The organism is Actinoplanes sp. NBRC 103695 (genome assembly GCF_030269485.1).
Lineage (GTDB): Bacteria > Actinomycetota > Actinomycetes > Mycobacteriales > Micromonosporaceae > Actinoplanes.
This window is the reverse complement of the sequence record NZ_BSTL01000012.1, coordinates 227,604-284,322: the sequence shown is the minus strand read 5'-3', so window position 1 is coordinate 284,322 and position 56,719 is coordinate 227,604. Positions and strand designations below refer to the sequence as shown.

At 71.4% G+C, this 56,719-nt stretch carries 51 protein-coding genes, 1 tRNA gene and 1 pseudogene (2 of these 53 only partly in view); 27 read left to right on the top strand and 26 right to left on the bottom strand.

The annotated features are described in order from the left end of the window. Positions 1 to 1,573, top strand: partial view of a methyl-accepting chemotaxis protein gene (locus QSK31_RS23270; protein ID WP_285686404.1) — the 3' portion only. It extends 17 nt beyond the left edge of the window; only the last 1,573 of its 1,590 coding nucleotides appear in the window; its start codon lies off the left edge, out of view; it ends in the stop codon at positions 1,571 to 1,573. A gap of 110 nt (positions 1,574 to 1,683) precedes the next feature. After that, positions 1,684 to 1,766, top strand: a tRNA-Leu gene (locus QSK31_RS23265). A gap of 379 nt (positions 1,767 to 2,145) precedes the next feature. Here the strand turns inward: QSK31_RS23265 and QSK31_RS23260 are convergent. Further along, positions 2,146 to 2,823 carry a nucleotidyltransferase domain-containing protein gene (locus QSK31_RS23260; protein WP_285686403.1) on the bottom strand — a complete coding sequence of 226 codons (678 nt, stop codon included), beginning with the start codon at positions 2,821 to 2,823 and terminating at the stop codon, positions 2,146 to 2,148. 131 nt (positions 2,824 to 2,954) lie between these two features. On the opposite strand from QSK31_RS23260, the gene QSK31_RS23255 reads away from it, so the two are divergent. From QSK31_RS23255 to QSK31_RS23245, 3 genes are all read left to right on the top strand, one after another. Further along, positions 2,955 to 3,692, top strand: coding sequence for a DinB family protein (locus QSK31_RS23255; protein ID WP_285686402.1), 738 nt, complete (start codon positions 2,955 to 2,957; stop codon positions 3,690 to 3,692). A 45-nt stretch (positions 3,693 to 3,737) separates the two neighbouring features. After that, positions 3,738 to 4,298 (top strand): dihydrofolate reductase family protein, encoded by a 561-nt coding sequence (locus tag QSK31_RS23250; protein WP_285686401.1) that lies wholly within the window; start codon positions 3,738 to 3,740, stop codon positions 4,296 to 4,298. 298 nt (positions 4,299 to 4,596) lie between these two features. Continuing rightward, positions 4,597 to 4,797 carry a hypothetical protein gene (locus QSK31_RS23245; protein WP_285686400.1) on the top strand — a complete coding sequence of 67 codons (201 nt, stop codon included), beginning with the start codon at positions 4,597 to 4,599 and terminating at the stop codon, positions 4,795 to 4,797. A 24-nt stretch (positions 4,798 to 4,821) separates the two neighbouring features. Here the strand turns inward: QSK31_RS23245 and QSK31_RS23240 are convergent, their stop codons facing one another. Further along, the gene (locus QSK31_RS23240) at positions 4,822 to 6,018 is read right to left on the bottom strand and encodes an MFS transporter (RefSeq protein WP_285686399.1); all 1,197 of its coding nucleotides are present in this window, start codon (positions 6,016 to 6,018) and stop codon (positions 4,822 to 4,824) included. 98 nt (positions 6,019 to 6,116) lie between these two features. On the opposite strand from QSK31_RS23240, the gene QSK31_RS23235 reads away from it, so the two are divergent. The 3 genes from QSK31_RS23235 to QSK31_RS23225 are packed head-to-tail and all read left to right on the top strand — an operon-like array spanning position 6,117 to position 7,997. After that, positions 6,117 to 6,830, top strand: coding sequence for a hypothetical protein (locus QSK31_RS23235; RefSeq protein ID WP_285686398.1), 714 nt, complete (start codon positions 6,117 to 6,119; stop codon positions 6,828 to 6,830). Positions 6,831 to 6,832: 2 nt separating this feature from the next. Continuing rightward, positions 6,833 to 7,408 (top strand): nucleotidyltransferase family protein, encoded by a 576-nt coding sequence (locus QSK31_RS23230; RefSeq protein ID WP_285686397.1) that lies wholly within the window; start codon positions 6,833 to 6,835, stop codon positions 7,406 to 7,408. Positions 7,409 to 7,460: 52 nt separating this feature from the next. Next, positions 7,461 to 7,997 (top strand): GNAT family N-acetyltransferase, encoded by a 537-nt coding sequence (locus QSK31_RS23225; protein ID WP_285686396.1) that lies wholly within the window; start codon positions 7,461 to 7,463, stop codon positions 7,995 to 7,997. On the opposite strand, the gene QSK31_RS23220 is transcribed toward QSK31_RS23225, so the two are convergent. The 3 genes from QSK31_RS23220 to QSK31_RS23210 all read right to left on the bottom strand — a co-directional run bounded on the left by QSK31_RS23220 (position 7,971) and on the right by QSK31_RS23210 (position 10,589). Further along, positions 7,971 to 8,801, bottom strand: a complete 831-nt coding sequence (locus QSK31_RS23220; protein WP_285686395.1) for an expansin EXLX1 family cellulose-binding protein — start codon at positions 8,799 to 8,801, stop codon at positions 7,971 to 7,973. The two genes, QSK31_RS23225 and QSK31_RS23220, sit on opposite strands and share 27 nt — an antisense overlap. A 77-nt stretch (positions 8,802 to 8,878) precedes the next feature. Further along, positions 8,879 to 9,682 carry an MOSC domain-containing protein gene (locus QSK31_RS23215; RefSeq protein WP_285686394.1) on the bottom strand — a complete coding sequence of 268 codons (804 nt, stop codon included), beginning with the start codon at positions 9,680 to 9,682 and terminating at the stop codon, positions 8,879 to 8,881. 4 nt (positions 9,683 to 9,686) lie between these two features. After that, positions 9,687 to 10,589 carry an oxidoreductase gene (locus tag QSK31_RS23210; RefSeq protein ID WP_285686393.1) on the bottom strand — a complete coding sequence of 301 codons (903 nt, stop codon included), beginning with the start codon at positions 10,587 to 10,589 and terminating at the stop codon, positions 9,687 to 9,689. Between the two features lie 91 nt (positions 10,590 to 10,680). On the opposite strand from QSK31_RS23210, the gene QSK31_RS23205 reads away from it, so the two are divergent. From QSK31_RS23205 to hutH, 7 genes are all read left to right on the top strand, one after another. Beyond that, positions 10,681 to 11,346 (top strand): TetR family transcriptional regulator, encoded by a 666-nt coding sequence (locus QSK31_RS23205; RefSeq protein ID WP_285686392.1) that lies wholly within the window; start codon positions 10,681 to 10,683, stop codon positions 11,344 to 11,346. A gap of 33 nt (positions 11,347 to 11,379) precedes the next feature. Continuing rightward, entirely contained in the window at positions 11,380 to 12,207 is an 828-nt protein-coding gene (locus tag QSK31_RS23200; protein ID WP_285686391.1) for a MurR/RpiR family transcriptional regulator, read from the top strand. Between the two features lie 40 nt (positions 12,208 to 12,247). Beyond that, positions 12,248 to 13,858 carry a urocanate hydratase gene (gene hutU, locus QSK31_RS23195; protein ID WP_352244478.1) on the top strand — a complete coding sequence of 537 codons (1,611 nt, stop codon included), beginning with the start codon at positions 12,248 to 12,250 and terminating at the stop codon, positions 13,856 to 13,858. Then, positions 13,855 to 15,027: an allantoate amidohydrolase gene (locus QSK31_RS23190; protein ID WP_285686390.1), complete on the top strand. Its 1,173-nt coding sequence runs from the start codon at positions 13,855 to 13,857 to the stop codon at positions 15,025 to 15,027. Before hutU ends, QSK31_RS23190 begins: the two co-directional genes overlap by 4 nt. Next, the gene (locus QSK31_RS23185; RefSeq protein ID WP_285686389.1) at positions 15,024 to 16,292 is read left to right on the top strand and encodes a formimidoylglutamate deiminase; all 1,269 of its coding nucleotides are present in this window, start codon (positions 15,024 to 15,026) and stop codon (positions 16,290 to 16,292) included. Before QSK31_RS23190 ends, QSK31_RS23185 begins: the two co-directional genes overlap by 4 nt. Next, positions 16,289 to 17,443: an imidazolonepropionase gene (gene hutI / locus QSK31_RS23180; protein ID WP_285686388.1), complete on the top strand. Its 1,155-nt coding sequence runs from the start codon at positions 16,289 to 16,291 to the stop codon at positions 17,441 to 17,443. Before QSK31_RS23185 ends, hutI begins: the two co-directional genes overlap by 4 nt. Before the next feature lie 120 nt (positions 17,444 to 17,563). Next, positions 17,564 to 19,099 (top strand): histidine ammonia-lyase, encoded by a 1,536-nt coding sequence (gene hutH / locus QSK31_RS23175; protein WP_285686387.1) that lies wholly within the window; start codon positions 17,564 to 17,566, stop codon positions 19,097 to 19,099. Here the strand turns inward: hutH and QSK31_RS23170 are convergent. The 5 genes from QSK31_RS23170 to QSK31_RS23150 all read right to left on the bottom strand — a co-directional run bounded on the left by QSK31_RS23170 (position 19,096) and on the right by QSK31_RS23150 (position 23,037). Continuing rightward, positions 19,096 to 19,485, bottom strand: a complete 390-nt coding sequence (locus QSK31_RS23170; RefSeq protein WP_285686386.1) for a hypothetical protein — start codon at positions 19,483 to 19,485, stop codon at positions 19,096 to 19,098. The two genes, hutH and QSK31_RS23170, sit on opposite strands and share 4 nt — an antisense overlap. 100 nt (positions 19,486 to 19,585) lie before the next feature. Beyond that, on the bottom strand, positions 19,586 to 20,194 hold the full coding sequence (gene rdgB / locus QSK31_RS23165; protein WP_285686385.1) for an RdgB/HAM1 family non-canonical purine NTP pyrophosphatase: 609 nt from the start codon (positions 20,192 to 20,194) through the stop codon (positions 19,586 to 19,588). An 85-nt stretch (positions 20,195 to 20,279) separates the two neighbouring features. Continuing rightward, positions 20,280 to 21,005 carry a ribonuclease PH gene (gene rph / locus QSK31_RS23160; protein WP_285686384.1) on the bottom strand — a complete coding sequence of 242 codons (726 nt, stop codon included), beginning with the start codon at positions 21,003 to 21,005 and terminating at the stop codon, positions 20,280 to 20,282. Positions 21,006 to 21,015: 10 nt separating this feature from the next. Continuing rightward, a complete protein-coding gene (locus tag QSK31_RS23155; protein ID WP_285686383.1) occupies positions 21,016 to 22,254 on the bottom strand; it encodes a glycosyltransferase in 1,239 nt (412 codons plus the stop codon). A 36-nt stretch (positions 22,255 to 22,290) separates the two neighbouring features. Next, positions 22,291 to 23,037, bottom strand: a complete 747-nt coding sequence (locus QSK31_RS23150) for an MBL fold metallo-hydrolase (protein WP_285686382.1) — start codon at positions 23,035 to 23,037, stop codon at positions 22,291 to 22,293. 264 nt (positions 23,038 to 23,301) lie between these two features. Here QSK31_RS23150 and QSK31_RS23145 point away from each other — a divergent pair, with 264 nt between their 5' ends. Then, the gene (locus tag QSK31_RS23145) at positions 23,302 to 23,691 is read left to right on the top strand and encodes a hypothetical protein (protein WP_285686381.1); all 390 of its coding nucleotides are present in this window, start codon (positions 23,302 to 23,304) and stop codon (positions 23,689 to 23,691) included. Here QSK31_RS23145 and QSK31_RS23140 read toward each other — a convergent pair. The 5 genes and pseudogenes from QSK31_RS23140 to clpS all read right to left on the bottom strand — a co-directional run bounded on the left by QSK31_RS23140 (position 23,688) and on the right by clpS (position 26,441). Beyond that, a complete protein-coding gene (locus QSK31_RS23140) occupies positions 23,688 to 24,653 on the bottom strand; it encodes a PLP-dependent cysteine synthase family protein (protein ID WP_285686380.1) in 966 nt (321 codons plus the stop codon). The genes QSK31_RS23145 and QSK31_RS23140 overlap by 4 nt on opposite strands. A gap of 5 nt (positions 24,654 to 24,658) precedes the next feature. Then, a complete protein-coding gene (locus QSK31_RS23135; protein ID WP_285686379.1) occupies positions 24,659 to 25,015 on the bottom strand; it encodes a MoaD/ThiS family protein in 357 nt (118 codons plus the stop codon). Positions 25,016 to 25,071: 56 nt separating this feature from the next. Continuing rightward, positions 25,072 to 25,577: pseudogene (locus QSK31_RS23130) on the bottom strand (M67 family metallopeptidase). A 58-nt stretch (positions 25,578 to 25,635) separates the two neighbouring features. Next, positions 25,636 to 26,136 carry a DUF2017 domain-containing protein gene (locus tag QSK31_RS23125; RefSeq protein WP_285686377.1) on the bottom strand — a complete coding sequence of 167 codons (501 nt, stop codon included), beginning with the start codon at positions 26,134 to 26,136 and terminating at the stop codon, positions 25,636 to 25,638. A gap of 14 nt (positions 26,137 to 26,150) precedes the next feature. Next, a complete protein-coding gene (gene clpS / locus QSK31_RS23120; protein WP_285686376.1) occupies positions 26,151 to 26,441 on the bottom strand; it encodes an ATP-dependent Clp protease adapter ClpS in 291 nt (96 codons plus the stop codon). 135 nt (positions 26,442 to 26,576) lie between these two features. Here clpS and QSK31_RS23115 point away from each other — a divergent pair, with 135 nt between their 5' ends. The 4 genes from QSK31_RS23115 (at position 26,577) to QSK31_RS23100 (ending at position 32,375) form a co-directional block, all read left to right on the top strand. Further along, entirely contained in the window at positions 26,577 to 29,180 is a 2,604-nt protein-coding gene (locus tag QSK31_RS23115) for a LuxR C-terminal-related transcriptional regulator (RefSeq protein ID WP_285686375.1), read from the top strand. Positions 29,181 to 29,189: 9 nt separating this feature from the next. Then, the gene (locus QSK31_RS23110) at positions 29,190 to 30,467 is read left to right on the top strand and encodes a nicotinate phosphoribosyltransferase (RefSeq protein WP_285686374.1); all 1,278 of its coding nucleotides are present in this window, start codon (positions 29,190 to 29,192) and stop codon (positions 30,465 to 30,467) included. Positions 30,468 to 30,490: 23 nt separating this feature from the next. Continuing rightward, complete coding sequence (locus tag QSK31_RS23105) at positions 30,491 to 31,072, top strand: isochorismatase family protein (protein WP_285686373.1); 582 nt, start codon at positions 30,491 to 30,493, stop codon at positions 31,070 to 31,072. Positions 31,073 to 31,142: 70 nt separating this feature from the next. Beyond that, positions 31,143 to 32,375 (top strand): MFS transporter, encoded by a 1,233-nt coding sequence (locus tag QSK31_RS23100; RefSeq protein WP_285686372.1) that lies wholly within the window; start codon positions 31,143 to 31,145, stop codon positions 32,373 to 32,375. Positions 32,376 to 32,601: 226 nt separating this feature from the next. On the opposite strand, the gene QSK31_RS23095 is transcribed toward QSK31_RS23100, so the two are convergent. Further along, the gene (locus QSK31_RS23095; RefSeq protein WP_285686371.1) at positions 32,602 to 32,994 is read right to left on the bottom strand and encodes a hypothetical protein; all 393 of its coding nucleotides are present in this window, start codon (positions 32,992 to 32,994) and stop codon (positions 32,602 to 32,604) included. 314 nt (positions 32,995 to 33,308) lie between these two features. Next, the gene (locus QSK31_RS23090; protein WP_285686370.1) at positions 33,309 to 33,968 is read right to left on the bottom strand and encodes a class I SAM-dependent methyltransferase; all 660 of its coding nucleotides are present in this window, start codon (positions 33,966 to 33,968) and stop codon (positions 33,309 to 33,311) included. A gap of 492 nt (positions 33,969 to 34,460) precedes the next feature. Here QSK31_RS23090 and QSK31_RS23085 point away from each other — a divergent pair, with 492 nt between their 5' ends. Next, positions 34,461 to 35,237, top strand: a complete 777-nt coding sequence (locus tag QSK31_RS23085; RefSeq protein WP_285686369.1) for a hypothetical protein — start codon at positions 34,461 to 34,463, stop codon at positions 35,235 to 35,237. 242 nt (positions 35,238 to 35,479) lie between these two features. On the opposite strand, the gene ctaD is transcribed toward QSK31_RS23085, so the two are convergent. Both ctaD and QSK31_RS23075 read right to left on the bottom strand, forming a co-directional pair. Next, the gene (gene ctaD, locus QSK31_RS23080; protein WP_285686368.1) at positions 35,480 to 37,249 is read right to left on the bottom strand and encodes an aa3-type cytochrome oxidase subunit I; all 1,770 of its coding nucleotides are present in this window, start codon (positions 37,247 to 37,249) and stop codon (positions 35,480 to 35,482) included. A 124-nt stretch (positions 37,250 to 37,373) separates the two neighbouring features. Beyond that, a complete protein-coding gene (locus QSK31_RS23075; RefSeq protein WP_285686367.1) occupies positions 37,374 to 38,483 on the bottom strand; it encodes an FAD-dependent monooxygenase in 1,110 nt (369 codons plus the stop codon). 141 nt (positions 38,484 to 38,624) lie between these two features. On the opposite strand from QSK31_RS23075, the gene QSK31_RS23070 reads away from it, so the two are divergent. Then, positions 38,625 to 39,014: a VOC family protein gene (locus tag QSK31_RS23070; protein ID WP_285686366.1), complete on the top strand. Its 390-nt coding sequence runs from the start codon at positions 38,625 to 38,627 to the stop codon at positions 39,012 to 39,014. A 9-nt stretch (positions 39,015 to 39,023) separates the two neighbouring features. On the opposite strand, the gene QSK31_RS23065 is transcribed toward QSK31_RS23070, so the two are convergent. Beyond that, positions 39,024 to 39,695: a helix-turn-helix transcriptional regulator gene (locus tag QSK31_RS23065; protein WP_285686365.1), complete on the bottom strand. Its 672-nt coding sequence runs from the start codon at positions 39,693 to 39,695 to the stop codon at positions 39,024 to 39,026. Positions 39,696 to 39,750: 55 nt separating this feature from the next. Between QSK31_RS23065 and QSK31_RS23060 the strand changes: the two genes are divergently transcribed. Both QSK31_RS23060 and QSK31_RS23055 read left to right on the top strand, forming a co-directional pair. Beyond that, positions 39,751 to 40,827, top strand: a complete 1,077-nt coding sequence (locus QSK31_RS23060) for a DNA polymerase ligase N-terminal domain-containing protein (protein WP_285686364.1) — start codon at positions 39,751 to 39,753, stop codon at positions 40,825 to 40,827. An 83-nt stretch (positions 40,828 to 40,910) separates the two neighbouring features. Further along, the gene (locus tag QSK31_RS23055; RefSeq protein WP_285686363.1) at positions 40,911 to 42,215 is read left to right on the top strand and encodes an MGH1-like glycoside hydrolase domain-containing protein; all 1,305 of its coding nucleotides are present in this window, start codon (positions 40,911 to 40,913) and stop codon (positions 42,213 to 42,215) included. Position 42,216: 1 nt separating this feature from the next. Here the strand turns inward: QSK31_RS23055 and QSK31_RS23050 are convergent, their stop codons facing one another. After that, positions 42,217 to 42,798 (bottom strand): MBL fold metallo-hydrolase, encoded by a 582-nt coding sequence (locus tag QSK31_RS23050; RefSeq protein WP_285686362.1) that lies wholly within the window; start codon positions 42,796 to 42,798, stop codon positions 42,217 to 42,219. Further along, positions 42,798 to 43,883 carry an S-(hydroxymethyl)mycothiol dehydrogenase gene (locus QSK31_RS23045; RefSeq protein ID WP_285686361.1) on the bottom strand — a complete coding sequence of 362 codons (1,086 nt, stop codon included), beginning with the start codon at positions 43,881 to 43,883 and terminating at the stop codon, positions 42,798 to 42,800. Before QSK31_RS23045 ends, QSK31_RS23050 begins: the two co-directional genes overlap by 1 nt. Positions 43,884 to 43,999: 116 nt before the next feature. Here QSK31_RS23045 and QSK31_RS23040 point away from each other — a divergent pair, with 116 nt between their 5' ends. Beyond that, positions 44,000 to 46,222, top strand: a complete 2,223-nt coding sequence (locus QSK31_RS23040) for a TPM domain-containing protein (RefSeq protein WP_285686360.1) — start codon at positions 44,000 to 44,002, stop codon at positions 46,220 to 46,222. 85 nt (positions 46,223 to 46,307) lie between these two features. Here QSK31_RS23040 and QSK31_RS23035 read toward each other — a convergent pair whose 3' ends face one another. The 3 genes from QSK31_RS23035 to QSK31_RS23025 all read right to left on the bottom strand — a co-directional run bounded on the left by QSK31_RS23035 (position 46,308) and on the right by QSK31_RS23025 (position 49,127). Further along, positions 46,308 to 46,766: a MarR family winged helix-turn-helix transcriptional regulator gene (locus QSK31_RS23035; protein WP_285686359.1), complete on the bottom strand. Its 459-nt coding sequence runs from the start codon at positions 46,764 to 46,766 to the stop codon at positions 46,308 to 46,310. A gap of 204 nt (positions 46,767 to 46,970) precedes the next feature. Continuing rightward, entirely contained in the window at positions 46,971 to 47,360 is a 390-nt protein-coding gene (locus QSK31_RS23030) for a cupin domain-containing protein (RefSeq protein WP_285686358.1), read from the bottom strand. Between the two features lie 42 nt (positions 47,361 to 47,402). Then, positions 47,403 to 49,127: an EAL domain-containing protein gene (locus QSK31_RS23025; protein ID WP_285686357.1), complete on the bottom strand. Its 1,725-nt coding sequence runs from the start codon at positions 49,125 to 49,127 to the stop codon at positions 47,403 to 47,405. A gap of 317 nt (positions 49,128 to 49,444) precedes the next feature. Here QSK31_RS23025 and QSK31_RS23020 point away from each other — a divergent pair, with 317 nt between their 5' ends. Next, a complete protein-coding gene (locus QSK31_RS23020; protein ID WP_285686356.1) occupies positions 49,445 to 51,076 on the top strand; it encodes a restriction endonuclease in 1,632 nt (543 codons plus the stop codon). Here QSK31_RS23020 and QSK31_RS23015 read toward each other — a convergent pair. Continuing rightward, a complete protein-coding gene (locus QSK31_RS23015) occupies positions 51,042 to 55,187 on the bottom strand; it encodes a PDDEXK-like endonuclease domain-containing protein (protein ID WP_285686355.1) in 4,146 nt (1,381 codons plus the stop codon). The genes QSK31_RS23020 and QSK31_RS23015 overlap by 35 nt on opposite strands. A 203-nt stretch (positions 55,188 to 55,390) precedes the next feature. On the opposite strand from QSK31_RS23015, the gene QSK31_RS23010 reads away from it, so the two are divergent. Next, on the top strand, positions 55,391 to 56,719 hold the 5' portion of the coding sequence (locus QSK31_RS23010) for a PD-(D/E)XK nuclease family protein (RefSeq protein WP_285686354.1). The gene runs 1,485 nt beyond the window's last position; the window shows 1,329 of its 2,814 coding nt (coding positions 1–1,329); it begins with the start codon at positions 55,391 to 55,393; its stop codon lies beyond the right edge, outside the window.

Genomic DNA, 56,719 nt, shown 5'->3' with positions numbered 1-56,719 from the left:
CCACCTGCCCGTCGCGAAGAAGCTCGCGCTCAGCTTCGGCGTGCTGTGCTCGCTGATGATCGCCGTCGGAACGACCGGCCTGATCCAGATCGCCCAGGCCGACACGAACCTCGAGGACATGACGTCGGGGAACATGCGTGCGGCCACCCTGCTCGGCGAGGTGCGCGCCGACGTGCAGCAGTCCCGGGTGATGTCCGGGTCGCTGATCCTGCACTCGCCGGCCGCCGACGTGAGCAACATCGAGACGGCGATCAAGCGGCTGGACACCGAGATCGACGCCAGCTGGGAGGACTACAAGGTGGCCGGCGTCGAGGGCCGCACCGCCGACCAGAAGGCGTTCGACACGGCGCTCGTCACCTACCGCAAGGCCCGCGACGAGGGCCTGATCCCGGCGGCCAAGGCCGGCAATCTGGACCGCTACCTGGCCGCCCAGGGTTCGGCCGCCGACCCGGCCGCGGACGCCATGACGTCCGCGCTCAACGCCCTGGACCGCGCCGAGGAGAAGGACGCACATTTCCAGACGGGACGGGCCAACAAGGCCGCCGACACCGCCCAGGTGATCGTCATCTCCCTGATCGCCGGCGCCCTGGTGGCTGCCGTGGTGCTCGGCCTCGTGGTCAGCCGGGCGCTGTCCCGCCCGCTGCGGCGCACCGTCGAAGTGCTGGAGGGCCTCGCCGAGGGCCGGCTCGACCAGCGGCTCGAGGACACCGGCCGGGACGAGGTCGGCCGGATGGCCACCGCGCTCAACACCGCCCTGGACCGGCTGACCGGCACCCTGCGCGGGGTGAGCGACAACGTGACCACGCTGGCCTCGTCGGCCACCCAGCTCACCGAGGTAGCGGGCCAGATGAACGCGTCGGCCTCCCGGTCCGCCGAAGGCGCCAGCACGGTGTCCGCCGCCTCCGAGCAGATCGGCGCGAACATCACCACGGTGTCCGCCGGCGCGGAGGAGATGAGCAGCTCGATCGGGGAGATCGCCCGCAGCGCGAACAGCGCCGCCGAGGTGGCCGGCACGGCCGTCAAGCTCTCCGGCGTCACCGGCGACATCCTGCAGAAGCTGGGCACGTCGTCCGGTGAGATCGTCTCGGTCATCAAAATCATCACTTCGATCGCGGAGCAGACCAACCTGCTCGCGCTCAACGCCACCATCGAGGCGGCCCGGGCGGGCGACGCAGGCAAGGGCTTCGCGGTCGTCGCCAGCGAGGTGAAGGATCTGGCCGCCGAGACGGCCCGGGCCACCGAGGACATCCGCACGCGGGTGGGCGCGATCCAGACCGACTCGGCGGCCGCGGTAACCGCGATCGGCGAAATCGGCGCGGTCATCGAGCAGATCAACCAGACTCAGCAGGCCATCGCCGCGGCGGTCGAGGAGCAGACCGCGACCACCGACGAGATGACCCGCAACGTGGCCGAGGTGGCCGCCGGCACCAACGACATCGCGTCGAACATGTCCGCGGTGGCCCAGGCCGCGGGCGAGACCACCGGCGCGGCCGCACACACCGAGGCGGCGGCGGACGAACTGTCCCGCGTCGCCACCGACCTGCGGACGAGCCTGTCGATGTTCCGCTTCTAGCAAATCGGAAGCCCACAGACCCACGGCGGTCGTCATGCGGCTCGATCCGCAAGGCGACCGCCGTGGCCTGTGCATACGTCCCGTCGGCCAGTGTTTAGACTCGGCGGCACGCGGGAGTGGCGGAATGGCAGACGCGAAGGCCTTAGGAGCCTTTGTCCTAACGGGCGTGGGGGTTCGAGTCCCCCCTTCCGCACAGCTGATCGGTGCGGCGGGTCAGCCGGTGACGGCGACCATCGCGATCGAGACCAGCAGGCCCGGCCGGTCCACGCCGATCCGGCTGCCGCCGGGGTCGGGGCGGTCTCCCAGAAACCCTCGCCGACCAGGAGTACGCCGTCCGCGTTGACGTGCCGGCCGGCCAGGTCGAGGGTGCCCGCGAAGCCGCCGAACGCGTGCGTGGCGCCGACGCACATGACCAGGTCGTAGTCGCCGTCCGGGACGTAGGAGCGGGCGTCCCGCTCGTGCAGGGTCAGGCGGTCGGACAGGCCGCGCACGGCGGCGGCCTCGGCGCCACCCCGCGAGTCTGACCGTGCGGCGGGCGTCCCGCCAGGCGATTCACCGCGCGAGCGCGACCGTCACTGCGCGAGTGCGACCGTGCGGCGGGCGTCGCGCCAGGCGACCCATGCGGTTCGGAGCCTGGGAGACGTGATCTGCTCGCCTCGGCGGCGGGCGGTCAGCTGGGCGATCAGCCACGGCGGGGCGGCCGCCCGCTCGACGGCTCGGGACTTGGTGAGCAGGGCGCCGTGGCGGAGGGCGTACCGGCCGCGGGCCATCGACGTGAGACTCAGGTCGGCCATCGTCGGGTCCAGGAAGATCCACGGGCGGCGGGCCGCCCACGACCAGTAACCGGTGAGCTCGGCGCGGGCGGCGTCGCGGATGTCGTCGTCGGTCATCGCGGGGAACAGCTCGGCCGGCGGGCGGCCGAAGACGGCGTAACCGTGCCTGACCAGCTCGGCGCGCGTGACCCCGGAAAGGATGCGCTGCACCAGGAGGTCGTGCGTCCACGTCGGATGGCGGCGGGACCGGTCATCGACCGCGGAGGCGGGAACGTAGACGCAGCCCAGCTTGAGCGCCGGGTCGATGCCGGCGTGCAACGCGCGGACCTCGTCGTCCCCCAGCTCGGCGGACGTGATGGCCACCAGGTCGAGGTCGCTGACGCCGGGGATGTGGTCACCGGTCGCCAGCGAACCTGCCACGAGCAGATCGGTGACCTGATCATGAGCCGCGAGCCGAGCGGCGAAGTCGTCCAGCACACGCGCATGATGCCAGGTCCGATTCCCGCCGGATTCCCGCGCGGCGCCGGGACAGGATCGAGGCGTCAGCCGGGTTTCCTGGGCGTGATCGGGGCCGCCCGCGAGCGCCTGACCGGCGATAGTGTCCCCCCATGACGGAGTTCATCAAGCAGGACCTGAGCGGCTCCACGTTTCGCGAGGTCAACCTGGCCGACACGGATTTCCGGGGTGTCAACTTCTACCGGGTGCGGATGCGCGGCGTCGAGCTGTGCGATGTGGAGATCAGCGGCGAGCTCAAGAACGTCGTGATCAACGGGATCGACGTCGCCCCGCTGGTGGCCGCCGAGCAGGAACGCCGCGACCCGCTGCTGGCCAAGATGCGCCCGGCCGACGCGGACGGCTTCCGGGAGGCGTGGGCGATCCTCGAGGACCTGTGGGCCGGCACGATCGACCGCGCCCGCAAGCTGACGACCGAGCAGCTCAACACGTCGGTGGACGGCGAGTGGTCGTTCCTGCAGACGCTGCGCCACCTGGCGTACGCCACCGACGCCTGGGTGGGGCGTGCCTACCTGGGCGATCCGGAGCCGTGGCATCCGCTCGACCTGCCGTGGACCGAGGCGGGCGACCTCTGCAGCTTCCCGCCGCTGTGGGATGCGCGGCCGTCGCTCGACGAGGTGCTGGCGCTGCGCGAAGACCGCACTTCGGGCGTACGCGAAGTCTTGAGGTCTTTGACCGACGAGCAGCTGAACGGGCAGACGACGCCGGTCGACGCACCCGGCTGGCCCCCGCCGGAGGCGATGCCGGTGCGTGAGGTGCTGGGCACGGTGCTGATCGAGGAGTACCTGCACCGCCAGTTCGCCGAACGCGACCTCAACAAGCTGTTGCCCTGAGCAACCGGTTGCGAATTGCCTACGGTTACCCGTAGGCTCCTCGGCATGGGCAAACTCATCTGCACCGACATCGCCTCGCTCGACGGCTACATCAACGACGAGCAGGGCAAGTTCGACTGGAGCGAACCCGACCCCGAGGTACACCAGTTCGTCAACGACCTCGAACGGCCGATCGGCACCCACCTGTACGGGCGCCGGCTCTACGAGGTGATGAGCTACTGGGAGACGGCGCTCGAGCAGCCCGGCACGCCCGAGGTCGAACAGGACTACGCCCGCGTCTGGCAGTCCGCCGACAAGATCGTCTACTCGACGACGCTGGCCTCGCCCAGCACCGCCCGCACCCGGATCGAGCGCACCTTCGACCCGGCCGCCGTGCGCCACCTCAAGGAGACGTCCGACCGCGACCTCAGCATCGGCGGCCCCGGCCTGGCATCCCACGCGCTCCGAGCCGGCCTGGTCGACGAGATCCGCGTCCTCTTCTCCCCCGTGATCGTCGGCGGCGGCACCCGCTTCCTCACCGACCGCATCCGCATCGACCTCGAGCTCACCGACGAGCGCCGCTTCGACAACGGCGTCGTCTACCTCGCCTATCGCGTACGCGGCTAGATGTTCACGACCGACGACCGGAATCGTCTGCGGGGCAGGCCGAGCACTGGGTCAGCGCCATCCGCGACCACGTGATCGCACTCGCCTGCCTGCGGCTCGGTCATCCAGCCGCCTACGCCAAGGGCGCACACCTGCTGCCCGACGAGATGACCGCTGGCCGGCACTCTCGCCCGCGACGTCACCGAGCCGGAACTACGCCACGCCCTCGACGCCGTCATCATCGCCGCGGCGAACGAGGTGGGCCACTCGGACCCAGCCGTGGCAGCCGTCCTGCTGTCGGAAGGTCTCGGGGGTGCTCATGAGCGCGATCTACGTCGAAAGTTCAGAGGGCTGGCGGTTGGTGCCACCGGCAGATTTTCCTGACGAGCGCAATCTGCGGGAGATCGTCAGCCGCTCCCCCGCTCTGCCCGACGCACTCCTCATCGCCTACCGGGAGGCGGCGGCCACGAGCGAGTGGAGGGCGCCCGCCGACGCGCGGGCGGATTGGGCCATGGTCTGATCCGTCCTCGGTTTCGGCGCGACGTCAGATGTTGTCGCGGTCGATCTCGATCCGGCGAAGTGACGGCACCAGCGACGCCAGCAGCATCGCGGCCGCTGCCACGCCGCCGGCGGTGAGGGCGACCGCCGCCGTTCCGAACGCCGCAGCGAGCAGCGGTGCGGACAGCTGGCCGATCGGGGACGACACGGACGACCAGAACTCGTCGTGGGCGCCGACCCGGGAGAGCAGACGCTCCGGGATGTGGGTGTAGTTGACGGTCTCCCAGACGACGGTGAAGAACTCGGCGGCCACCCCGGCCAGCAACGACGCGGCCGCCAGCCAGAGTGTGCCGGCGCCGGTGCCGAGCAGGATCAGCGGCAGGGTGGCCACCGCCATCGAGGACAGGGCCGGCGTCATCGGCCGGCGCATGATGGTCAGCTTCACCAGCACCACGCTGGCCAGCAGCGCACCGACCCCGCGGGCGGCCAGTACCAGGCCCCAGCCGCGGGCGCCGATCGTGTCGTTCGCGATCACCGGGCCGAGGATCTGCCAGAAGCCCATGTTGGTGGCGTTGAAGACGGCGAAGGCCAGCGTCACCGACCAGATCCACTGCTGGGACCTGAAGTATCTCCAGCCCTCCCGCAGATCGGCGAGCATGGTCGGGCCGTCCTTGGCGCGCGGGGGCAGATCCGGCTGCGAGATCCGGGCGAAGCAGGCGGCCGCCAGCAGGAAGGACGTGGCGTCCGCGGCGAGCGCCCAGCCGCCGCCGACCGACGCGGTCAACAGGCCGGCGACGGCCGGGCCGGCGATCCGGGTGGTGTTGCGGGCGGAGGCAAGCAGCGAGCTCGCCCGCTGGAGTCCGCGCCCGGCGATCAGGCCGGCGACGATGCCGCGCAGGGCGGGCGTGGTCAGTCCCTGGAAGACGCCGGTGCAGGCGGACAACGGCAGCAGCAGCGCCGGGTGCTGACCGGTGAGCAGGACGACCGCGACGCCGGCCTGGGCGACGCCGGCGCCGATGCTGGTGAGAACCAGCACCCTGTCGCGGCGGTAACGGTCGGCGATGCCGCCGCCGAGGAGCATCGTCGCGACCATCGGAACCAGGGCGGCGGCGGTGACCGCGGACAGCCAGGCAGCGCTGCCGGTCAGCTCCAGAACACCGAACGCCAGCGCGACGGGTGACATGAAGCTGCCGGCCATCGAGATCGAGCGGCCGGCGAAGAACCACCTGAAGGCTCCGGGCACGAGGTGCCACGCTGCCAGCCCTCACCGGGGGGATCAAACGGGACAGCCGGGCGGGGCACTGATCCGTATGCTTCGACGGTCTTCAAGGGGAGGATCGCGTGTACGAGCAACAACAGCCGACCGGCGCCATCGCGGTGACCGCGCGGTACTGGTGGATGAGCTTCCTCCTCGGGCTGTTCAAGCCCCTCCTCGCGATCAACGGGCATCCGGTGCAGGCGGCCTGGGGGCGCACCGTCGTGCCGATGCCGCCGGGGCAGCACCACGTGCACATGCACATCCCTTATCTTCTGCCGTCGCGGATCGGGAACGCCGACACCGTCGTCACGGTGCATCCCGGCCAGGTGGTCGAGCTCGAATATCGGGCGCCCGCCATCGCGTGGCTGGACGGGGCGATCGGCGCGCCACCGCAGAACCACAACGGCAAGACCGCGGCCATCGTGCTCGTCGCACTGCCGCTGGTCGTGCTGATCCTGTGCCTGTGCGGCGGCATCGCCATCTCGCTGTTCAGCGACGGCAACAGTGACGACGAGGTGACCCTGCCGGCGCCGGTGCGGACGTTCCCCGCCGCCGAGCCGTTCGAGCCGGCGCCGACGAGCGAGGCGCCCGACCCGGACAAACCCGCTCTTCGGGACATACCCAGCCGTACCCTCGTGGGGCCTGCCAAGGGCCGCTACACGCTCGACCTGAGCCACTTCTTCGGCACCGGCGGCGGCGAGCCGAAGTGGCAGGTCGGCGTCGGCGCGTTCACCCCGCCGGCCACCAAGGCGAACATCCAGAAGATCTTCAACGACGTCCTGACCCAGACCGGCTGACGGTGCCCGGCGAGGAGCGGCTGAGGTCGGCGCTGTCCCGCAACGAGGTCCTGATCGAGGTGCTGGAGCGAGCCGCGGCGCTGGACCTGCCAGGCTGGTACCTGACGGCCGGCTGCGTGTTCCAGACCGTGTGGAACGGCGTCACGGGCCGGCCGCCGGGGCACGGGATCCGGGACTACGACCTGTTCTACTTCGACGCTGGTGACCTGTCGTGGGAGGCCGAGGACCGGGTGATCGCGGCGTCGGCGCGGGTCTTCGCGGACCTGCCCGCCGAGGTCGAGGTTCGCAACGAGGCGCGCGTCCACCTCTGGTACGAGCAGAAGTTCGGCGTTCCCTGCCCGCCCTACTCCTCGACCGAGGCGGCGATCGACTCGTTCGCCGCCACCACCTGCTGCGTCGGGGTCCGGCTGGAGCCGGACGGGCAGTGGCGGGTGTACGCGCCGCACGGCCTCGCCGACATCTTCGACCTGGTGCTGCGGCCCAACCCGGTGCTCGCGCCGCGCGAGGTCTACGAGACGAAGGCCGCCCGGTGGCGTGAGCTGTGGCCCGAACTCACCGTTCTGCCGTGGCCGGCGTAACAAGTGACCGGCGCCGCAGAACGACAGGCGCGGTCCGGGCGATGATGGCCGGATGGGCTTGGAGTTCTCGCTTGATCCGGTGGTGACCGACGCGCTGCGCGAGGAGGTCGTCGCGCTGTGGACCGCGGTCGTCAACTCCGGTGGGGCCGTCGGGTTCGTGGCGCCGGTCGTTGCCGATGACGTGCGGCCGACCGCCGAGAGTTCACTCGCCGCGGTCGTCGCCGGGACCGATCGGCTGGTCGCCGGGTTCGAGGACGGGCGGCTGGTGGCGCTGCTGTTCGTCGCGGACAACGGGCATCGGCTCAAGAACCATTGGCGGACACTCAAACGCGTCATGGTCGACCCCGCAAAGCAAGGCCTCGGGTACGGCGGGGCGATCATGCGCGAGGCGGCGGCGGCCGGGCGGAAGATGGGGCTGGACGCGTTGCAGGTGACCGTGCGGGGCGGGACGGGGACCGAGGATTTCTATGCGCGGCTCGGCTACCGCGAGGTGGGGCGGGTGCCCGACGCGCTGCGGGTGGCGCCGGGCGACGACCGTGACGAGATCATCATGTGGCTGGAACTAGCAGGACGCGGGCCGGGCGACTAGCGCGACCGGGGGTTCGACGACCGGGGGCGGCGCGGACGAGGCGGGCGCGGATTCCAGGATCGGCGGCTTCGGCGCCGGTGCGGGCTTCTTGGCCGGCGTGCGTTTCGGTGATGGTTTCGGCTTGACGGCCTTGATCACGCCGCGCAGCTTCTGTGTCAGGCCCGGCTTCAGTTTGATCCCGGGCACGGTGGTCGTCTTCCCGTACGCATCGGTGAACTTGATCGTGAACGGCCCGCTCCCCGCGCCGCCGTCGACGATCCAGTAGTTGAAGTCCGTACGCGAAGCCGTCTTGCCGTTGATCTTCACCGAGCGCAGCGGGCTGCCGTGGTTGTCGATCAGCGCCGCGAACCAGTACTGCGACGAGCCTTCCTTCAGCCGCACACTGACCGGCCCGGGCACCTTGGGCGTGCGCACCTTCGTGAACGAGATGGGCACGATGCCGTCGACCTCGTCCGCGATCTTCTTGAACGCCGTCCGGCTGAGGTCGATGTGCCCCGCCTCGCACGGCGGGCACGAGTCGATCACCTTGACCCGCACCTTGCCGTTGGGCCCCTTCACGTCCAGGTAGCTGCCGCACATCGCACCGTCGTCGTAGTCCTCCTCGCCGAGCGCGACGAACAGGTCGTCGGCCGGCGCCGACGGGAACGAGCAGTTGCCCGGGCCGTCGCCGAGGTCGTAGAAGGTGGCCTTGTCGCCGGCGCGGGCGGCAGCGCAGGCGGCGCCGCCGTCCCGCAGCAGCAGGGCGACACCGAGGATCCCGGCCAGGACTACTGCGCCACCGGATGCCAGCCAGCGCTTCGCCAAAAATGGATTGGAGGGTGCGGTCACGCCGGTGAATGCTTCGGCCTTGCGTACGGAAGGGCAACGGTCCTAAGCGAAACCTAAGACGCGAGAGTGACCTCGTCACCCACCCGGAGGGTTCCGGTTGCGTCCGGGAGCAGGTTCATGCCGAAGAGCAGCCCGCCGCCGATGTTGCGGAACCGGCCCAGGATCCGCAGCGGCTGCGAGCCTTTCACACCGGTCTCCTGGTCGATCGTGGTGACCAGGCAGCGCGCGCACGCATTGGCCGCCAGGAACGGCACGTCACCGATCGTCAGCCGCCGGCCCACCCAGTCGTCCTCGGCCCACGGCGTCGCGCCGGCCACCACGATGTTCGGCCGGAACCGGGTCATCGGCACCGGCTCCTCACCCGCCTCGACCAGCCAGTCGTTCAGCGCGGCCAGCGACCCCTCGGTGGTGACCAGCATCGGGTAGCCGTCGGCCAAGCTGACCCGGTCGTCGTCTCGCGAAGACCCGTCGATGGTCCGCCCGCTCGGGTCGGCCTGCCACGCCAGCCGCACCGGCCGCCCCAGAAACCGAGCGAACCACCCGCCGTCGTCCGCGATCCGCGCCGGCACCGGGGACTTGCGCCGGAAGACGCGCACGAACTCCTTCGGCCCGACGGCGGGCTCGGCCACGTGCAGGTCCGGCATTCCTGGCGTACGCACGACCAGCCCGTCGTCGACCGGCGTGACGTGCAACTGGCTGAGCACCGAGGTGTCCCGCTGCGTCACACCGACCCCGTCGTGATCGACGACGATCCAGCGCCGATCCCCGGCGAGACCTTGGCGCTCCACGACGGCTTCGTCGTGGTCATTCCGGTGCGACCCCTTGATCGGGTACGTGTGCAGCGAGGCGATTCGCATCCTGTCAGCCTGCCACGCCCGCCCCGGCCAGCAGTCGCCCGCTCGCGGACCACAACGCGGCACCCGCCTCGGGGTCGGTCGCGCCGCGCGGCAGCCGGGCCGGCTTCGGGGCGCCGCTGTCCTGGCGGCGGCCGGCCGGCCCGAGGAAGGCGCCGTTGGGCACGCCGGGATCGGTGGCGGCGAAGAGCGAAGGCCACGCGGCAGCCTCCTCGGAACCCATCGCCACGCGGCTCAACAGGGGGAGCAGCAGGCGCTGGAAACCGCCGCGGGTGTGCTGCTGCAGGTTGGTCATGGCCGAGCCGGGGTGGACGGCGATCGCCCGCATCGGTGTGCCGTCGAGGCGACGGGCCAGTTCGAGGGTGAAGACGATGTTGGCGCGCTTGGACTTCGCGTACGCGGTCATCGGCCGGTAGGAGCGCTCGCTCATCAGGTCGGTGAGGGCGGCGCTGGGCCAGCGGGCGGCGACGGCGCTGACGGTGACGATGCGGGCGGCGGGCGCCCGGCGCAGAACCGGCATCAGGTACGAGGTGAGGGCGAAGTGACCCAGGTGGTTCGTGCCGAAGGTCAGCTCGAAGCCGTCGGCTGTGGTCCGGCGTTCCGGGACGTTCATCACCCCGGCGTTGTTGATGAGCAGGTCGAGGTCGGTGACCGTGCCGGCCGCCGCCTCGATGCTCGCGAGGTCGCTCAGGTCGAACTCGAGGATGACCAGGTCGGCCCCGGGCGTCTTGGTGCGGATGGCGGTGGCGGCCGTCTCGAGGCGGCTGCCGTCACGGCCGGCGAGCAGCACGCGTGCGCCGTGGGCGGCGAGGTGCCGTGCGGTGTGCAGACCGATGCCGCTGTTGGCGCCGGTGACGAGCGCGGTGCGGCCGGTCAGGTCGCCGATGTCGTCGGGGGTCCAGTGCGTCATGACAGCTCCCTAGTAAATGAACACTCATTCAATAGTGTTCGCAGGTGCGTCGAGTTGTCAAATAAATGTTCATTCAGTAACACTGGGCGGCGTGCGGACACGGGATCCTGAGACCAAGCGCCGGCAGCTGCTGGAGTCGGCCCTGACGGAGTTCGCGGCGTACGGGGTGTCCGGCGCCCGCGTCGACCGGGTGGCGAAACGGGCCGGGATCAGCGCCGGCCTCGTCTACTCGTTCTACGAGAACAAGGACGGACTCTTCGAGGCGGTTTTCGACCTGATCGTCGAGCAGACCGTCACGACCGTGCCGATGAACGCCGACGACCTCGGTGAGTACGCCGGCCGCCTCCACGACGGCGGCACGACCCACCCCGAGATCCTGCGTTTCGTAGCGTGGTACCAGCTGGAACGCGGCGAGACCGCAACCCGCCGGGCGTCCACCACGGCCGCGATGGCCGACAAGGTCGCCGCGATCGCCGACGCCCAGAAACGCGGCACGGTCACCGAGACCCTCGCGCCGGGCGAGGTGCTGGCGCTGGTGCTGACCCTGGCCAACATGTGGCAGCTCCGCGAGCCCGACTTCCAGGACCTGGTCCCGCGCTCCCGCCACCGAGCCACCGTCGCGGAGGCGGTGAATCGCCTCACGGCGCCGGAGACGCATCGCACGACGGCACCCTCGGGCCGCGCGCACGGCGGAGACCGCAGCGATCCATCGTCTTCGTCGACCGCGGCGACCGGCGGCTTCCCCGTGCGGGGCTAGCGGACTGAAAGTTCTTATGCATAGTCTGGGCGGGTGAATGAAACAGCCGTCAAGGTGGGGGATCTGTTTCACGGGACTCGGCTCACGCCCACGCAGCGGCGGATCGCGCACAGCCTCGTGCAGCATGCCGCCACCGCGGCCTATCTGTCGGCCGCGGAAGTCGCCGAGCTCGCGGGTGTCAGCCAGCCCTCGGTGACCCGGTTCGCGATGGCGCTCGGCTACACCGGCTACCCCGCGCTGCGTCGTGAGCTGCGCGGGCTCGTCGGCTCCGCGTCCGCGCCGGCCACCGCGGCGGCCAACGAGATGCAGAGCGCGATCTCGGCGGAGGCCGGGCGGCTGGGGCGGTTGCGGGATCAGCTCGACGATCTCACCCCGGTGCGTACGGCCGCCGGACTGCTCGTGCGCAGCCGGCCCCTGCCGGTTCTCGGGCTGCGGGCCGCGGCGCCGCTGGCGGGGTACTTCGGGTATTTCGCCGCCAAGGTGCACCCGGACGTGCGGGTGCTGGACTGCGGCGGGACGCAGTTGCTGGACCGGCTGGATCAGGCCCGCGCGGCCGGTGCGACCGCCATGCTGGCGATGGTGCTGCCCCGCTATCCGCGGGAGAGCCTGGCCGCGATCCGGGAGGCGGGTATGGCCGTGGTGGCGATCACCGACTCGTCCGTGTCGCCGGCCGCCGAGGTGGCGGATGTGGTGTTGCCGGCGGCGGTGGGCACGGATCTGGTGTTCGACCTGCACACGGGGCCGATGGCGATGGCGATGGTGTTGCTGCAGGCGATGTGCGACGCGGCGCCCGAGGTGGCGCAGCGCCGGTTGGAGGAGTTCGAGGCGACGGCCGGGCGGCGGCACATTTTCGAAGCGTAAAAGGCGTAAAAGGCGTAAGAAGCGTAGGGGGCAGCACGGCATGGAGATCAGGGCTCAGCGGGGTACGACGCGCACGGCACTGGGCTGGCCGCAGGAGGCCGCCAAGCGGATGCTGATGAACAACCTGGACCCGGATGTGGCGGAGCGCCCGGAGGACCTGGTGGTGTACGGCGGCACGGGACGGGCGGCGCGGGACTGGCCCAGCTTCCACGCGATCGTGCGGGAACTGGACGTGTTGCGCGACGACGAGACTCTGCTGGTGCAGTCGGGACGGCCGGTCGGTGTCCTGCGTACCCATGAATGGGCTCCTCGGGTTTTGATCGCGAACTCGAATCTGGTCGGCGACTGGGCCACGTGGCCGGAGTTCCGCCGCCTGGAGAAGCTGGGCCTGACGATGTACGGCCAGATGACCGCCGGGTCGTGGATCTACATCGGCACGCAGGGCATCCTGCAGGGGACGTACGAGACGTTCTCGGCGGTGGCGGCGAAGAGGTTCGGCGGCGACCTGGCGGGGACGTTGACGCTGACCGCGGGGTGCGGCGGCATGGGCGGCGCGCAGCCTCTCGCGGTGACGATGAACGGCGGCGTCTGCCTGATCGTGGACGTGGACCGGACCCGGCTGCAGCGGCGGGTCGACACGCGTTACCTCGGCGAGATCGCGGACGATCTGAACCAAGCGGTGGCCCTGTCCGAGGCGTACAAAAAGGACAGAGTTGCCAGGTCCGTCGGCGTCGTCGGGAACGCCGCCGAGGTCTTCCCCGAGCTGTTGCGTCGCGGGGTCGAGATCGACATCGTCACCGATCAGACCAGCGCGCACGATCCCCTGAGCTACGTGCCTGTCGGGGACATCACCGGCCTGAAGCCGGACGAGCACACCGACCGCGCCCGGGCGAGCATGGCGGTTCATGTCGAGGCGATGGTCGGGTTCCTGGATCGCGGCGCCGAGGTGTTCGACTACGGCAACTCGATCCGCGGCGAGGCGAGGCTCGGCGGCTACGAGCGGGCGTTCGATTTCCCGGGCTTCGTCCCGGCGTACATCAGGCCGCTCTTCGCCGAGGGCAAGGGCCCGTTCCGCTGGGCGGCGCTCTCCGGCGATCCGACCGACATCGCCGCGACGGACCGGGCGGTGCTGGATCTGTTCCCGGACAACGACCCGCTCGCGCGCTGGATCCGGCTGGCCGGCGAACGTGTTGCCTTCCAGGGGCTTCCGGCCCGGATCTGCTGGCTGGGCTACGGCGAACGGGACAAGGCCGGCGTGAGGTTCAACGAGATGGTCGCGAGCGGCGAGGTGTCGGCGCCGCTGGTGATCGGCCGCGACCACCTGGACTCGGGGTCGGTGGCCTCGCCCTACCGGGAGACCGAGGCGATGGCCGACGGGTCGGACGCGATCGCCGACTGGCCGCTGCTGAACGCGATGGTCAACACGGCCAGCGGCGCGAGCTGGGTGTCCATCCACCACGGCGGCGGGGTGGGCATCGGCCGGTCGATCCACGCCGGACAGGTGTGCGTGGCGGACGGGAGCGCACTCGCCGGTCAGAAGATCGAGCGGGTGCTGAGCAACGATCCGGCCACCGGCGTGCTGCGACACGCGGACGCCGGCTACGACTCGGCGGCCGCCGCGCACGTCACCGTCCCGATGCGGCAGTCGTGAGCTTCGCCGAGCTGTGGGCCGAGATCGCGCCGATCGGCCTGACCGACAAGGGATATCTCCGGTACGCCCTGGGCGAGGCGGAACTCGTCCTGCGGGACTGGTTCCGCAATCAGGCGTTCCGCCGCGACATGACGGTCACCGAGGACGGGAACGGCAACCTGTTCGCGTGGTGCGGCGAACCGTGGGCGGACGGCGTGGTGCTGACCGGCTCGCACTTCGACTCGGTGCCCTACGGCGGCGGCTACGACGGGCCGCTCGGCATCGTGTCCGCGTTCCTGGCGGTGGACCGGCTCCCGCCCGGCCGCAACGTGGCCGTGGTGGCGTTCTGCGAGGAGGAGGGTGGCCGCTTCGGCGTGCCGTGCCTGGGGTCGCGGCTGCTGACCGGCGCGATCCCGGTGGACCGGGCGGCGGCGCTGTGCGATCGGGACGGGATCACCTTCGGGCAGGCGCTGGGCGGCCGGCCCACCGGAGAACGCGCGTTGAACAAGGTCAGGGCCGTGGTCGAGCTGCACATCGAGCAGGGCCGCGCCCTCGAGGTCCCGGTCGGGGTGGCCGGCGCGATCTGGCCGCACGGGCGGTGGCGGCTGGACTTCCGGGGCAGCGCCGACCACGCCGGGACCACGCGCATGGCGGACCGTCGGGATCCGATGCTGACGTACGCGTACACGGTGCTGGCCGCGAACAAGGAGGCGCGCCTGTCCGGCGCCCACGCCACGATGGGCCGGGTATCGGTGGAACCCAATGCCACCAACGCGATCCCGTCCCTGGTGACCGGCTGGCTCGACGCCCGGGCCGCCGACGAGTCCACGTTGGATGCTCTGGTGGCCGCGGTGACGAAGCGGGCGGAGGATCGCGCCGGCCGGGACGGCACCGAGGTGTCGGTGACGGCCGAGTCGGTCACGGCCGAAGTAGCCTTCGACAGCCCGCTGGCGCTGCGCCTCTCGGCCATCCTCGACGGCGCGCCGATCCTGCCGACCGGCGCCGGCCACGACGCCGGGGTGTTGTCCGCGCACGTGCCGACCGCGATGCTCTTCGTCCGGAACCCGACCGGGGTGTCGCACTCCCCCGCCGAGCACGCGACCGACGCCGACTGCGAGGCCGGGGTGGACGCGCTCGCCGCGGTGCTGGAGGAGCTCACGCGCGCCCCGGCGGCGGAGGAGTTGACGTGAGCTTCAAGTGGCACGCCGCGCACGCGCTCGTCGGCGGCGTGATCGAGGACGACGTCCTGATCGAGATCGTGGACGGCCGGTTCGCATCCGTGACGCCCGGTTCGCCGCGAGGCGATGCGAACAAGCTGCCCGGCCTGGTCCTGCCCAGCTTCGCCAACGTGCACTCGCACGCCTTCCACCGGGCTCTGCGTGGCCGCACGCACAGCGGTCGCGGCAGCTTCTGGACCTGGCGCGACCGGATGTACGAGGTGGCCGGCTCGCTCGACCCGGACGGCTACCACCGGCTGGCGCGGGCGGTCTACGGCGAGATGGCGATGGCCGGGATCACCGCGGTCGGCGAGTTCCACTACCTGCACCACACGCCGACCGGCGGCCGTTACGCCGATCCGAACGCGATGGGCGAGGCGCTCATCGCGGCCGCCGCGGACGCCGGCATCCGGATCACCCTGCTGGACACGCTCTATCTGACGTCCAGTGTGGATGGTAAGCCTCCGGAGGGTGTGCAGCGCCGGTTCAGCGACGGCACGGCCGATGCCTGGATCGACCGCGTGACGGCGCTGAAACCGTTGCCCCACGCACGGATCGGCGCCGCGGCACACTCGGTCCGTGCCGTGCCGGAGCGCGAGCTGGCCGCGTTGGCCGGCCGGGCTCCGCTGCACGTGCACCTGTCCGAGCAACGCGCCGAGAACGAGCAGTGCCAGGCCGTCCACGGCTGCACGCCGACCGAGTTGTTGCGCCGCAACGGGATCCTCGGCCCCGGCACCACTGTCGTGCACGCCACGCATCTCACCGACGGCGATGTCGGGGCGCTGTCCGGGACCGGCGTGTGCCTGTGTCCCACCACCGAACGGGACCTCGCCGACGGGATCGGCCCCGCCCGCGCCCTGACCGGGCTCTCCCTCGGCAGCGACAGCCACGCCGTGATCGACGTCTTCGAGGAGATGCGCGGCGTGGAGATGAACGAGCGGCTGGCCACCGAGAGGCGCGGCCACTTCACCGTGGCCGAGTTGCTCGCGGCGGCCACCAACCATGCGGCGATCGGCTGGGACGACGCGGGCGAGATCGCCGTCGGCATGCGCGCCGACCTGGTCGCCCTCTCCCTGACGTCGGTACGCACGGCGGGCACCGATCCGGCCCAGGCGATCCTGGCCGCCACCGCCGCCGACATCACGACCGTGATCGCGGACGGCCGGCTGATCGTGGCGGACGGCCGGCACCTCGAGCTCGACGTGGCGGCCGAACTGGGGGAGGCGATCCCGGCATGACCGACAAGAGCGGCACGAGCAGCATCCTGATCGACAACATCGGCGAGCTCACCACGCACGACGGGCCGCCACGCACGAACGCCGCCCTGCTCGCCGAGGACGGCCGCGTCGCCTGGGTCGGCTCGGCGTCGGACGCGCCCTCCGCCGACGAGCGGATCGACGCCGGTGGCGCGGCGGTCATCCCCGGCTTCGTGGACAGCCACGCGCACCTGGTGTTCGCCGGGGACCGGGCCGCCGAGTTCGCCGCGCGGATGGCCGGCCGCCCGTACACCGGTGGTGGAATCCGCACGACCGTGGCCGCGACCCGCGCCGCGACCGACGACGACCTCCGCGCCAACGCCTCTCGCCTGGTCACCGAGGCGCGGCGGCAGGGCACGACCACGATCGAGATCAAGAGTGGGTACGGCCTGAGCGTCGCCGACGAGGCCCGCAGCCTGCGCATCGCCGCCGAGCTCACCGAGGAGACCACCTTCCTGGGCGCGCATCTGGTCCCGGACGGCGACCCGGACGACTACGTCGCGCTGGTCACCGGCGAGATGCTGGCGGCCGCCGCACCCCACGCGCGGTGGATCGACGTGTTCTGCGATCGGGGCGCGTTCACCGGCGAGCAGTCGCGCGCGATCCTGACCGCGGGCCTCGCCGCCGGCCTGCTGCCCCGCATCCATGCGAACCAGCTTCAGCACGGACCCGGCGTACGCATAGCCGTGGAATTGAAAGCCGCCAGCGCGGACCACTGCACGCACCTGGACGCGGCCGACGTCGACGCGCTGGCGAGCGGCGACACCGTTGCCACGCTGCTGCCCGGCGCCGAGTTCTCCACCCGCTCGCCCTACCCGGACGCCCGGCGGCTGCTGGAGGCGGGCGTGACCGTGGCGCTGGCGACCGACTGCAACCCCGGCTCGTCGTACACGTCATCCATGCCCTTCTGTCTCGCCCTGGCCGTCCGCGAGATGCGCATGACGCCGGCCGAGGCCCTGTGGTCGGCCACCGCCGGCGGCGCGCGTGCCCTGCGCCGCGACGACATCGGCCACCTGCGCGTCGGCGCCCGTGCCGACCTGGCCGTCCTGGACGCGCCGTCCTACCTGCACCTGGCCTACCGGCCGGGCGTGCCACTGATCCGCACCGTTCTGCACCACGGAGTCCCGCTATGACCGTCGTCGTTCAGCCCACCGGCGTCACCGCCGACCTCCTGCGCCACGGGGTCGCGTCATGACCGTCGTCGTTCAGCCCACCGGCGTCACCGCCGACCTCCTGCGCCACGGGGTCGCGTCATGACCGTCGTCGTTCAGCCCACCGGCGTCACCGCCGCCGACGTCCTCGCCGTGGCCCGCGGCCGCGCCCGGGTCGAGATCGCCGACGAGACCATCGCCTCGATGGCCGCCAGCCGCGCGATCGTCGACGGCATCGAGGCGTCCGGCCGGCCGGTCTACGGCGTGTCGACCGGATTCGGCGCGCTGGCCAACACGTCGATCGCGCCGTCGCGGCGGGCCGAACTGCAACACGCTCTGATCCGCTCGCACGCCGCGGGCATCGGCGCTCCGATGCCACGCGAGGTGGTGCGGGCGATGATGCTGCTGCGGGTGCGGTCGCTGGCGCTCGGCCTGTCCGGCGTACGCCCGGAACTGGCCCGCGGCCTGGTGGATCTGCTGAACGCGGACATCACGCCGTGGGTGCCGGAACACGGCTCGCTGGGCGCGTCCGGTGACCTGGCGGCGCTGGCCCACTGCGCGCTGGTGCTGCTCGGCGAGGGCTGGGTGCTCGGCAAGGACGGTGCCCGGGCAGCCGCCTCCGAGGCTCTGCACGCCGCCGGCATCGAGCCGCTCGACCTCGCCGCCAAGGAGGGCCTGGCCCTGATCAACGGCACCGACGGCATGCTCGGCATGCTGCTGCTCGCGATCGACGACGCGGCGCACCTGTTCACCATGGCCGACGTGACCGCGGCCCTCTCCATCGAGGCGATGCTCGGGTCGGAGCGGCCGTTCCTGCCCGAGCTGCACGCGATCCGGCCGCACCCCGGCCAGACGGCGTCGGCCGCGAACATCCACCGGCTGCTCCAGGGCTCGTCCATCATGGATTCGCATCGCGACGACCTGGCGCACGCGGTGCAGGACGCGTACTCGATGCGATGCGCCCCGCAGGTGGCCGGCGCCGCCCGCGACACCCTCGGCTTCGTCATCGAGGTCGCCGGCCGGGAACTCGGGTCGGTCGTGGACAACCCGGTCGTGCTGCGCGACGGCCGGGTCGAGTCGACCGGCAACTTCCACGGCGCACCGCTCGGCTTCGCCGCCGACTTCCTGGCCATCGCCGCCGCCGAGGTGGGCGCGATCGCCGAGCGCCGCGTCGACCGCCTGCTCGACGTGACCCGCAACCGTGACCTGCCGCCCTTCCTGTCCCCCGACGCGGGCGTCAACTCCGGCCTGATGATCGCGCAGTACACCGCGGCCGGCATCGTCGCCGAGAACCGCCGCCTGGCCGCGCCCGCCTCGGTCGACTCGCTGCCCACCAGCGGCATGCAGGAGGACCACGTCTCGATGGGCTGGTCCGCGACCAAGAAACTGCGCACCGTCCTGGACAACCTGACCAGCCTGCTCGCGGTCGAGCTGCTCTCCGGCGTACGCGGCATCCAGCTGCGCGCCCCGCTGGTCCCGTCCCCGGCCGGCCGCGCGGCGGTCGCCGCGGTCACACCGTTCGCCGGGGAGCCCGGACCGGACCGCTTCCTGGCGCCGGTGCTGGAGGAGGCCCGTGCGGTGATCGCGAGCCGAGCCCTGCGCGCCGACATCGAGTCGGCGATCGGCGCACTCGGCTAGAAAGGCTCGGTACACGCCTCGACGCCGTCGACGCGCCCGCAGGCTCGCAGCAGGCGCTGAGGGTCATCGGTGGCCCGCACCGCCGCCAGGGGGCCGCAGCGTTCCCAGCTCGCGCCGCCGGTGTCGGACCGGTCGAGCCACGCCTGGCCACCGCGGGCGAATCCGTAGACGCCGCCGCCGACCTTGACGAACTCCAGCGTGACGGCGGACCGGCCCACCTCGACGGTCCGGCCCACCGTCCCCCGTTGCTGCGGTGCGACGGCGACGGACCCGGCACAACCCTGGTCCGTCGCCACCGCGGGCGTTCCGAGAATCGCTGCCCCCACCTGCACGCCGACGGCCACCCCCATGGCCAGTACGCCGGCTGCCCGCACGATGTTCTCCACGCCCATCTCCCCGTCCCCCCGTAGGCCACCGATCCTGCCGAGGGATCGTCGGCCACCGATGCTCCGGTGGTGGGGTCCGGCACGAATCCGGGAGAGCGGGTTAGCGGAGTTCCTTGGCGACGACCTTGGCCAGCTCGCGGAACGCCTTGCCGCGGTGGCTGATCGCGTCCTTCTCGGCCGGGCTGAGCTCGGCGTTGGTCCGCTCCTGACCGTCGCCGAGGAAGATCGGGTCGTAGCCGAAGCCGCCGTCGCCGCGGCGGGCGCGCAGGATGCGGCCGGCCTGGCGGCCCTCGACCAGGTGCTCGCGACCGTTCGGCAGGACCAGCGCGGCCGCGCAGACGAAGGCGCCGCCGCGGTGCTCGTCGGCGACGTCGCTGATCTGGGCCAGCACCAGGTCGAGGTTGGCGTCGTCGTCGCCGTGCCCGCCGGACCACCGTGCGCTGAACACGCCGGGCATGCCGTTGAGCGCGTCGATCGCGATGCCGGAGTCGTCGGCCACGGTGGGCAGACCGGTCCGCTTCGCGCCCTCACGCGCCTTGATCAGAGCGTTTTCGCCAAAGGTCAAACCCGTCTCGGGTACGTCCGGATAGCCCTCGAAGTCGCCCAGGCCGACCAGCTGGACCCGGGACTTGCCGAGTGCCGCGTCCAGGATGCGCTGGAGTTCCACCAGCTTCTTCTGGTTCGCCGTGGCGAGCAGCAGCTTGGTCACGACGCCCGTCCCATCTTCGTCATGCGCTCCTGGCCCTGCGCGCGCCGTGCGCGCTCCGCTGTGCCGTCGTGCTCGGTGCGGTCGGTCATGACAGCGCCTTCTGCTGGGCCAGCGCCAGCTCCGCGCAGCCCGCGACGCCGAGGTCGAGGAGCGCGTCGAGCTGGGCGCGGTCGAAGACGTTGGCCTCGCCGGTGCCCTGGACCTCGACGAAGTCACCGTCGCCGGTGCAGACGATGTTCATGTCGACCTCGGCGGCCACGTCCTCCAGGTACATCAGGTCGGTGCGGGCCTCGCCGTCGATGATGCCGACGCTGACCGCCTGCACCGATTTCCGCATGACGGCCTCCACCTTGCCGGCCAGCGACTTGCGGCCGGACAGCCAGGTCACCGCGTCGTGCAGGGCGACGTACGCCCCGGTGATCGCCGCGGTCCGGGTGCCGCCGTCGGCCTGGAGCACGTCGCAGTCCAGGACGATCGAGTTCTCGCCCAGCGCCTTGAGGTCGATGCTCGCCCGCAGGCTGCGCCCGATCAGACGGGAGATCTCCTGCGTACGCCCGCCGACCTTGCCCTTGACACTCTCCCGGTCGCCGCGGGTGTTGGTGGCGCGCGGGAGCATCGCGTACTCCGCCGTCACCCAGCCCAGGCCGGAGCCCTTGCGCCAGCGCGGCACCCCCTCGGTGACCGACGCGGTGCACAGCACACGGGTGTTGCCGAACTCCACGAGCACCGAGCCCTCCGGGTGGATGCTCCACCGGCGGGTCAGGGTCACGGGACGCAGTTGGCCGGGCTCGCGGCCGTCGGGACGTGCCATGCCCGCAACCCTATGCGTAACGCGGCGTGCCGGTCTCGTCCGCCCCACCGCTGTCGTGGCGGGGCGGCCAGACGTGGGACATCGCGCCCACGGGAACGGCCGGGCGCAGCGAGTCGGCCACCACCCGGGTCTGGCGGGCGATCGCCGGGGCCTCGATGCCGTGCGCGCGCAGGAAACCCTCGACGGCCTGCGGCCAGCCGAACAACTCGGCGCGGGCACGTGCGGCGGCGCGGCGTTCGGCCTCGGGGCGCTCCATCAGATTGCGTACGCCCTCCGCGAAGGCCTCCGGCGTACCCCGGACCGCGACGCCCGCCTCGCCCACCACCTCGGGCAACGCGCTCGCCTGGTTGACCACCACCGGCGTGCCGCAGGCCAGCGCCTCGAGCGCGGCCAGGCCGAAGGTCTCCACCGGGCCGGGCGCGACCAGCACGTCGGCGCTGGCCAGCAGTGCCGCGACGGCGTCCCGGTCGTTCAGGTGACCGGCGAAGCGCACCGGGAGCCGGGCCGCGCGGTAGGCCAGGGCGGCCCGCCGGGAACCGTCACCGGCCACCGCCAGCACCGCGGGCGCCTTGCCGGCCCGCAACGCCGCGATCGTGTCCACGGCCAGCTCGGGCCGCTTGTCGGCGGAGAGCCGGGAGCAGTAGACGACCAGGATCTCGTCGGGGCGCGCGTACCGGGACCGGACCATCGGGTCGGCGGCGCCCGGGTGGTATCGGGCCAGGTCGACGCCGAGCGGGACCTCGACCAGGTTGGGCACGCCCAGCCGGCGGAACTCGGCGGCGGCGAAGGCCGTGGTGCAGACGATCTGGTCGTACATCTCGGCGGTGGCCCGGTTGAGCCGGTCGGCGAGCACCTCGCGGGCGGGCATGCCCCAGACGCCGAGCAGCCCGGCCAGGCTCTCGTGCGAGACCATCATCGAGCCGACCCCGCGCTCGCGCGCCCACTTGCCTGTCCAGCGCAGCGTGGAGCGGTCGGACACCTCGATGCGGTCGGGCTCCAGTTGGTCCAGCAGGCGGGTGATCTGCCGCCGGCCGGCCAGCACCCGGTGCCCGCCGGTGCGCGGCAGCACCGTGCCGGGGAGGGTGATCACCCGGCCCTGGTCGGTCATCTCGTCGGAGGCGTGCCGACCGGGAATGATCAGGATCGCTTCGTGGCCCGCGCGCTGGTAGCCCTCGCCCAGGTAGCGCAGTGCTGTGCGGAGACCACCGGATCGAGCCGAGACGACGTTGGCCAGCCGGACGATGCGCATGCCAGTGCACTCCAAGGGGGGACAGGCTCGGGGGGCTCAGAGATCGTAGCGGCTCCCTGGCCGAACGACCTCAACAGGTCCAGCGAAAGCCGCACATGCGTTATCCACAGTAGATGCCTCGCTTCCCCAAGCGGAGACGAGGTGGGTCAACAGTAGGCGGCCGACATCCGCCTTCGTCGCCGCCTCCCCCGCCTCACCCCCGGTCAGGTGTATGTCAGGTGGATTGTCCACACCGTCCAGGTAGCTGGCCTCGCACAGGAAGATGTCGGCGCCCTGCGCCAGCCGCAGCAGGGCGTCGCAGGGTGCGGTGTCCGCCGAGTACGCCAGGACGTGTCCGCCCTGCTCTATGCGTACGCCATAAGTCTCTATCGGGTGGTTGACCCGGTCGACCGTGACCGTGAACGGACCGATCGGGAAGGTGCCCGGCTCGAGCCGGAAGAAGTTGTAGACGTCGTCGACCGGCTCCGCCTCGGTGCTGTAGGCGGCCGCGATCCGCTCGGCGGCTCCCAGCGGCGCGTAGACCGGCAGTTTGGGCAACGGGCCCTGCGGGTCGTAGCGCCGAACCACCACGTAATCGCATGCGTCGGACATGTGGTCGCAATGCAGATGAGTGAGGAGAATCGCATCGACCGCATCGAGCCCGGCGTAGCGCTGCAAAGCGGACAGTGAACCCGATCCGAAATCAAGGAGCAGCCGGAAGCCCTGAGCCTCCAGGAGATAGGCGGAACAGGCCGATTCGGGGCCGGGAAAACTCCCGGCGCAGCCGAGAACGGTCAGTCGCATACGGATACCCCTGAATCACGCCCCGTCGACCCACGCCCCGTCGACCAAGCCCCGCTCGACCGGCCCGTGGTGATAGTCAGAGACCAGTCAATCACGCTGCGAAGCGTACGCCCGGACCAGCGCGCCGGGTTAACGTCTGATCGATTTGTCGCTAAATCGACAACGTACATCACATCCCCCGTGACCTCGGTCTCCGTAAGATGCGTGACGCTTCGTGAAGTCCATTCGTTGCACACCGTGAGGCACCTAACCTTACGGAGACGCATGACAACCGAGTTGGACTCACCGACCGCAGTGGTGCCCTTCGGCTGGGAGGGTGATGTCCCGACCACCGGTCCGGACGATCGCGACCTGCTCTTCCGCTTCCCAGCGGCGGACGACCCCGCGCCCGGCACACGGCGGTTGCTCGCGATGTCGCTCTACGCGTCCGCGCTCGGGCTCGTCGGGGTCGGCGTCGGGCTGCGCGTCTTCATCTCGGTGCTCGGCGGCGTGCCCGGCTGGTACGTGCCGGTGCTCGCCCTGCTGGGCCTGACCAGCGTGGCGCTCGTGGTGGGCGCGTTCCTGTCGATCCACCGCAGGGTGCTGCCGTACCTGTTCCTGGTCGCCGCCGCGCTCCCGCTCAGCGGCCTGGTGCTCCTGGCGGTTTCCCACTAAGCCCAGAGCTGGCCTTCGAGGGCGTCCTCGGCCTCGGACAGGGTGCCGCCGTAGGCGCCTGTGGACAGGTACTTCCAGCCGCCGTCGGCGATCACGAACGCGACGTCGGCGCGGCGGCCCGCCTTGACCGCCTCGTGCGCGACGGCCAGCGCGGCGTGCAGGATCGCCCCGCTGGAGAAGCCGGCGAAGATCCCTTCAACCTCGACGAGCTGACGGGTACGCAGGACCGCGTCGCGAGTGCCCACCGAGAAGCGACGGTTGAGCACCGTGGCGTCGTAGAGCTCCGGCACGTAGCCCTCGTCGATGTTACGCAGGCCGTACACGAGTTCGCCGTACCGCGGCTCGGCGGCGATGATCTCGACGCCCTCGACCTTCTCCCGCAGATAGCGGCCGGTGCCCATCAGCGTCCCGGTGGTGCCCAGGCCGGCCACGAAGTGCGTGATCGTCGGCAGGTCGCGCAGCAGCTCCGGACCGGTCGTCTCGTAGTGCGCGCGGGCGTTGGCCGGGTTGCCGTACTGGAAGAGCATGACCCAGTCGGGGTGCTCGGCGGCGACCTGCTTGGCGGTCGCGACGGCCTGATTGGACCCGCCCGCCGCGGGCGAGAAGAGGATCTCGGCGCCGTACATCCGCAGGATCTGGACGCGCTCGGCCGAGACGTTCTCCGGCATCACACAGACCAGGCGGTATCCCCGCAGCTTGGCCACCATGGCCAGGGAGATGCCGGTGTTGCCGCTGGTCGGCTCCAGGATGGTGTCACCCGGGCGGAGCCGGCCCGCCTCCTCGGCCTCGCGCACCATGAACAGGGCGGCGCGGTCCTTGATGCTGCCGGTCGGGTTGCGGTCTTCGAGTTTGGCCCAGAGCCGCACCGGCGGTGCCCCGTCGGGCACCGTCGGCGAAAGGCGGGGCAGGCCGACCAGCGGCGTGCCCCCGGCGGCGTCCAGAAGGCTCTCGTAGCGAGCCATCGGGCTCAGCCCTCAGTCGGGTCAGGGGCGGCGGCGGGGCGGTTGGACGAGTTCCCCAGCAAGGCCGCGGCGGCCGCGAAGCCGAGCGCGCCGCCGGCGACCGCCGGCAGGATGGTGACCGAGTCGCCGTCGGCGACCTTGGCGTCCAGCGCGCCGAGGAAGCGCACGTCCTCGTCATTGACGTAGATGTTGACGAAGCGGTGCAGCCCGCCCTCGGGCGTGATCAGCCGGCCCTTGATGCCGTTGTGCTTGGCGTCCAGGTCGTCGATCAGACCGGACAGCGTGGCGCCGGCACCCTCGACGACCTTCTGGCCGCCGGTGTAGCTGCGCAGGATGGTAGGAACGCGAACTTCGATAGCCATTGCGGAAATGCTCCTTGAGAGGAAATCGAGACAGACGGGTTCGGGGAGTACGCCGCTCAGCGACACTCGTAGAACACCGACGCCGGGCTCTGCCCGAACATGAACGTCTGCACCCAAGTCTCCAGACCAGATCTGGCCATCACACTTCTACCGTCGCATCCACGATGTTGACCTCTTCTTCGGTCACCACACTGTCCACGATACGGAACGAGCGAATCTCCTCAACGTCCGGCTCACGTGTCGAGACGAGGAGATAGTGCGCGCCCGGCTCGCCGGCGAACGAGATGTCGGTGCGCGACGGATAGGCCTCGGTGGCCGTGTGCGAGTGGTAGATGACGACCGGTTCCTCGTCGTTGTCGTCCATCTCGCGCCAGACCCGCAACTGCTCCATCGAGTCGAACTCGTAGAAGGTCATCGAGCGGGCCGCGTTGTCCATCGCGATGTGCCGGGTGGGCAGATCGCTGCCGAGCGGGCCGGCGACCACGCCACAGGCCTCGTCGGGGTGATCCCGGCGGGCGTGGGCGACGATCGCCTGGACGATCGCACTGTCGATGGTCAGCACGCATTTCACATTACCGTGACGAGTGCTTCAACCGGGCGTGGCCGTGGCCACAACCGCGTCAGTCGATCTCCGGCAGGGCGTTCAGCAACGACTCCTGGAGGTAGCCCAGGTAGGCGTACACCGACAGCTGGAAGACCCGGCTCGAGGCAGGGTCGTGCAGCACGGCGTCGTCGAGCTCGTCGCCGAGGTCGGTGTCGGCGGCGATGTCCAGCCGGGTGCCCATCGCCAGCCGGGCGTCGTTGATCGCGCGCAGCCACGCCTCGGCCGTCTCCGCGTCCAGGCGCACCTCACCCGGGCCGTCGTCGGGCAGCGCCGCCAGGATCGCGCCGGCCTGGTCGATCTTCCCGGTCTTCAGATCGCCCTCGGTGTACAGCCGGAACTCGGCGGAATCCTCGGGCAGGTCCGGGTAGATGTCCGGGAACAGCCGGTCGACGACCGGGTCGCCCCGATCGAAGCCGTCGGTCAGCAGGTCGACCACCTCGCCGGCGACCTTGCGGAGCACGCGCACCTCGTCGATGGCGAACGCCGCCACGCACTCAGTGCCGTTGCGTCGGAACATGCCTCAATCCACCCTCACGCCCGGTCGACCGTTGCCCACAGACCGTATCCGTGCAATTGCGAGGCGTCCATCTCCATGCGCTCGCGAGCACCGGTGGAGACCACCGCCTTGCCCTTGTTGTGCACGTCCAGCATGAGCTTCTCGGCCTTCTCCCGGCTGTAGCCGAACTGCTTCTGGAAAACCCAGGTCACGTAGGACATCAGGTTGACCGGATCGTCCCAGACGATGGTCACCCAAGGCCGGTCGTCCGCTGGTGATTCCTCGATCTCCGGCGTCTCGACGGGAGCGACCTGGGGCAGCGCCATGCCCACCATCGTGCCACCGGAACGGCGGAACCGTGGAATGCGACTCTTAAGCGCAGGTCACGAAGCGATCTCCGGCGAACCTCGCAGGGGTACAGGTAGTGACATAACCGTGACGGATCTCGATATGCTGACGGCGTGGGCAACTGGGACTTCGTCGGACGCACCGGCGAGCTGGACCGGTTCATCAGGGCCGCTGACAATGCATCCTCCACCGAGACCAGGGGGTTGATTCTCAGCGGCGATCCCGGCATCGGTAAGAGCCGGCTGCTCTGCGAGGCGACCCGGACACTTCCGGCCGACCAGTACGCGGTCTTCTCCGCCTCGGCCACGATCGGCGCCACCGGCCTGCCCTTCGGCAGCCTCGCCCAGGTGCTCCCGCCCGACCCGCCCGCCGGGCTGTCCGCACCCGGGCTGCTGCGCTGGGCCGCCGGCGCGCTGCGCTCCGACGGGGGCGCACGGCGGCTCGTGCTCGCCGTGGACGACGTACACCTGCTCGATCGCACCTCGGCCGCGCTGATCCACCTGCTGGTCCGGGAGGGCGCCACGCTGCTCGGCACGCGGCGCACCGGCGAACCGGCGCCCGCCCCGATCGCCGCGCTCTGGACCGAGGGTCTGGTCGTCAACGCCGATCTGCTGCCACTGAGCACCGAGGAGTCCCGCGAGCTGCTGACCTCGATGCTCGGCGGGCCACTCGAGACGACCTCGGCGCGGCAGCTGTCCCGGTTCGCCGGCGGCAACCCGCTGCTGCTGCGTGAGCTGGTCATGGCGGCCAGGCAGGGCGGCGAGATCTCCCGCTCGTACGGAATGTGGCGCTGGACCGGCAAACTCACCCTGGCCCCCAGCCTGGCCGATCTGGTCGACGCCCGCATCGGCGGGCTGACCCCCGGGGTCCGCGACGTGCTCGAACTGGTCGCCTTCGGCGAACCGATCGGCCTGCACCTGGTCCTGCAGGGCTGCGTGCCGGCCGACGCCGAGGCCGCCGAGGAACGCGGCCTGATCCGGGTCACCGAGGACGGACGCCGCCGCGACGTACGTCTGGCGCACCCCCTCTACGGCGAGGTGGTCCGCCAGCACTGCCCGGCCACCCGCTCGCGCCGCCTGCACGCCACCCTCGCCGACCTGGTCGGGAGCACCGGCGCGCGCCGCCGCGACGACCTGCTGCGGGTGGCGGTGTGGCGGCTCGACTCCGGCACCGCCCAGGACGGCGGGATGCTGCTGGACGCGGCCGTGCAGGCGTTCGGCCGGTTCGACCTCGGGCTGGCGCAGCGGCTGGCCGGCGCGGCCTGGACCCACGGCGCCGGGTACGACGCCGCCGAGCTGCTCTCGACGGTGCTGCTCTTCGCCGACCGGCCGGACGAGGCGCTGGCGGCGCTGGACCGGGCCGACGGTCCGCCGGCGCGCCGGCTGATCGCCCGGGCCACGGTCGCGTTCTGGGGGCAGGGCCGGGCCGACACCGCCGACGAGCTGGCCCGGGCCCGCATCGACGACCCGGCCGACGAGGCCCGGGCACGCGCCGTCGAGTCACTGATGCGCATGCAGCTGCTCCAGCTCCGGCAGGCCCGCGCGCTGGCCGGTCAGGTGCTCGCGGACCCGGCCGCCGGCACGCCGTCGACGGACATGGCCCGGTCCGTGCTCGCCTTCCTGGCCGCCGCCGGTGGTGATCCGGCGGCCAGCACCGACCTGCTCGCCCCGGTGGCCGCGGACACCGGCGGCTGGCGCCGGGAGAACCCCACCCTGCAGTTCGTGCTGCCGATGGCCCTGGGCACCCGGGTTGCCGTCGCGCTGGACCTGGCCGGCATCGACGGCATCCTCACCGACGAGTTCGCCGACCTGGTGCAGGCCGGCGGGTTCGGGGTCGGCTCGGCCTGGGTGTCGCTGCTGCAGGCGCAGGCGGCGTGGCTGCGCGGGCGTACCGACACCGCCATGGCGGCGTGCGAGCAGGCCTGCGCGGCGCTGACGGCGAACCGGCTCTACGAGGGCAACGTGCACGCGTACCGGGCGCACGTCGCGGCGCTGCGCGGCGAGTCCGACACGGCCCGGGAGGCGCTGGCCGCCGCGGACCGGGCGCCCGGCTCCTGCAACGGCCCCGACTACCCGTGGCTGACCCGCTGCCGGGCCTGGGTGGCGGCGGCGACCGGCGACCTGATCGGCGCGGTCCGCCTGCTCCAGGACGTGGTCCAGCGGCTGCGCGTGGACGGGTTCGCCGGGCACGAGCTGCTCGCCCTGCACGACCTGGTCCGGCTGGGCCGCCCCGAGCTGGCCGCCGACCGGATGGCCGCGCTGCTCGAATCGGTGCCCGGCGGGCCGGTCGCGCCGCTGCTGCTTCGGCACGCCCGGGCGGCCGCCGACTCCTCCGCCGAGGGGCTGCTGGCCATCGCCCGGGACTTCCAGGGACGCGGCTACCTGACCTTCGCGGCCGAGGCGGCGGCCACCTCGGTGCGCCTGTTCCGGGCCGCCCGCGACCCACAGGCGCTCGCCGCGTCCACGCTGCTCGGCGACGTGCTGGCCCGGTGCGACGTGCTGCGTACCCCGGCCCTGCGTACCGTCCAGCCGGCCCTGACCACCCGGGAACGGCAGGTGGCCGAGCTGGCCGCGGACGGCGCGAAGAGCCGGGAGATCGCCGACCAGCTCTTCCTGTCCCCGCGCACGGTCGAGAACCACCTCCAGCGGGTCTACGCCAAGCTCGGCGTCAACGGCCGGGTCGAACTCGCCCCGGCGCTTCGATCTCTGCCGCAATAGGGTGGTGGGGTGACCGACTTCGCCCCCGCGCTGCTCACCGACCACTACGAGCTGACGATGGTGAGTGCCGCACTGCGCGACGGCACCGCCTCGAGGCGCAGCGTCTTCGAGGTCTTCGCGCGCCGGCTACCGACCGGCCGCCGGTACGGCGTGGTCGCCGGCACCGGGCGGCTGATCGATCTGATCCGCGAGTTCCGGTTCGAGCCGGCCCAGCTGGAGGTCCTGCGGTCGGCCCGGATCGTCGACGACGAGACGCTCGCCTGGCTGCGTGACTACCGCTTCACCGGCGACGTCGACGGCTACGCCGAAGGTGAGCTGTTCTTCCCCGGATCGCCCATCCTGACCGTTTCCGGCACGTTCGCCGAGTGCGTGGTGCTCGAGACGCTCATCCTGTCGGTGCTCAACCACGACAGCGCGATCGCGGCCGCGGCGGCACGCATGGTCACCGCCGCGCGCGGGCGGCCGATCATCGAGATGGGTTCCCGGCGCACGCACGAGCTGGCCGCCGTGGCCTCGGCGCGGGCGGCGTACCTGGCCGGGTTCGCCAGCACGTCCAACCTGGCGGCGGGCGCGCTCTACGGGATTCCGACCACGGGCACCTCGGCGCACGCGTTCACGCTGCTGCACGACGACGAGGCGACCGCGTTCGCCTCCCAGGTGGCGGCGCTGGGCAAGAACACGACGTTGCTGGTCGACACGTACGACATCGCCCAGGGCATCCGGAACGCGATCGCGGTGGCCGGCCCCGACCTGCGCGCCATCCGGATCGACTCGGGCGACCTGTCGGTGCTCGCCCAGCACTCCCGCGAGCTGCTCGACTCGCTCGGCGCCACCGAGACCAAGATCATCGTCTCCGGTGACATGGACGAGTACTCGATCGCCTCGCTGGCCGCCGAGCCGGTGGACATCTACGGCGCCGGGACGGCCGTGGTCACCGGGTCCGCGGCGCCCACCGCCGGGCTGGTCTACAAGCTGGTCGAGGTGGAGGGGCGCCCGGTGGTCAAGCGGTCGGAGAACAAGGCGACCGTCGGTGGGCGCAAGACGGCCGTGCGACGCCACAAGCCCACCGGCACCGCCACCGAGGAGATCATCGTCCCCCAGGGCGTACCCGATCATCTGCCGAACGACCGCCTGCTCCAGCAGTCCTTCATCGCCGCGGGCGACGTCCTGCCCCTGCCCACCCTGGCCGAGGGACGGGAGCACTTGCGGCAATGCCTCATCTCCATCCCGTGGGAGGGCCTTAAGCTCTCCGCGGGTGACCCGGCCATCCCGGTCACGATCGCCTGAGGGGGCCACCCGGAGGGGAACAAATGTCACGCGCGCTGATCATCGTCGATGTGCAGAACGACTTCTGCGAGGGCGGCTCCCTGCCGGTCGCCGGTGGCGCCGCCGTGGCCGCCGGGATCTCGCTGGTGCTGGACCGCGCCGGCGACCGGTGGGACCACGTGGTCGCCACCCAGGACTACCACGTCGACCCCGGCGCCCACTTCAGCGCCGACCCCGACTTCGTCGACTCGTGGCCGGCACACTGCGTGGTGGGCACCGGCGGCGCGGACTTCCACCCGGAGCTGGCACGGGACCGCATCGAGGCGGTGTTCCACAAGGGCGCGCACGCGGCTGCCTACTCCGGCTTCGAGGGACACACCACCTCCGGTGAGGGCCTGACCGATTGGTTGCGCTCACGCTCGGTCACCGAGGTCGAGGTGGTGGGGATCGCCACCGACCATTGCGTACGCGCGACCGCGCTCGACGCCGCAGCGGCCGGCTTCACCACCAGCGTCCTGCTGGAGCTGACCGCCGGCGTGTCCCGGATCACCACCGACGCGGCGATCGACGCTTTCGCTGCCGCCGGGGTGAGCACCACGGGCGCGCCGGTCGTCGATCCCACGTGATCCCCGTCTAACTGGCTCGAAACTTGTCGTACCCAGCGGCGAGGATGTCTGACGGAGGTTAGGACCCGTCATGACACTCACGCCTTACCGGGAGACCCTCGCGCTGCGGGGCATCAAGTCACTGCTGGCGGTGGCCACGCTCGCGCGTGTGCCGATCGCTGCCGGCACGGTGACGCTCACCCTGCACGTGGTTCAGGACCTCGGCCTGGGCTACTTCCTGGCCGGCCTGGTCGGCACGGCGTTCACGATCGGCGGCTCGTTCGGCGCGCCTGTGATGGGCCGCATCACCGACCGGCGCGGGCTGCGCCCGGTGCTCGTGCTCACCACGGTGGCCGAGGTGCTGTTCTGGTTCTCGGCGCCCTCCATGCCGTATTGGGCACTCCTGGTCGCCGCGCTGGTCGGCGGTTTCCTGGCCCTGCCGGCCTTCGCCGTGGCCCGGCAGTCGATCGCCGCGCTCGCCCCCGAGTCGCACCGCCTCCCCGCCTTCGCGCTCGACTCGATCACCACCGAGATCAGCTTCATGGCCGGTCCCGCCCTGGGCGTCCTGATCGCGACGACGGCGGGCTCACACGCCGGGATGTATGCCGTCGGCACCGGCATCCTGATCTCCGGCGTCGGCCTGTTCCTGCTCGACCCACCCATCCGCTCCGCCGGCGAGGCCCCACCGTCGACCGGCGCCGCCAGCATCCCCCGCAGCCAGTGGCTGACCCCGCGCCTGATCGGCATCCTGGCCATCACGGCCGCCTCGACCCTCGTCCTGAGCGGCACGGACGTCGCGGTCGTGGCGGTGCTGCGCGCCGGCGGCGAGGTCGCCTGGACGGGCGTGGTGCTGAGCATCTGGGCGGCCGGCTCGCTGCTGGGCGGCTTCCTCTACGGCACGATCCGCAAGGGCTTGACCCCGCTCACGCTCTTCGCGCCCATGGCCTTGCTGACGATCCCCGTCGGGCTCGGCGGCGACCACTGGTGGCTGCTGGCCCTGCTGATCCTCCCGGCCGGCGCGCTGTGCGCCCCCACGATCACGGCCACGGCCGACGCGGTCAGCCGCATGATCCCCGCCGCGGCCCGAGGCGAGGCCCTGGGCTGGCACAACTCGGCCCTCACGGTCGGCGTGGCCCTGGGCGCGCCACTGGCCGGCGTGGTCATGGACTGGCAGTCCCCACCCTGGGGCTTCGCAGCCGTCGGCGGCGTGGGCCTCCTGGTCGCCTTGGCCGTCCTCCCCGCCGAACTACGCCGCCGCCGCACAGCCGCCGCGGCTCCCGTCTCCCCCACCCCGGCCAATCCCGCGTCCGCCCACATCTCCTGACGCACCGGACGCCCGTCCTGCGCACAACCGCGCAGGTCGGTCTGGCACTAGGCCGGTCTCGTGCCGACCAGGGATTGACGGCCTTTTCCCGGACCTGAGCAACGCCACGGGCTGCCACTCCACTTCTTGTGGCGGCCCACGGCGTTGCCGCGGATTCAGACGACGCATTGGGCGACCGCCGGTGGTTACCGCTGAGGCACGCGACAGGACCTTCGAGCTATCGCTGTCAAACCCTGTTCGGGCGGCAATACCAAGAGAAAGGATCCCACTGATCGTAATAGGCGGAGAATGGAGCATCGGGGTGGTGTTCGCGGCAATACCGAGCAGGGTCGATGTCGTGTGCCTCAAGGGTGCCGTTGCTCTGATTCCAGGTGTAGCACCTCCAGCCCCAGGCGTGCCAATTCCGCGGGTCGATCTCAGCTTTGAAGGCGTGTTCATACTGGTCCCAGCACGCCTGGTCCATGTTGATGCCGTAGGTAGCCCGCGGCGCCAGCGCCGCCGAGCCGACTACGGCCTCGCCGGCCAGCGCGGGAGCGGACGTGGCCACACTCAGAGCACCAAAGGCGGACAGGATCACCGCGGCGATCATGGTTGCTCGAACGGCAAGCCGCTTGGTCATGGACAAATTGCTTCACCTTTCCGTCGCGCACGAACCTCTTTCGGGTCCGATGCCGGTCGATGGCATCGGCGCGAATGCCGGTGAATCATGAAGTCGATCAGGCACTCACGCCTGATTCAAATTAACCGTCGACACCCCAGCGAGAAACCCGGGCGGTATTTCCAGGCATCAACGTTGCCCGTCGCGCGATCGGAACGCCAGGCACTCGCGAAGTGAGCTTTTGCCGCACCACCATCCGGGCCGGAAATGGCGTGCGGCCTTGACCACGACGACGGTCCGCTGAAACCACGGCTCGGTTTCGGGTGCCCGTACCGTCAAAAGATTTTGACCTTGGGTTTGACGGCGATCAGGTAGCCCTGCGGCACCTTCTCGGCGCCCTCGGCCTCGCGGACGGCTCGGAGCCAGATGTCGAAGCCGGCGTCGCGCAGCAGGGTGACCAGGTCGTCGGGCTGCTGGCGGTACCAGTCGATGCCGATGCGGTGGCCCTGGAACTCCTCCCGGCGCCCCTGCTCGTCGCCGACCTGGAAGACCAGCATGACCAGCCCACCCGGCGCCAGCACCCGGAAGAACTCGGCCAGCACCCGCGCGCGCAGCTCCAGCGGCACATGGATGATCGAGTAGACCGACAGGATCCCGCCGAGCTCGCCGTCGGCCCGGTCGAGTTCCAGCATCGACCCCACCTCGAACGGCACGCCCGGATGCGCCCGCCGCGCGACTTCGACCATCCCCGGGGCGAGGTCGATCCCGTAGGCGTCCAGCCCGAGCTCGCGCAACGCCGCAGTGTGCTGACCGGGGCCGCAACCCACGTCGGCGACCGTGGCGCCGCACCCGGCCAGGATCCGCTCGGCGAAGGCCGCCAGCAGCGCACGCTCGATCAGTTGCGGCCGTTGCGCCTGGCCCGGCACACCGGCGTAGTCCTCCGCGATCCGGCTGTAGGAGTCGCGCATTCCGGCCAGAAACCCTTCGAGATCCACAGATCGCGACCCTAATGTGGGCGGACGTGGATCGGGGTGTGGGGATCGTCGCGGAGGCGTTCGGGCTCGGGCGGCCGGTGGCGGCGGCGGTGCGGGTGACCGGCGGGCTGTCCAACGAGCTGTGGCGGGTGGTCACCGAGCGTGGCGAATGGGCGGTCAAGCGCATGATCGTCAACGCCGGGCGGGCGGGCTTCGTGGCCGCTGTGGAGGCGTCGTTCCAGGTGGAGACGCGTGTGCTGCGGGCCGAGGTACCTATGCCGGAGCCGGTAGATGTCGACGGGCGTGCTCGACCACCTGAGCAGGCTGGCCACCGGGCTGGACGCCTTGCTGTCGGAACTGCGCTGAACGTTTCTTTCCGAGCTGCGGTGATCGGGCCGCAACCCAGTGGCACCCGAGATCGCGCCGGACAGCACCCTGATCCAGAGGCTCGCCATAAGTTCGGCCTGGATCGTGATCTACGCCCCCGATCGCGTCCCCCAGGAGCCCGCCGACATGAAGAAGCGCCTCATCGTCACGCTCGCCGTCAGCGGCGGGATCGCCCTCGCCGGTGCTGCCACCGTCCCGGCGTGGGCCGCGGTCAGTAACGCCGCCCGTCCCGCCGCGGTCAAGACCTCCGCGTCGCCGACTGCTTCCGAGCGGGCCAGTGCCCGGCCGGCCGCCGCACCGAGCACGAGCGCCGGCACCTCGCCCTCGGCGACCCCATCCACCCCGTCCGCCTCATCCGCCCCCTCCGCGCCGCCCGCCTCGCCCGGCGCCGAGGACCGCTCGAAGCCGGGCGACAGCGCCGATGCGACGTCGTTCCGCCTGCACGGGCTCATCACCTCGGCGGATGCCGGCGCTTCGACGATCACGGTGAACCGCCCGAACGAGGCGACCTCCACCCTGTCGGTCGCGAGCACCGCCAAAATCACGGTGAACGGGGCTTCCGTGGCGTTGTCGGCGCTGCCCGCCAACCTGCTCGCCCGCATCTCCGGCACCGTCGACAGCGGCGCCCGGACCGTGACCGCGATCACCGGCTTCACGAAGCGCCCCACCGGCGACCGCTGCGGCGGCGGCCAGGACAAGAGCGACTTCAAGGGCAAGGACCGCAAGGGTACGGACGACAAGCGCGCCGACAAGCCCAAGAACACCGGCAAGCCCGAGAAGGGCGAGAAGCCTTCGAACACCGGCGACCACCACGGACCGGGCAAGGGTCACGGCCCGGGCAAAGGCCACGGCCCGGGCTGCGGCACCCCCACCGCCACGCCCTCGCCCACCCCGACCAGCTGAGGTCCGCCGCCCGGCCGGCCTGAACCACCAGGCCGTGTGCGGGGCCGTGCACCATGGCCGCTGAGCGCGACGCGCCCGGCCGGCCCGAGCTGAGATCCGACGCCGGTCCCGGCACGGACCGCCTTGGTCTCCGCTGACCACCTGGGTCTCCACCGACCATGAAGCGAGCGGCCCGCCGGATGTCCGGCGGGCCGCTCGTTCTGCTGGCGGGGTGGGGCTGCTTACTTCTTCTTGTCGTCGACTTACTTCTTCTTGTCGTCGACGTCGACGTTGCTGCTGACGTCTTCCTGGTAGGTCGCCCCGCCGTCGGACTCGCTGCTCAGGAGACGGGCGCCGCCCTCGGGTGGGCCGGTCAGGTGGGCGCCGGCGGCGAGTTCGGGGAACTTCGCGTCGAAGGCCGGGCGCTCGGAACGGATGCGCGGCATGCGGTCGAAGTTGCGCAGCGGCGGCGGGCAGGACGTGGCCCACTCGAGCGAGTTGCCATGGCCCCACGGGTCGTCGACCGTGACCAGCTCACCGACCTTGTACGACTTCCACACGTTGTAGATGAACGGCAGGGTCGAGGCGCCGAGCACGAACGACCCGATCGTGGAGAACGTGTTGAGGAACGTGAAGCCGTCGTCGGGCAGGTAGTCCGCGTACCGTCGGGGCATGCCCTCGGTGCCCAGCCAGTGCTGCACCAGGAAGGTGGCGTGGAAGCCGATGAAGGTCAGCCAGAAGTGCACCTTGCCGAGCTTGTCGTCGAGCATCCGGCCGAACATCTTCGGGAACCAGAAGTAGATGCCGGCGAACACCGCGAACACGATCGTGCCGAACAGCACGTAGTGGAAGTGCGCGATGACGAAGTACGAGTCCGACACGTGGAAGTCGATCGGCGGGGCGGCGAGCAGGACGCCGGAGAGGCCACCGAAGAGGAACGTCACCAGGAAGCCGATGGCGAACATCATCGGGGTTTCGAAGCTGATCTGGCCGCGCCACATCGTGCCGATCCAGACGAAGAACTTCATGCCGGTCGGTACCGCGATGAGGAAGCTCAGGAAGCTGAAGAACGGCAGCAGCACCTGGCCGGTGACGAACATGTGGTGCGCCCACACGCTCATCGACAGGGCGGCGATCAGCAGGGTCGCCGACACCAGGCCCTTGTAGCCGAACACCGGCTTGCGGCTGAACACCGGGATGACCTCGGTGATGATGCCGAAGAACGGCAGCGCCACGATGTACACCTCGGGATGCCCGAAGAACCAGAAGAGGTGCTGCCACAGCATCGGGCCGCCGGTCTCGACGTTGAAGACCTGCGCGCCGAGCACGCGGTCGGCGGCGAGAGCGAACAACGCGGCGGCCAGGAACGGGAACACCAGGACGACCAGGAGGCTGGTCACGAAGATGTTCCACGTCATGATCGGCATCCGGAACATGGTCATGCCGGGCGCGCGCAGCGTCAGGATCGTGGTGATCATGTTGACGCCGCCGAGGATGGTGCCGAGGCCGGAGATCGCCAGGCCGACCACCCACATGTTGCCGCCGACGCCCGGGGAGTGCAGGCCGTCGCTGAGCGGCGTGTACGCGAACCAGCCGAAGTCCGCCGCGCCACCCGGCGTGAGGAACCCGGCCATCGTGATGGTCCCGCCGAACAGGTAGAGCCAGTAGGCGAACGAGTTCAGCCGCGGGAACGAGACGTCGGGCGCCCCGATCTGGATCGGCACCACGAAGTTGGCGAAGGCGAACACGATCGGCGTCGCGAAGAACAGCAGCATGATCGTGCCGTGCATGGTGAACAGCTGGTTGTACTGCTCGGGCGACAGGAACTGCATGCCGGGGCGGGCCAGCTCGGCACGCATCAGCAGAGCCATCAGGCCGCCCAGCAGGAAGAACACGAAGGCCGTGATCATGTACATGATCCCGATCTGCTTCGCGTCCGTCGTGCGCAGGATCCGCGCGATCGCCGAGCCCTTGACCTGGGGCCGTACCGGCCAGGGCCGGGTCACGATCGGCTTAGGCGCGACGGTCGTCACGAATAGCCTCCGGTGTCTCGTTCGTCCCTCTCAGTACGCCCGAAGGAAAAGGCGTGCCTCGCAGGCAGAATAGTCCCCCGTCCGGTCTTCCCGGGCGGGGGGTGACCAAACTACGGGCGCGCGTTCACAGTGGCTGGACGAGCTCACGGTACTGATCAGCGAAGATCGCCTGACCGCGGCTGCGCAGCATCGAGTCGCGCTCTGCGGGGGGCACGTCCCGGTTGTCGTCCCTCTCCCTGGTCCGGGTGCGCACCTGCTCGCAGCGCGGCCGGCGGCGGGCCTCGAACGCGGCCAGCGCGGCCGGGATGTCGCCGGGAGTAGCGCGCAGCACCTCACCGAGAACCACCGCGTCCTCGAACGACATGGCCGCGCCCTGGGCGAGCGTCGGCGCGGTGGCGTGCGCGGCGTCACCGACCAGCACCACCGGGCCGCGTGACCACGACTCGAGCACGACCTCGTCGGTGCGCGCGACCTGCACCTTCTCGATGGCGTTGAGGATCTGCGGAACCGGGCCGCCGAAGTCGCCGAACAGCTCCCGCAGCCGGGCTTCGGGGTCCGCCGGGTTGGGCGTGCCGGCCTCGGGCGTCTCGTCGGCGTAGCAGTACAGCCGCCGGCTGCCCATCGGCATGACGGTGAACGCGGACCGCTCCCCGAGCAGGGCGGTCCAGTCGCTGAGCTGGGGACCGCCGGTGACCACGCTGCGGTAGACGATCTGCCCGGTGGGTGTCGCCGCGCCGCCCAGACCGGCCTTGGCCCGGACCGTCGAGCGCCGCCCGTCGGCGCCCACCACCAGGTCGTACTCGGCGATCCGGCCGCCGGAGAACTCGACCTTGGCGGCGCCGTCGACGATCTGCAGGTCGGTGACCGCGGTGTCGTAGCGCACCTCGCCGCCCACCCCGGTGAGCAGCACCTGCTGGAGGTCCGCGCGGGCCAGCGCCCGGGACTCGCCGACGCCGGCCCAGAGCGCGGCGACGTCGAGCTCGAAGAGCTGGCCGCCGGCGGCGTCGAGGAAGAGCTGCCGGAAGATCAGGTCGCCGAGCGGCCGCAGCGGGGCGTCGAGGCCCAGCACGCGCAGCGCGCGGGTGGCGTTGCCGGGGAGGTAGATCCCGGCGCCGGGCAGCATGGTGGCGGGCAGCTCCTCGACCACGTCGGGCCGGAAGCCGGCGACCCGCAGGCCCCTGGCCGCGGCTAGACCGGCGATCCCGGCACCGACGACGAGGATGCGCATGGTCATCGGAGCAACGCCTCCGAGGGGAGATGGACACGCGTAGGAGCCAAGACACTACCCGCCGCGACCGAAGCGGGGAACCCGCGATCATGCTGGGGTCCGATTTGTTCAAGACGGACAGAAGACTTTGCTCGTACCGTCACGCTCATGGCACCTACTTTCAACGCGATCGGCCTGGCCGCCGCCGACATGGCGACGACGCTGGCCTTTTACCGTGAGCTCGGCCTGGACATCCCGGCCGAGCAGGACACCGAGCCGCACGCCGAGGCTGTCCTGCCCGGCGGCATCCGGCTGATGTTCGACTCCTACGCCTCGCTGGCGAAGCTTGATCCCGAGTGGACGCCCGCCCCGGAGGGCGCCGGCGGCCTGGCCTTCCTCTGTGACGACCCGGCCGAGGTGGACAAGGTCCACGCCGGTCTGGTGAAGGCCGGATATGAAAGCTACAAGGAACCGTGGGACGCGGTCTGGGGGCAGCGGTACGCCCAGATCAAGGACCCCGACGGCCGGGTGGTCGATCTCTTCGCCTGGACCAGCTGAAACCCTGGGTCAAGTGACGACGAGCGAGGTCAACGGCACGCCGGCCAAGGCTTTCACATCCCTCGAGAGGTGGGCCTGGTCGGCGTAGCCGGACACGGCGGCCACCGAGGCGAGCGGCACGCCGTCCCTGGCCAGGGCGAGTGCCCGCTGCATGCGCAGGACCCGGGTCAGCGTCTTGGGTCCGTACCCGAAAGCGGTCTTGACACGACGCCGCAGATGTCGCGCGCTGAGGCCGAGCCGCTCGGCGATCGCGTCGACCGTCCACCCGGCCCGCGCCCGCGCCGCGACCTCGACCAACGCGAGGTCGGGTGGTTGCCAGCGGGCCGTCGCGACCTCGAGGAGAGCCACGTCGGGCGCGGCGGACTCGGCGACCCGGCGGACCTCGGCCGGCGACCACACCTGGTCGAGCGGGACCTGCCGGTCGGTGAACTCGTCGGCCGGCACGCCCACGACCTGAGGCCCGGTGCCGGCGGCGAAGCGCAGGCCGAAGGTGCGGCCGGGCGGCCTCGCGGGATGCCGCTGCACCGAGGTGTCGGGACCGGCGATGAAGACCTCGCCCTCGTGCCAGATCAGGTCCATGCAGCCGTCGGGCAGGACCCGCGCGGGGCCGTCGCCGGGCAGCTTGCGCGCACGCCAGGCGATGACCTGCGGGAGCCCGGCGGCGGGTCGTTCCGAATACATGCCTGAGACCCTCGCACGGGCGTACGACAATTTCTCCTTTGAGAGAATGACGGGCGTGAGCGACCGCCTCGACGAATACCGGCGCAAACGGGACGCCCGGCGTACTCCCGAGCCGGTCCCTTCGTCCCAGCCGCGTCCTTCCGAGAAGGAGAACCGGTTCGTCATCCAGCAGCACCACGCCCGCAGCCTGCACTGGGACGTGCGGCTGGAGCGCGACGGCGTGCTGGTCTCCTTCGCCGTCCCCCGCGGCCTGCCCCGTGACCAGCGGCGGAACAACCTGGCCAAGCACACCGAGGATCACCCCCTCGAGTACCTGGACTTCCACGGCGAGATCCCGGCCGGCGAGTACGGCGGCGGACGGATGCTGATCCACGACACCGGCACCTACGAAACGGGCAAATGGCGCTCGGACGAGATAAGCGTCACGTTCCACGGGACACGGACCTCGGGGCGCTACGTCTTCTTCCAGACCGACGGCAAGGACTGGATGGTGCGGCGGATGGACCCGCCGGAGCCCGGCTGGGAGAGCATGCCCGAGCTGATCACGCCGATGACGCCGACCGAAGGGTCCGGGCTGCCGCCCGACGACGACGCCTGGGGGTACGAGCTGAGCTGGTCCGGCCGGCGCACCGTCGGGTACGTGTCCGGCGGCCGGCTCAAGCTGCTCGACGCGACCGGCGCCGACGTCACCTCGTGGTACCCGGAGCTCCGCCCGCTCGGCGACACGCTGGCGCCCACCGAGGCGGTGCTGGACGGCGAGATCGTCGCCTTCGAGGGGACCGCGCCGTCGCCCGCGCTGCTCGCGAAGCGGACCAAGCCCAAGGACGCCGGTGCGGCGAAGCGGCAGTCGGAGCGGGCGCCGGTGCAGTTCCTGGCGTACGACCTGCTGTGGCTGGAGGGGCACGCCACGGTGGAGGCGGTCGGCTACGCCCAGCGGCGGGAGCTGCTCGAGGGGCTCGGCGTGGCCGGCGACCACTGGCAGACGCCGCCGTACTTCCCGGGCGGCGGCGGGTTCGCGCTGGAGGCCGCCACGGCGCAGGGTCTCGGCGGCGTGGTGGCGAAACGCCTCGATTCCCCGTACCTCCCGGGACGGCGAAGCCGGCACTGGCTCTTGATCTCGGCCAGAGATTAACGTGAGATTACGGCGGCGTTACAGCAGATAGCATCTAGGTTGGGACGCATCCGTTCCGACAACCCCGACCAGTGAGCCCCTTGATGTCTGCTGAACTCTGGAAATCCGCCGTCAACGTCCTCGACGCCAACTGGTCCGGCGACCACATGGTCCCGTCCCGCCGCCTCTACCCGCACCAGTGGAGCTGGGACGCCGCCTTCATCGCGATCGGCCTCGCCCACGTCGACCCGGCCCGGGCCTGGCGCGACCTGCGCAGCCTCTTCGAGGCTCAGTGGCCGGACGGCCGCGTCCCGCACATCGTCTTCGACCCGTCCGTGCCCGAGGGCGACTACTTCCCCGGGCCGAGCTTCTGGGACGTGCCCGCCCACGGGTCCCGCCCGGCGCGCGGCAGCACCGGCCTGGTCCAGCCGCCGATGCACGCCATCGCGGCGTGGGAGGTCTACAGCCGGTCGGCGTCGCACGAGGCGACCGAGGAGCTGAGGTGGCTCTATCCCCGGCTGGTCAAGCAGCAGGAATACCTGACGGGCCGGCGTGACGCGGGCGGCGGCGGGCTGGCCGCCCTGGTCCACCCGTGGGAGTCGGGCGTGGACAACAGCCCGGCCTGGGACGCGGCGATGTCGCAGGTGCCGGCCGACCACGATCTGCTCCGCCGTTATCACCGCCGCGACCTGGACGTGGCGGACGCCTCGCACCGGCCGACGGACACCGACTACGCCCGTTACGTGCATCTCGTCGTGGCCTACAAGGAGTCCGGGTACTCGGACCTGGAGCTGGCGAAACGGCACGACTTCGTGGTCGAGTGCCCCGGCTTCAACTCGATCCTCGGCGCGGCCGAGTCGGCCCTGGCCAAGATCGCCGAGGTGGTCGGCGCCGACCCCGCGGTGCACCAGGAGCGCGCTCGCGCCGTCACGGCGGCGGTCGTGGACCGGCTCTGGGACGAGGGCTCGCGGACGTTCCGGGCCCGTGACGTACGCACCGGCACGCTCAGCCCGGCCCACTGCGTGACCGGGCTGCTCCCGCTGATCCTGCCGGGCCTGCCCTCCGAGTACACCAAGGCGATCCTGGACGAGGCCCGGTCGGAGCGGTTCGGGCTGCCCGAGGACACCACGCTGCCGGTGCCGAGCTACGACCGGACGGCCGCCGACTTCGACCCGGCGCGGTACTGGCGCGGGCCGATCTGGGTCAACATCAACTGGCTGCTGCGCCGCGGCCTCGATCAGCATGGCTTCACGGGCGAGGCGGCAGACCTGCGTACGTCGATGCTGCGCCTGGTCGGGTCATCCGGGCACTACGAGTACTTCCACCCCGACACAGGCGCGGGCATCGGCGCCGGCCAGTTCAGCTGGACCGCCGCCCTCACCCTGGACCTGCTGGCGGCGGGCGGCTGACTCAGACCGTCTCGTTGGCGATCAGCGTGTCGCGACCGTGGCCCGTGTGGACCACGGTCGCGCTGGGCAGCTTGAGCAGACGCTCCTTGATCGATGTCACGATCGTGTCGTAGTCGCTGAACGACCGTCCGGTCGCGCCCGGGCCGCCGTGGAACAGCGTGTCGCCGGTGAACACGCAGCCCAGATCGGGCGCGTAGAAGCAGACCGCGCCCGGGCTGTGCCCCGGCGTGTGCAGGACCCGGAGGCCGGCGATCTCCTGCCCGTCGGCCAGCGGCGCCGGCATCGGACGGTCGGGATGCGTCAGCTTCCACAGCGGTTCCTCGGCCGGGTGCAGGTACAGCGGCGCCCCGGTGGCCTCGGCGAGCTGCGGCGCCACCCGGACGTGATCGTCGTGCGCGTGGGTGAGCAGGATGGCCGTCACCCGGCGGCCACCGACCACGGCCAGGATCCCGTCCACGTCGTGCGGCGCGTCGATCACCACGCAGGTCTCGTCGTCGCCGACCACCCAGACGTTGTTGTCCACCTCGAACGTCTGCCCGTCCAGCGAGAACGTCCCGTTGGTGACCCCGTGCGAGACCCGCATCAGAAGATCACCACCGAGCGGAGCACGCCGCCCTGGTGCATCTTGGCGAAGGCCTCCTCGACCTGGTCCAGCCGGATCTCCTCGGTCACGAACGCGTCCAGGTCGACCCGGCCCTGCAGGTAGAGCTCGGTCAGCATCGGGAAGTCGCGGGTCGGCAGGCAGTCGCCGTACCAGCTGCTCTTCAGCGCGCCGCCGCGGCCGAACACGTCGAGCAGCGGCAGCTCGATCGTCATCTCCGGCGTCGGCACACCCACCAGGACCACCGTGCCGGCCAGGTCCCGTGCGTAGAACGCCTGCTTGTACGTCTCCGGCCGGCCGACCGCCTCGACCACCACGTCGGCGCCGAAGCCACCGGTCAGCTTCTGCACCTCGGCGACCACGTCGGCGCCCTTGGCGTTGATCGTGTGCGTGGCGCCGAACTTCCGCGCCCACTCGAGTTTCTGGTCGTCGGTGTCGACCGCGATGATCGTGGTGGCCCCGGCCAGCGCCGCGCCGACGATCGCGCCGTCACCGACCCCGCCGCAACCGATCACCGCGACCGAGTCGCCGCGGGTCACGCCACCGGTGTTGATCGCCGCGCCGATGCCGGCCATCACGCCGCAGCCGAGCAGGCCCACCGCGGCCGGCCGTGCCGCCGGGTCGACCTTGGTGCACTGACCGGCGTGGACCAGCGTCTTCTCCACGAAGGCGCCGATGCCCAGCGCCGGTGACAGCTCGGTGCCGTCCTCGAGTGTCATCTTCTGCGACGCGTTGTGCGTGGCGAAGCAGTACCACGGCTTGCCCTTGTCACAGGCGCGGCAGTTGCCGCACACCGCGCGCCAGTTGAGCACCACGAAGTCGCCGGGCTCGACGTCGGTCACGCCGGCGCCCACCGACTCGACGATGCCCGCCGCCTCGTGACCCAGCAGGAAGGGATAATCGTCGTTGATGCCGCCCTCGCGATAGTGCAGGTCGGTGTGGCAGACGCCGCAGGCCTGCACCTTCACCACCGCCTCGCCGGGGCCCGGGTCGGGAACGACGATCGTCGTCACCTCGACCGGCGCGCCCTTGGACCGGGAGATGACACCCTTCACCAGCTGACTCACGACAGACCACCTTTCAACGGATCCGGCTCGAGAATCCAATCACGGATCTCGCATGAGTCCCGAGTTATCCACAGGCGCTCGTGCCGATCGTCGGCCTGCCCATCTAAGTTGTCCTGGTGACTCCGACGCCCCGCCGCGCAATCCTGGCTCTCGTGGCCATGGTCGCCGTGCTGCTCCCGCCCGCGCCCGCGCTGGCCGACCAGCCACAGCGGCTCGCCACGCAGGTGGTCGACCCGGCCGGGGCGCTGGGCAGTGGGCGCGCCGACGCCGAGGCGGCGCTGGCTCGGCTGCAGTCCGACACCGGCATCCAGCTCTTCGTGGTGTTCGTGGAGTCGTTCGACGGGACGCCCGCGCAGGAGTGGACCGACGAGACGGCGACGCTGAGCGACCTCGGCGACCGGGACGCGCTGCTGGCGGTCGCGACCGTCGACCGGTCCTACCAGGTGTCGTTCCCGGCCGACGCCCGCATCACCGACGCCGAGCTGGACGAGGTCGCCGCCCAGCGGATAGAGCCCCGGCTGGGCAGCGGCGACTGGGCCGGCGCGGTAATCGCGGCGGCGGACGGCTACCGCGAGGCGGCCGCGTCGTCCGGCTCGAGCACGCTGATCTGGGTGCTGGTGATCTTCGTCGTGGTGATCGCCGGCGCGATCGCCTGGGTGGTGATCCGGCGGCGGCGTGCCGCGGTGGCCGACCGTCCGCAGGCCACCACGCCTGACCGTCCGCAGGCCACCACGCCCGCCGGTCCGACCGTCGAGGACCTCACCGGCCGGGCGAACGCGCTGCTCGTCGAGCTGGACGACGATCTGCGGACGAGCGAACGCGAGCTGGCGATGGCCACCGGGCAGTACGGCGCCGAGGCGACCGAGCGGTTCCGGGCGGCGCTGGAGGCGTCCCGGCAGGACGTGGCCGAGGCGTTCCGGCTGCGGATGACGCTGGACGAGACCCCCGGGCCTGACCTGGTCACCCTGCGCCGCACGCTCAACGAGATCATCCGGCGGTGCATGGAGGCGGACGCCCGGCTGGACGCCGAGTCGGAGGCGTTCGACGAGCTGCGCGATCTGGAGGGGCGTGCGGCGGAGGTGGCCGCCGAGGTGGATCGGCGGCGGGCCGAGGTCGCGGCGGCACTCCCGGCGGCGGCGACAGCACTTCAAGACCTTTCTTCCCGGTACGCCGGGCCGGCCGTGACCGCCGTCAGCCTCAACGTCGACCAGGCCACCGAGCGCTTGTCGTTCGCGGCGACGGCGCTGTCCCGGGTGCACGCCGCGCTCGAAGCCGCCCTCGAACAACGCCCCGCCGCACCTGAAGACCTCCCCGCCACACCTGAAGACCGCTCCACCGCGCCCGATGCCGCGACGACGAGGGCCGGGGCAGAGGCAGAGGCCGGGGCAGAGGCCGGGGCAGGGGCAGGGGCAGAGGCCGGGGCGACAAGGGCTGGGATCACGACCGCGAAGGCGGCGGGGGCGACGGGCGAGGTGCCCGGCGGGGATCGGGCCGAGGCCGCGCTCGCCGTCCGGGCCGCGGAGCAGGCCGTCGACCAGGCCGAGCAGTTGCTGGCCGCGGTGCATCAGGCCGTGACCGACCACGACGCCGCACGCCGGTCCGCGGACGCGCTGATCATGGAGGTCGAGGCCGAGCTCGCCACCGGCCGGGCCGCCCTGACCAGCCCCGCGAACATCGAGGCCGGCGCCCTGACCACGGCCATGAGCACCGCCGAGCAGACCCTGGCGGAGACGCGGGCCGCACTGGCCGGCGCCACCCCCGACCCGATCGCCGTCTCCGCGCGCCTCCAGGCCGCCGACGCGGCCCTCGACAAAGCGCTGGCCGACGCCCGGGACTCGGCCGAGCGTTCCGCCCGCGCGCGGAGCCTGCTCGCCCAGGCCCTGCCGGCCGCGCGGGCCGAGGTAGCGGCGGCGAACAGCTACATCACCACCCGGCGCGGCGCGGTCGACGCCGGCGCCCGGTCGACGCTGGCCGAGGCGGAGCGGCACCTGGCGCTCGCCGAGAGCCTGGCGGCGGGCGATCCGGTGGCCGCCGTGACCGAGGCTCAGCGGGCACAGAGCCTCGCCGCCACGTCGAGCCGGATCGCGCGCAACGACGTGCTGCGGTTCAGTGACGGCTACCCGGCTGAGGCGCCGGCGGAGGACGACCTGTTCGGGGCGTTCCTGGGTGGCCTGCTGTCCGGTGGGAGTGGCGGGGGCTACCGGTCGCGGAGCGGCTATCGGAGCAGGTCGAGCGGCCGGAGCTCGTGGAGCGGCGGCGGCTTCGGCGGCAGCGGCTCACGCAGCCGCCGCACCGGCGGCGGCGGCGGAGGCCGACGAGGCGGCGGAGGCCGGTTCTGAACGCCAGGCCGTTGGCGACGGAGGCCACTCCAGGAGCGACGGCGAGGGCCGCGGCCGGATCTCCGAGCGGCGGCCGTTCCAGGACTTAGGCCGTTGGCGGCGGGTCGAGGAACGTGTCGCAGAGCTTGGCGAGCTGCTTGATCTGGCCGGGCGTCAGCCGGTCGAAGACGAGCTGCTGCACCGCTTCGGCGTGCCCGGGGGCCGCCTCCACGATCTTCCTGACCCCGGCGTCGGTCAGGACCGCGATCTGCACGCGCCCGTCCTCGGGGTCGCGTTCGCGCCGGACCCAGCCCTGCGCCTCCAGCCGGGCGACCACGTGCGACAGCCGGGACAGGGAGGCCGTCGCCTTCTTCGCCAGCTTGCTCATCGCCAGGCGCCGGTCCGGTTCCTCGGAGAGGCTGGCGAGCACGAGGTAGCCCATGTGGGTCAGCCCGGCGTCGCGCTGCAACTGTGTCTCCAGCGCGGCGGGCAATTTGAACAGAACTGCGACGAAGCGGCGCCACGCTTGCTGTTGTTCATCGGTCAACCACCGTGCCTCGTCCATGGATGGCAGGTTAGTTAAACGTCATCGGACCGGCATCGCCCGGGTGGTCAGGTTGTGTAATCGCAGCCGGGCAAACGGGCAGCTGGATCGACATGGTTGAACGTCGCAGATACTCTGCCTGGGGACTTCACCCCAGGCACGGCGCCGGAACCGGCTGGCTGGGGGGCCTCGGCCGGTTCCGGCGCCGGTAACTTTTGTTAACGATTACGAGTTCGGTGGCTCGTCCTTGCCTGCCTCCTCGAGGGCGTCCGCCTCTTCCTTCGTCTTGTGCACCGCGCCGTCGGCGTGCTCCGCCGGGCCGTAGACGGTGTAGAGCACGAGCGGGTTGGGCCCGTCGTTGACGAAGTTGTGCTTCTTGCCGGCCGGCACGACGACCAGGTCGCCCTGCTCGACGTTGCGGGTCTCGCCGCCGACCTTCGCCTTGGCCATGCCGCTGACGAAAGTCAGGATCTGGTCCACCTCGTGGACCTCCTCGCCGATCTCGCCGCCTGGCGGGATCGTCATCACGACAAGCTGCGTGTGCTCGCCGGTCCACAGAACCCGGCGGAAGTCTGGGCTTTTTTCGGCCTCGGTAGCGATCGTCCACTTCTCCATGACCTAACGCATACCCCAAACCGGCGGCAAAGGAACAGCAGTTCAGGAACGCCGGACGTGGGCCGGTTCCAGCGGTGAGGGATGGCCGACGTGGTAGCCCTGGACGAAGTCGACGCCGAGCTCACGCAGCAGGCGGAGGGTCGGCTCGTCCTGCACGAATTCGGCGACCGTGTGGATCCCGTACGCCTGACAGACCTGCACCAGCGCACGGACCAGCACCTGGTCCTGCTGGTTCTGGACGAGCCGGACCACGTACTCCCCGTCGATCTTGACCAGGTCGATCGGGAAGATCCGCAGGTAGCGGAACGACGCGTAGCCGGACCCGAAGTCGTCCAGTGCCAGCTCGCAGCCCAGGTCGCGGATCCGGTCGGCGAAGTGCCGTGCCTCGGACAGGTTGCCGATCAGCGCCGTCTCGGTGATCTCGAAGGTGAGCTGCTCGGGGTTCACGCCGTACCGGTCGATCAGGCGTTCCACCTCGGCGGTGAGGCGCGGGTCGCCGACCGACCGCCCGGACAGGTTGATCTGCAGGTTGAGGTGGTGGTGCTCGGCGGCGAGTTGCATCGCCCGCTCGACCACCCACAGGTCGATGTCGAAGATCGCGTCGAGCCGCTCGGCGATGTCCAGCACCTGGCTCGGCGACTGCGGCCCGTCGTGTTCGTCGAGGACGCGCAGCAGCAGCTCGTGCCGGACGATCTGGTTGCTCTGCAGGTCGAGGATCGGCTGCGAGTAGAGCGTGAAGCGGTCGGTGCCGAGCGCGTCGGCCACCCGCTCGCGGTAGGAGCCCTGCCGGTCGCGGGCCGGCACCGGGTGCGGGACCTGGGTGAGCGGCCGGTCGGCGTGGCGGGCCTGCCGCCATGCCTGCTCGGCGTCGATCAGCAGGTCGTGGCTGCCGGTGTCGCCGCCCGACTGGAAGCGGACCAGCCCGGCCCACGCGCGGGCACGTGACCAGGCGTCCGGCAGCACGAACGGGTGGGCGCGCAGCGACTCGACGAAAAGCTGGGCCTGCCGCCGGGCCAGGGCCCAGGACGCGCCGGCCAGGAGGATGCCGATCTCACTGGGCCCCACCCGGCCGAGGAGGTCGGCCGGGCGGACGACCCCTTCGAGTACGCGAGCAGCACGGTGCAGCAGGTCGGCGTTGCGTTCGGGCCGCAGTGGCTCGTCGTCGCCCCGGTCCGGCTCGACCCGGACGACCAGCACCGCTCCCCCGCCGCGGCGCAGCGCCCGGTCGAGTTCGTCGGCGAACCCGGCCCTGGTCAGCAGCCCGGTCGCCGGGTCGGGTTCGGCGACCGCGTTCTGCACGGTCTCGCCGCGGCGGGCCAGCCGGGCCACCTCGCGCCGGGCGCGTTCCCGGGCCGACACGTCGGTGATGCCGCCGTGAACCCCGCAGATCTCGCCGTCGGGCCCGGGCTGCGGCTCGAGACGGATGTCCACGTCGAACCAGCCGCCGTCGGCCCGGACCAGCCGGATCGTGGTGTGCACGGGCTCGCGGGTGGTCCAGGCACGGGTGATCGCGCCGAGCGCGGTGGCGTGGTCGTCGCGGTGCACGTATCGGGCGAGGACCTGACGGCCGATCTCGTTCTCGCCGAGCGAGTGGCCGAGCATCGTGCTGAGGCCGTCGGACCAGATGACGGTGTCGCCGGTGGCGTCGTAGGAGAACCAGGAATCCATGGGTACGGCGTTCTTCGCGGGCTTGGCGGTTTTACGGCGACGTGGGGTGGCGTCGCGCAACGTGCGCGGGCGCGGGACGCGGTTGTCCGGTGCCGTCATGTGCCCGCCGCCCCTCCCGCATGTGTCGAGCGTTGCCCCTCACTATTACGACCCGTCACGGCTCGGGTTGATAGGGGCGGCCTCCGCCAATGTTTTCGCGGATCACCCAACAAAACAATGATCTGCAGTTTCTCGGCCGATCGAGGTCCCAAAATAACCGATCGGATGACCGCTACGCCGTGTGTTGCACGTCTCGGTCTACCGTCGGATCCATGACGGACAGTCACAACGAGTGCCGATTGCGGAACCGAGCGCTACACCACCACTGATGGCATCGTTGAGCATGCGGAAAGTAACCGGGAGATAGGGTCGAGACCGTGGGCATCATCCGGGACATGCAGCGCGTACACGCCACGCAGACCGCCGCACATCAGCGAGCGGGCACGGCGGCAGCGCGGCAACGCGACCTCATCCGCCGCAACCACGATCTGGCCGTGGCGGCCGCTCAGCAGGCAGCCGCGGCCGCCGCCCAGCAGGCGGAGTCGGACGCCGAACGAAAACGGGAACACCGCCGTCTTTACGCGGAGGCACGAAGCGCGGACGCCGCGTCACTGAACGCCGACCTGCGCGCCCGCCTGTCCGACCTCGACTCGCTCCTGCTGTCCACCCTGGACGTCGACGACCACATCGACCTGGACCAGTTCAAGAAGCCGGCCCAGGCGCCGCCGTTCGATCCGGGTCCGCTCGGCCGGCCCCACCCCGAACCGTCATGGGACAGTTACGCTCCGCCGGAGCCGCGGCGGATCGGCAAGGTGCTCGTCGGAGAGAGGCTGCACCAGCAGCACATGGCGAACGCGCGGCAGGCCTACCAGCAGGCCCGGGAGCGCTGGATCGAGGCGGAGACCCGGCGGCTGCGGCAGCTGGCCCAGCGCGAGCAGGCGTACGAGGAGAGCATCCGCCGCTACGAGACCCGGATCGCCGCCTACAACGCCGAGGTGGAGCGGTTCGCCGCGGCGGTGGCGAACGCGGACCCGGCCAGCGTGGTCGAATACTTCGCGATGGTGCTCGGCAACTCCGTGTACCCGGATGACTTCCCGCAGCACTTCCGCCTCGCCTACCAGCCGAACCAGAAGCACCTGCTGATCGAGTACCACCTGCCGCCGGTCGAGGTGATCCCGGTGGTCAAGGAGTACCGCTACGACCGGGTCCGCGACGACGTGGCCGCGATCCCGCGCGACGAGGCCGAGACCCGCCGCCGGTACACCGAGATCATCGCGCAGGTGTCGCTGCGTACGGTGCACGAGATCGTGGAGGCGGACCGGGGCGGGCTGGTCGCGAAAGTGTCGTTCAACGGCATCGTGGACACCATCGACCGGCGTACCGGAGCATTTGTCCGGCCCTGCCTGGTCTCGCTCCGCACCGACCGGGAGGTCTTCGCCGGGATCAAGCTGCGCCGGGTCGATCCGGTGGCGTGCCTCAAGCAGCATCTGGCGGCGGGCCTGTCCGAGGCGCCGGACGCGCTGACGGCCGTCACGCCGATGCTGGACTTCGACGCCGAAGCCGACCGGGACCTCACCGGCGAGTTCAACGTGCTGGCCGACATCGACGAGCGGCCCAACCTGCTGGCCCTGCCCGAGGACGAGTTCGCGCAGGTGGTGGCCGATCTCTTCGGCAACATGGGCCTGGCGATGGGCACGATCGGCCGGGAGGGCAAGGGGTCGCGGTGGTGGGTCGCGACCGATCCGCGACCGGTCTTCGGCGGCAAGATCATCGTGTACGCGACGCGCGGAGTCCCGGCCGACGCGGACACGTTGCGGGCCCTCGACGAGGAGGTGACCGTCACCGGCGCCACGAAGGGCATCCTGGTCGCCACCGGCGGTTACGAGCACGAGGTGCATGAGGCAGCCGCCGGCCGCCCGCTGGAACTGATCGACGGACCGGCGCTGCTGACGCTGCTGTCCGAGTACAGCCGGCTCAAGGCGCGGCTGGAGCCTCCGAAGGAACGCTGATCTCCAGCTCGGCGATGCGCTGCCAGACCGGGCGCATCGCCGCCTCCGGCTCCCGGGCGAAGATGCTGCCGCGGATCCGCACGAAGACGCAGTTGCCGACGCGTTCCAGCACGGCCTGCCGGCGCATGTCGCTCTCCCACTGCTCCGGCCCCTGGTACGCGTCGCCGTCACACTCGATGGCCAGCCGCCGCCCGTCCGGCGCGTTCAGCACGAAGTCGATCCGGTACGCCCCGATCCGGAACTGCGGCACCGGCCGGTAGCCGCGCTCGGTAAGCCGCCGGTACACGTCCCGTTCGAAGTCGTTCTCCGGTTCCGCGGAGGTCGACGAAGAAGCCGGCTGGTAGTTGAGCAGCAGCGCCCGGGCGTCATCGGCAACCAGCTGCGACGACTGCACCGAGTGGTAGATCCACAGCTGGTCGCGCGCCCGGGACGCCGCGACGTTGATCCGCCGGTGGTACTCACGCCTGGTGAACGCCGCCACCCGCCCGTCCTTCGCCGACACCACCATCGACACCAGCACCACGTCGCGCTCGTCGCCCTGGAAGGTGTACGCGTCGCCGACCCGCAGCCGCCGCGCCTCCATCTCGTCCTCGCCGATCGCCTCGCGCAGCCGTTCCAGCAGCAACGCCGCTTGCCCGCTGGTGGACAGCAGGCTGATCACGCCCAGCGTCTTCCCCCGATATGCCGGGTCCGCGACGATCGCGGCGACCTGCCCGACCAGCGCCTCAGCCTCGGCCAGGTTCACATCCCCGTACGGCGGAAGGCTCTGCCGGTGCCCCTCAGAGAGGAAAACAGAGCGGATGGGCGCCAGGGCCGGCCGGTCCGCGCGCAACGGCATGATCTTGCCGTCGTAGTAGTGCCGCGACGAGAACTCGATGATCTGCGGCACGCAGCGGAAGTGCTCGGTCAGCAGGATGCGCTCGGGCGACCGGCGCACGGCGTGGTCGTAGAGCGACGACTCGGGGTCGAAGTGCTCGGCGGACGGCACGTCCTGCAAGTGGCTGTGGATCAGGCCGGTGACCGACCCGACGAAGCCCAGCTGCGGCCCGATCTGCTGGTCGTCGCCGACCACCACGGCCCGCTCGGCCAGCGCCAGCACCGGCAGCGCGAACAGGTCCGCCTGCGACGCCTCGTCCACGATCACCACGTCGAAGTGCGCGCCACCGGCGAACTGCTCGATCGCCCGGTCGACCGACATGACCCAGACGGGTACGGCCTCGACCGCCGACTCCATCGCCCGTTGCGCGTGCACCTGCCACGCCGCGGCCGTCCGGCCCGTCCCCTTGCCGATCTTGCGCAGTGCCGTGGTCCAGTCGGCGAGCGCCGCGCGACGCCGGTCGTCCAGCGCCCGGGACACCTCCAGCCACGCCGACGCGACGACGAGTTCGCCGGTCAGGCGCCGGATCTTCTCCCGCGTGGCCTCCACCCGCCGGCCCAGCACCGCCGGGTCCACGCTGCCGGCCACCGCGTCGAACCAGGTCTGCGCCCGCCGCCACGCCCACGCCCGCAGGCACGCGTCGCCGGACACCGCGGGCACCTCGCCGGCCTCGATCCGGTCGGCCCACTCCGGCGCCGCGCCGGCCAGCCGGTTGCGCAACCCGATGTACTGCTCGACCTCGGGTCGCAGGGTGTGCAGGCGCCGCAGCTCCGCGATCGCCTCGTCCCAGCCGTCCAGCGACCGCCACGTCGTCAGCAGACGCGGCCAGCGCTCCAACCTTTCGGCGGTCCCGGCGATCCGGGCGTCCGTCTCGTCCAGATCAAAGACCGCCGGACCGGCGGTGAGCAGGCTTTCCACGGCGGCCAGACGTTCAGCGTCCCGGTCCAGCTCCTCCTGGGGTACGAGCAGACGGAGCCGTGCCGACAGATCCGGCCAGTGCTTGGTGTCCCAGTCGAGCGACTGCGCCGCATCGGCGAGCAGCGTGCCCGCCCACGCCTGCGCGTCACTCCCCTGCTCCGGACTCTCCTGCTGTGGGACGGCCAGCCGCTCGATCCACTCCGACCAGTGCTCGGCCAGCCGGCGGCGGGCGCTGCTCCGCTTGACGAAGGCGACCGCGAGGTCCACATCGTCCGTGGTGCGCAACGGCTCGTCGTCCACCCGCAGCTCGGTGGCCAGCTTGTGCAGGCCTGGCTGCATCAGCCGGCTGATCCCGCGGCCGGTCGCGAAACGCTGATGCAGCTCGGCCAGCTGGGCCAAGAGCTGCTTGGGCGCGGCAGCCTGGGCGGCCGGCACGGTCACCCGGTGACCGGCCAGGCCACGGGACAGCTCGGCCAGTTCGCCCAGCAGCGCCGAGGTGGCGGTCACGTGATCGGACCACAGGCGCTGCCAGTGCGGGTCGTCGAGCAGACGACCGAGGCGGCCGGTCCACGAACCCTCGCGGCGGCGCAGCCATTGGACGGCCTCGTGCAGGTCGTTGAGCAGATCGGCGTACGCGTCGCGGCCGTGCTCGCGTACCGCATCGGGGTCGAGCCCTTGCGTCGCGAAGCTCTCGGTCCGCTCCCAGGCCTCGTCCCGCGCGGCCCGGTCTTCCCTCGCTCTGTCCGACGTGGGCAGCACGCTCGGGTCCGGCAGGTGCCGCATCGCCGCGGCCCGGTCCTGAGCGTCGATCCGGTTGGCCAGCTGCAGCAACGTCGCGAACTCGTCGGCGCTCAACGGCGGATCGGCCGCGACCGGATCCGGGATGCCGCCGTCTGCCGCCGCCCGTTCCCGCAGCCAGGCGCCCACCTCGGCCGGCGACTGACTGGCGCCGTCGATCGGGTAGGTGGCCGCCTCGCTCTCGGCGACCGCGCGCAGCCCGGCCAGCGACCCGGCGAGCTCGTGCTCCGCGTCCTCCAGTCGTTTCGTGAGCCGCTCCACCCGGCCCGCCTCGGCGCGTTTGTCCAGCGTGGCGGCCCGGTCGGAGAGCTCTCGCGCGGCCAGCTGCAGCTGCACCAGCTGATCGGTGGTCCGCCCCAGGACGGCCAGGCAGAGCGCCCGGATCTCCTCGGGCAGGCCGTCGCGCAGGACGCGCAGCGGGTCTTCCTTCTGGGCCACGACCAGGACCCGCTTGCCGTTCGCCATCAGATGGCAGATCAGGTTGCGGATGGTGTGCGTCTTGCCGGTGCCCGGCGGCCCCTGGACGGCGACGTTGCGGTGCTGGGCGAGCCGGCGGGCGATCGACTCCTGCGCCTCGTTCGTGGGCAGCGGCATGAGCAGCCGCTCACCCACCCGCGTCCACTCCTCCGGCCGGTCGTCCGGCATGACCAGTTTCGACGGCTCGTGCGCGACGATCGCGGCCAGCGACCCGGCCGTGCCCCCGTTGAGCAGCCGTTCCCGCAGGCTCTCCAGGAAGCCGCGGAGCTGCCGCTGCTTGGGCCGGGCGAAGATCACTGAGGTGTCGACGATCCGGGTGCCCTCGGTCCGGTCCCCCGGGCCGACCACCTTCTTGTCGTAGCCCAACCGGCCCAGCGCCCGTTCGAACAGCTCCCGGCGGTCCAGGTCGTTCCACAGATCGGTGTCCACGATGCCGCCCGGGCCCGCGACCGCGAGCAGCTGCGCGAGGTAGCGGTCGTCGGTGCCCGCCAGCGCGTCGGTCTGCAGCCGCGCCGGTCCCGCCGGCGACACCGTGATCAGCGAGCGGTCCGGCTCGTACTCGATCAGGACCGGCGTCGCGACCAGCGGATAGCGCACCTTCTGATCGCCGATCACGGTCTCCAGGACGCCGTGGCCCCAGACCAGCTCGGTGGTGGCGGCGCTCATGTCGAGCAGGTGCATCAGGTCGAAGAGCCGCCGGTGCAGCACCCGGGTGCGCTCGGCCGCGGCGGTCAGCTCCGTCCACGGCCGCCAGTGCTCGTCCTTCCACTGCTCGAGCAGCTCGTCGTCGGTGTTGTTGCGCTCGAAGCTGTCCCGCAGCTCGGCCGGCACCTCGACCGGGCCGGGCAACTCGGGCAGACCGACCCGCAGCCACGACGGCGTGTCGGCGACGGGCCCGCTCTCCACCTGCTCGGGCAGCCCGTCGATCCACAGCGTGTCGGCGGGCACGGTGCGGGCCGGCCGTTCCATCGACGCCCGCACGGCCAGCAGGTAATCGGCCACCGAGACGGCCCGATCCCGGATGACGAGGGGCGATTCCATTCCCCCGAGGCTAGCCGACAGCTGCTCTCTCCTCGGGGTCGCGGCCGACCGCCGAACGGCCGCCGCCGGTCACCACGTAACCCATGGCGCCGGATTGTCGCAGAACCGCGGTGGGGGCGGGCCGGTTCGGCGGAAGAGGCCACCTTGCCCGCCCAGGAGCCGTTGTCTGGCGTCGAGGTCGGCGCCGGATAAGGGGACACGCGGTGGAGTACTGGACCGGCTATGGGCGGCCCGCGTACGGAGCGCTGCGCGCCGTCGTCGCCGAGCGCAAGAAGGACGACCCGCTCGCCCCGGTCACCGTGCTCGTCCCGGGCAACCTGGCCGGCGCCCACGTGCGCCGCGCGCTGGCCCACGGCGTCGGCGGCGGGCCGGGTATCGCCGCGCTCGAAGTCCTCACCGTGGACCGCCTCGCCGAACGCGCCGCCGCCACCACACTGTCCGGCAGCGGCCGCCGGCCGGTGACCGCGCCGGTGCTGGCCGCCGCCTGGCGGCAGGTGCTGGCCACCGGCCCGGGCCACTTCGGTCCCGTGGCGGAGCATCCCGCGACGGTCCGCGCGCTGGCCGCCGCCCACACCGAGCTGCGCGAGGTGGACGGACCGGGACTGGACGCGATCGCCGCCACCGGTCCGGTCAGCGCCGACCTGATCCGCCTGCACCGCCGGGTCGCCGGCCTGCTCGCCACCGGCTGGTACGACGTGGCCGACCTGCGTGCCGCCGCCCGGCCGGCGATGCCGCCGGACGTGATCTGCTTCCTGCTGGACGATCTGCCGCCCAGCGCGCAGGCGCTCGTCGACGCGATCCCGGGCCGGGTGCTGATCGCGCCGATCGAGGCCGAGGTCGCGCCACAGGCGATCGTCACCGCCTCGGACGCCGACGACGAGGTACGTGAGGTCGTGCGCCGGGTGATGGCCCGGCTGCGGGAGACGCCGGCGCACCGGATCGCGCTGCTGCACGGCGCCGACCGGCCGTACGCCCGCCTGCTCGCCGACCACCTGGGCGCGGCCGGGATCCGCTGGCACGGGCGCGGGGTGACGCCGACCGCCGAGCGCCGGCTGGCCCGGGTGCTGACCAACCTGTTCGCCGCGCATCGGGGCGGCTGGCGGCGCGCCGACGTGATCGGTGTGCTGGCCGACAGCGACGTCCGGGCCACCGCCCGCTGGGAACGCATCTCGCGCATGGCCGGCGTGGTGGCCGGCGACGACTGGGACACGCGGCTCAAGGCCCACGCGGCCCGGCAGAAGGGTGACGCGCAAGCCGCCGACGAGTTGCGGGAGGCGGCAACCGGGTTGCGGGACCGGATGCGGGACGGTGAGGCGCTGGGCACCTGGGCGACGCTGGCCGAGTGGGGCCGCCAGACGTACGCCACGCTGACCGGTGATCTGGACGAGCGGCGGCTGCCCGAGTCGGAGCGGCGCGCGGCGATGACTGTGCTGCGTACCCTCGACGCCGTCGCCGGGCTGGAGACCGTCGAACCCGCAGCCGATCTCACCCTGCTCGACCTGACGCTGGGTCTCGAGCTGGAGGACGACCTG

Excerpts from the sequence above, each read along its gene's own strand:
- QSK31_RS23255 (WP_285686402.1), top strand. The coding sequence starts at position 2,955 with ATGACGGAGTTCATCAAGCAGGACCTGAGCGGCTCCACGTTTCGCGAG.
- QSK31_RS23250 (WP_285686401.1), top strand. The coding sequence starts at position 3,738 with ATGGGCAAACTCATCTGCACCGACATCGCCTCGCTCGACGGCTACATC.
- QSK31_RS23245 (WP_285686400.1), top strand. The coding sequence starts at position 4,597 with ATGAGCGCGATCTACGTCGAAAGTTCAGAGGGCTGGCGGTTGGTGCCA.
- QSK31_RS23225 (WP_285686396.1), top strand. The coding sequence starts at position 7,461 with ATGGGCTTGGAGTTCTCGCTTGATCCGGTGGTGACCGACGCGCTGCGC.
- QSK31_RS23215 (WP_285686394.1), bottom strand. The coding sequence starts at position 9,682 with ATGCGAATCGCCTCGCTGCACACGTACCCGATCAAGGGGTCGCACCGG.
- QSK31_RS23210 (WP_285686393.1), bottom strand. The coding sequence starts at position 10,589 with ATGACGCACTGGACCCCCGACGACATCGGCGACCTGACCGGCCGCACC.
- hutU (WP_352244478.1), top strand. The coding sequence starts at position 12,248 with ATGGAGATCAGGGCTCAGCGGGGTACGACGCGCACGGCACTGGGCTGG.
- hutI (WP_285686388.1), top strand. The coding sequence starts at position 16,289 with ATGACCGACAAGAGCGGCACGAGCAGCATCCTGATCGACAACATCGGC.
- hutH (WP_285686387.1), top strand. The coding sequence starts at position 17,564 with ATGACCGTCGTCGTTCAGCCCACCGGCGTCACCGCCGCCGACGTCCTC.
- rph (WP_285686384.1), bottom strand. The coding sequence starts at position 21,005 with ATGGCACGTCCCGACGGCCGCGAGCCCGGCCAACTGCGTCCCGTGACC.
- QSK31_RS23155 (WP_285686383.1), bottom strand. The coding sequence starts at position 22,254 with ATGCGCATCGTCCGGCTGGCCAACGTCGTCTCGGCTCGATCCGGTGGT.
- QSK31_RS23150 (WP_285686382.1), bottom strand. The coding sequence starts at position 23,037 with ATGCGACTGACCGTTCTCGGCTGCGCCGGGAGTTTTCCCGGCCCCGAA.
- QSK31_RS23145 (WP_285686381.1), top strand. The coding sequence starts at position 23,302 with ATGACAACCGAGTTGGACTCACCGACCGCAGTGGTGCCCTTCGGCTGG.
- QSK31_RS23140 (WP_285686380.1), bottom strand. The coding sequence starts at position 24,653 with ATGGCTCGCTACGAGAGCCTTCTGGACGCCGCCGGGGGCACGCCGCTG.
- QSK31_RS23135 (WP_285686379.1), bottom strand. The coding sequence starts at position 25,015 with ATGGCTATCGAAGTTCGCGTTCCTACCATCCTGCGCAGCTACACCGGC.
- QSK31_RS23125 (WP_285686377.1), bottom strand. The coding sequence starts at position 26,136 with ATGTTCCGACGCAACGGCACTGAGTGCGTGGCGGCGTTCGCCATCGAC.
- clpS (WP_285686376.1), bottom strand. The coding sequence starts at position 26,441 with ATGGCGCTGCCCCAGGTCGCTCCCGTCGAGACGCCGGAGATCGAGGAA.
- QSK31_RS23105 (WP_285686373.1), top strand. The coding sequence starts at position 30,491 with ATGTCACGCGCGCTGATCATCGTCGATGTGCAGAACGACTTCTGCGAG.
- QSK31_RS23100 (WP_285686372.1), top strand. The coding sequence starts at position 31,143 with ATGACACTCACGCCTTACCGGGAGACCCTCGCGCTGCGGGGCATCAAG.
- QSK31_RS23095 (WP_285686371.1), bottom strand. The coding sequence starts at position 32,994 with ATGACCAAGCGGCTTGCCGTTCGAGCAACCATGATCGCCGCGGTGATC.
- QSK31_RS23085 (WP_285686369.1), top strand. The coding sequence starts at position 34,461 with ATGAAGAAGCGCCTCATCGTCACGCTCGCCGTCAGCGGCGGGATCGCC.
- QSK31_RS23075 (WP_285686367.1), bottom strand. The coding sequence starts at position 38,483 with ATGACCATGCGCATCCTCGTCGTCGGTGCCGGGATCGCCGGTCTAGCC.
- QSK31_RS23070 (WP_285686366.1), top strand. The coding sequence starts at position 38,625 with ATGGCACCTACTTTCAACGCGATCGGCCTGGCCGCCGCCGACATGGCG.
- QSK31_RS23065 (WP_285686365.1), bottom strand. The coding sequence starts at position 39,695 with ATGTATTCGGAACGACCCGCCGCCGGGCTCCCGCAGGTCATCGCCTGG.
- QSK31_RS23055 (WP_285686363.1), top strand. The coding sequence starts at position 40,911 with ATGTCTGCTGAACTCTGGAAATCCGCCGTCAACGTCCTCGACGCCAAC.
- QSK31_RS23050 (WP_285686362.1), bottom strand. The coding sequence starts at position 42,798 with ATGCGGGTCTCGCACGGGGTCACCAACGGGACGTTCTCGCTGGACGGG.
- QSK31_RS23035 (WP_285686359.1), bottom strand. The coding sequence starts at position 46,766 with ATGGACGAGGCACGGTGGTTGACCGATGAACAACAGCAAGCGTGGCGC.
- QSK31_RS23030 (WP_285686358.1), bottom strand. The coding sequence starts at position 47,360 with ATGGAGAAGTGGACGATCGCTACCGAGGCCGAAAAAAGCCCAGACTTC.
- QSK31_RS23025 (WP_285686357.1), bottom strand. The coding sequence starts at position 49,127 with ATGACGGCACCGGACAACCGCGTCCCGCGCCCGCGCACGTTGCGCGAC.
- QSK31_RS23015 (WP_285686355.1), bottom strand. The coding sequence starts at position 55,187 with ATGGAATCGCCCCTCGTCATCCGGGATCGGGCCGTCTCGGTGGCCGAT.